51 protein-coding genes (1 of these 51 running past the window's edge) are annotated in these 57,671 nt (G+C 60.2%); 21 read left to right on the forward strand and 30 right to left on the reverse strand.

From position 1 onward, the window contains the following. From ACI3KQ_RS10710 to ACI3KQ_RS10720, 3 genes are all read right to left on the reverse strand, one after another. Positions 1-184, reverse strand: a 184-nt coding sequence (locus ACI3KQ_RS10710; protein WP_404957435.1) for a proton-translocating transhydrogenase family protein, incomplete at its 3' end; no start/stop codon positions are given. A 16-nt stretch (positions 185-200) separates the two neighbouring features. Then, on the reverse strand, positions 201-1,343 hold the full coding sequence (locus tag ACI3KQ_RS10715) for an NAD(P) transhydrogenase subunit alpha (RefSeq protein ID WP_404957680.1): 1,143 nt from the start codon (positions 1,341-1,343) through the stop codon (positions 201-203). Between the two features lie 262 nt (positions 1,344-1,605). Then, entirely contained in the window at positions 1,606-2,424 is an 819-nt protein-coding gene (locus ACI3KQ_RS10720) for an SDR family NAD(P)-dependent oxidoreductase (RefSeq protein ID WP_404957437.1), read from the reverse strand. Between the two features lie 523 nt (positions 2,425-2,947). Between ACI3KQ_RS10720 and ACI3KQ_RS10725 the strand changes: the two genes are divergently transcribed. Further along, the gene (locus ACI3KQ_RS10725) at positions 2,948-3,499 is read left to right on the forward strand and encodes a VOC family protein (protein ID WP_404957438.1); all 552 of its coding nucleotides are present in this window, start codon (positions 2,948-2,950) and stop codon (positions 3,497-3,499) included. Between the two features lie 241 nt (positions 3,500-3,740). On the opposite strand, the gene ACI3KQ_RS10730 is transcribed toward ACI3KQ_RS10725, so the two are convergent. Continuing rightward, positions 3,741-4,535 (reverse strand): SDR family oxidoreductase, encoded by a 795-nt coding sequence (locus ACI3KQ_RS10730; protein ID WP_404957439.1) that lies wholly within the window; start codon positions 4,533-4,535, stop codon positions 3,741-3,743. 119 nt (positions 4,536-4,654) lie between these two features. Then, complete coding sequence (locus tag ACI3KQ_RS10735) at positions 4,655-7,036, reverse strand: TonB-dependent receptor (RefSeq protein ID WP_404957441.1); 2,382 nt, start codon at positions 7,034-7,036, stop codon at positions 4,655-4,657. A gap of 399 nt (positions 7,037-7,435) precedes the next feature. Here ACI3KQ_RS10735 and ACI3KQ_RS10740 point away from each other — a divergent pair, with 399 nt between their 5' ends. Further along, entirely contained in the window at positions 7,436-7,750 is a 315-nt protein-coding gene (locus ACI3KQ_RS10740) for an NIPSNAP family protein (protein ID WP_404957443.1), read from the forward strand. Between the two features lie 125 nt (positions 7,751-7,875). On the opposite strand, the gene ACI3KQ_RS10745 is transcribed toward ACI3KQ_RS10740, so the two are convergent. From ACI3KQ_RS10745 to ACI3KQ_RS10780, 8 genes are all read right to left on the reverse strand, one after another. After that, on the reverse strand, positions 7,876-8,811 hold the full coding sequence (locus ACI3KQ_RS10745) for an aldo/keto reductase (protein ID WP_404957444.1): 936 nt from the start codon (positions 8,809-8,811) through the stop codon (positions 7,876-7,878). Between the two features lie 8 nt (positions 8,812-8,819). Beyond that, entirely contained in the window at positions 8,820-9,386 is a 567-nt protein-coding gene (locus tag ACI3KQ_RS10750) for a VOC family protein (RefSeq protein ID WP_404957445.1), read from the reverse strand. Between the two features lie 145 nt (positions 9,387-9,531). Then, a complete protein-coding gene (locus tag ACI3KQ_RS10755; RefSeq protein WP_404957447.1) occupies positions 9,532-10,860 on the reverse strand; it encodes an aromatic ring-hydroxylating dioxygenase subunit alpha in 1,329 nt (442 codons plus the stop codon). Between the two features lie 222 nt (positions 10,861-11,082). After that, a complete protein-coding gene (locus ACI3KQ_RS10760; RefSeq protein WP_404957448.1) occupies positions 11,083-11,694 on the reverse strand; it encodes a CoxG family protein in 612 nt (203 codons plus the stop codon). A 13-nt stretch (positions 11,695-11,707) separates the two neighbouring features. After that, positions 11,708-13,330, reverse strand: a complete 1,623-nt coding sequence (locus ACI3KQ_RS10765) for an FAD-dependent oxidoreductase (protein WP_404957449.1) — start codon at positions 13,328-13,330, stop codon at positions 11,708-11,710. Between the two features lie 61 nt (positions 13,331-13,391). Continuing rightward, positions 13,392-14,987: a GMC family oxidoreductase gene (locus ACI3KQ_RS10770; RefSeq protein WP_404957450.1), complete on the reverse strand. Its 1,596-nt coding sequence runs from the start codon at positions 14,985-14,987 to the stop codon at positions 13,392-13,394. 231 nt (positions 14,988-15,218) lie between these two features. Next, positions 15,219-15,545: a Rieske (2Fe-2S) protein gene (locus ACI3KQ_RS10775; protein ID WP_404957451.1), complete on the reverse strand. Its 327-nt coding sequence runs from the start codon at positions 15,543-15,545 to the stop codon at positions 15,219-15,221. Next, positions 15,542-15,775: a hypothetical protein gene (locus tag ACI3KQ_RS10780; protein ID WP_404957452.1), complete on the reverse strand. Its 234-nt coding sequence runs from the start codon at positions 15,773-15,775 to the stop codon at positions 15,542-15,544. The genes ACI3KQ_RS10775 and ACI3KQ_RS10780 overlap by 4 nt, the downstream gene beginning before the upstream one ends. A 209-nt stretch (positions 15,776-15,984) precedes the next feature. Between ACI3KQ_RS10780 and ACI3KQ_RS10785 the strand changes: the two genes are divergently transcribed. The 6 genes from ACI3KQ_RS10785 (at position 15,985) to ACI3KQ_RS10810 (ending at position 24,585) form a co-directional block, all read left to right on the forward strand. Next, the gene (locus ACI3KQ_RS10785) at positions 15,985-16,818 is read left to right on the forward strand and encodes a TetR/AcrR family transcriptional regulator (RefSeq protein WP_404957453.1); all 834 of its coding nucleotides are present in this window, start codon (positions 15,985-15,987) and stop codon (positions 16,816-16,818) included. A gap of 356 nt (positions 16,819-17,174) precedes the next feature. Beyond that, positions 17,175-19,523, forward strand: coding sequence for a TonB-dependent receptor (locus ACI3KQ_RS10790; RefSeq protein ID WP_404957454.1), 2,349 nt, complete (start codon positions 17,175-17,177; stop codon positions 19,521-19,523). Next, entirely contained in the window at positions 19,493-20,101 is a 609-nt protein-coding gene (locus ACI3KQ_RS10795) for a VOC family protein (RefSeq protein WP_404957455.1), read from the forward strand. The genes ACI3KQ_RS10790 and ACI3KQ_RS10795 overlap by 31 nt, the downstream gene beginning before the upstream one ends. Next, on the forward strand, positions 20,098-21,615 hold the full coding sequence (locus tag ACI3KQ_RS10800) for an FAD-dependent oxidoreductase (protein WP_404957457.1): 1,518 nt from the start codon (positions 20,098-20,100) through the stop codon (positions 21,613-21,615). The genes ACI3KQ_RS10795 and ACI3KQ_RS10800 overlap by 4 nt, the downstream gene beginning before the upstream one ends. Positions 21,616-21,673: 58 nt before the next feature. Then, complete coding sequence (locus tag ACI3KQ_RS10805) at positions 21,674-23,104, forward strand: hypothetical protein (protein ID WP_404957459.1); 1,431 nt, start codon at positions 21,674-21,676, stop codon at positions 23,102-23,104. Positions 23,105-23,130: 26 nt separating this feature from the next. After that, positions 23,131-24,585, forward strand: a complete 1,455-nt coding sequence (locus ACI3KQ_RS10810; RefSeq protein ID WP_404957461.1) for an acyl-CoA reductase — start codon at positions 23,131-23,133, stop codon at positions 24,583-24,585. Positions 24,586-24,836: 251 nt separating this feature from the next. Here ACI3KQ_RS10810 and ACI3KQ_RS10815 read toward each other — a convergent pair whose 3' ends face one another. The 5 genes from ACI3KQ_RS10815 to ACI3KQ_RS10835 form a co-directional block, all read right to left on the reverse strand. After that, entirely contained in the window at positions 24,837-25,499 is a 663-nt protein-coding gene (locus ACI3KQ_RS10815; protein WP_404957463.1) for a TetR/AcrR family transcriptional regulator, read from the reverse strand. A gap of 156 nt (positions 25,500-25,655) precedes the next feature. Further along, positions 25,656-26,039 carry a VOC family protein gene (locus ACI3KQ_RS10820; RefSeq protein WP_404957464.1) on the reverse strand — a complete coding sequence of 128 codons (384 nt, stop codon included), beginning with the start codon at positions 26,037-26,039 and terminating at the stop codon, positions 25,656-25,658. Positions 26,040-26,138: 99 nt separating this feature from the next. Beyond that, positions 26,139-27,830, reverse strand: coding sequence for an FAD-binding protein (locus tag ACI3KQ_RS10825; RefSeq protein WP_404957466.1), 1,692 nt, complete (start codon positions 27,828-27,830; stop codon positions 26,139-26,141). Between the two features lie 273 nt (positions 27,831-28,103). After that, positions 28,104-28,895 carry an SDR family NAD(P)-dependent oxidoreductase gene (locus ACI3KQ_RS10830; RefSeq protein ID WP_404957468.1) on the reverse strand — a complete coding sequence of 264 codons (792 nt, stop codon included), beginning with the start codon at positions 28,893-28,895 and terminating at the stop codon, positions 28,104-28,106. Between the two features lie 49 nt (positions 28,896-28,944). Beyond that, positions 28,945-29,691, reverse strand: coding sequence for an SDR family NAD(P)-dependent oxidoreductase (locus ACI3KQ_RS10835; RefSeq protein ID WP_404957469.1), 747 nt, complete (start codon positions 29,689-29,691; stop codon positions 28,945-28,947). Between the two features lie 208 nt (positions 29,692-29,899). Here ACI3KQ_RS10835 and ACI3KQ_RS10840 point away from each other — a divergent pair, with 208 nt between their 5' ends. From ACI3KQ_RS10840 to ACI3KQ_RS10865, 6 genes are all read left to right on the forward strand, one after another. Further along, positions 29,900-31,519, forward strand: coding sequence for a GMC family oxidoreductase (locus tag ACI3KQ_RS10840; RefSeq protein WP_404957471.1), 1,620 nt, complete (start codon positions 29,900-29,902; stop codon positions 31,517-31,519). A gap of 82 nt (positions 31,520-31,601) precedes the next feature. After that, positions 31,602-33,233: an FAD-dependent oxidoreductase gene (locus tag ACI3KQ_RS10845; protein ID WP_404957473.1), complete on the forward strand. Its 1,632-nt coding sequence runs from the start codon at positions 31,602-31,604 to the stop codon at positions 33,231-33,233. Positions 33,234-33,278: 45 nt separating this feature from the next. Beyond that, positions 33,279-34,142 (forward strand): sugar phosphate isomerase/epimerase family protein, encoded by an 864-nt coding sequence (locus ACI3KQ_RS10850; protein ID WP_404957474.1) that lies wholly within the window; start codon positions 33,279-33,281, stop codon positions 34,140-34,142. Positions 34,143-34,209: 67 nt separating this feature from the next. Further along, entirely contained in the window at positions 34,210-35,838 is a 1,629-nt protein-coding gene (locus ACI3KQ_RS10855; RefSeq protein WP_404957475.1) for an FAD-dependent oxidoreductase, read from the forward strand. A 242-nt stretch (positions 35,839-36,080) separates the two neighbouring features. Beyond that, the gene (locus tag ACI3KQ_RS10860; protein ID WP_404957477.1) at positions 36,081-38,330 is read left to right on the forward strand and encodes a TonB-dependent receptor; all 2,250 of its coding nucleotides are present in this window, start codon (positions 36,081-36,083) and stop codon (positions 38,328-38,330) included. A gap of 125 nt (positions 38,331-38,455) precedes the next feature. Continuing rightward, positions 38,456-39,415, forward strand: a complete 960-nt coding sequence (locus tag ACI3KQ_RS10865) for a hypothetical protein (RefSeq protein ID WP_404957479.1) — start codon at positions 38,456-38,458, stop codon at positions 39,413-39,415. A 10-nt stretch (positions 39,416-39,425) separates the two neighbouring features. Here the strand turns inward: ACI3KQ_RS10865 and ACI3KQ_RS10870 are convergent, their stop codons facing one another. The 5 genes from ACI3KQ_RS10870 to ACI3KQ_RS10890 form a co-directional block, all read right to left on the reverse strand. Continuing rightward, positions 39,426-40,430 carry a hypothetical protein gene (locus tag ACI3KQ_RS10870; RefSeq protein WP_404957480.1) on the reverse strand — a complete coding sequence of 335 codons (1,005 nt, stop codon included), beginning with the start codon at positions 40,428-40,430 and terminating at the stop codon, positions 39,426-39,428. Between the two features lie 31 nt (positions 40,431-40,461). After that, positions 40,462-41,304, reverse strand: a complete 843-nt coding sequence (locus tag ACI3KQ_RS10875; protein ID WP_404957482.1) for an enoyl-CoA hydratase/isomerase family protein — start codon at positions 41,302-41,304, stop codon at positions 40,462-40,464. Then, a complete protein-coding gene (locus ACI3KQ_RS10880) occupies positions 41,301-42,266 on the reverse strand; it encodes an alpha-ketoacid dehydrogenase subunit beta (RefSeq protein WP_404957682.1) in 966 nt (321 codons plus the stop codon). Before ACI3KQ_RS10880 ends, ACI3KQ_RS10875 begins: the two co-directional genes overlap by 4 nt. A gap of 79 nt (positions 42,267-42,345) precedes the next feature. Beyond that, on the reverse strand, positions 42,346-43,329 hold the full coding sequence (locus tag ACI3KQ_RS10885) for a thiamine pyrophosphate-dependent dehydrogenase E1 component subunit alpha (RefSeq protein WP_404957483.1): 984 nt from the start codon (positions 43,327-43,329) through the stop codon (positions 42,346-42,348). 22 nt (positions 43,330-43,351) lie between these two features. After that, the gene (locus tag ACI3KQ_RS10890) at positions 43,352-44,518 is read right to left on the reverse strand and encodes an acyl-CoA dehydrogenase family protein (protein WP_404957485.1); all 1,167 of its coding nucleotides are present in this window, start codon (positions 44,516-44,518) and stop codon (positions 43,352-43,354) included. Positions 44,519-44,772: 254 nt separating this feature from the next. Between ACI3KQ_RS10890 and ACI3KQ_RS10895 the strand changes: the two genes are divergently transcribed. The 3 genes from ACI3KQ_RS10895 to ACI3KQ_RS10905 are packed head-to-tail and all read left to right on the forward strand — an operon-like array spanning position 44,773 to position 48,033. Next, on the forward strand, positions 44,773-46,173 hold the full coding sequence (locus ACI3KQ_RS10895) for a phosphotransferase family protein (RefSeq protein WP_404957486.1): 1,401 nt from the start codon (positions 44,773-44,775) through the stop codon (positions 46,171-46,173). Further along, the gene (locus ACI3KQ_RS10900; RefSeq protein ID WP_404957488.1) at positions 46,170-47,312 is read left to right on the forward strand and encodes an epoxide hydrolase family protein; all 1,143 of its coding nucleotides are present in this window, start codon (positions 46,170-46,172) and stop codon (positions 47,310-47,312) included. Before ACI3KQ_RS10895 ends, ACI3KQ_RS10900 begins: the two co-directional genes overlap by 4 nt. 25 nt (positions 47,313-47,337) lie before the next feature. Beyond that, complete coding sequence (locus ACI3KQ_RS10905) at positions 47,338-48,033, forward strand: 2-oxo acid dehydrogenase subunit E2 (protein WP_404957490.1); 696 nt, start codon at positions 47,338-47,340, stop codon at positions 48,031-48,033. Positions 48,034-48,104: 71 nt separating this feature from the next. Here the strand turns inward: ACI3KQ_RS10905 and ACI3KQ_RS10910 are convergent, their stop codons facing one another. The 3 genes from ACI3KQ_RS10910 to ACI3KQ_RS10920 form a co-directional block, all read right to left on the reverse strand. Beyond that, on the reverse strand, positions 48,105-49,544 hold the full coding sequence (locus tag ACI3KQ_RS10910; RefSeq protein ID WP_404957492.1) for an SRPBCC family protein: 1,440 nt from the start codon (positions 49,542-49,544) through the stop codon (positions 48,105-48,107). A 26-nt stretch (positions 49,545-49,570) separates the two neighbouring features. Continuing rightward, on the reverse strand, positions 49,571-50,320 hold the full coding sequence (locus ACI3KQ_RS10915; protein WP_404957494.1) for an SDR family NAD(P)-dependent oxidoreductase: 750 nt from the start codon (positions 50,318-50,320) through the stop codon (positions 49,571-49,573). Between the two features lie 110 nt (positions 50,321-50,430). Then, positions 50,431-51,237: an enoyl-CoA hydratase/isomerase family protein gene (locus ACI3KQ_RS10920; RefSeq protein WP_404957496.1), complete on the reverse strand. Its 807-nt coding sequence runs from the start codon at positions 51,235-51,237 to the stop codon at positions 50,431-50,433. Between the two features lie 277 nt (positions 51,238-51,514). On the opposite strand from ACI3KQ_RS10920, the gene ACI3KQ_RS10925 reads away from it, so the two are divergent. The 4 genes from ACI3KQ_RS10925 to ACI3KQ_RS10940 all read left to right on the forward strand — a co-directional run bounded on the left by ACI3KQ_RS10925 (position 51,515) and on the right by ACI3KQ_RS10940 (position 55,358). Beyond that, on the forward strand, positions 51,515-51,973 hold the full coding sequence (locus ACI3KQ_RS10925) for a MarR family winged helix-turn-helix transcriptional regulator (protein ID WP_404957498.1): 459 nt from the start codon (positions 51,515-51,517) through the stop codon (positions 51,971-51,973). A gap of 116 nt (positions 51,974-52,089) precedes the next feature. After that, a complete protein-coding gene (locus ACI3KQ_RS10930) occupies positions 52,090-52,887 on the forward strand; it encodes an enoyl-CoA hydratase-related protein (protein ID WP_404957499.1) in 798 nt (265 codons plus the stop codon). Positions 52,888-52,990: 103 nt separating this feature from the next. Beyond that, the gene (locus ACI3KQ_RS10935) at positions 52,991-54,196 is read left to right on the forward strand and encodes an acyl-CoA dehydrogenase family protein (protein WP_404957501.1); all 1,206 of its coding nucleotides are present in this window, start codon (positions 52,991-52,993) and stop codon (positions 54,194-54,196) included. Positions 54,197-54,200: 4 nt separating this feature from the next. Next, entirely contained in the window at positions 54,201-55,358 is a 1,158-nt protein-coding gene (locus tag ACI3KQ_RS10940) for an acyl-CoA dehydrogenase family protein (RefSeq protein ID WP_404957503.1), read from the forward strand. Positions 55,359-55,422: 64 nt separating this feature from the next. Here ACI3KQ_RS10940 and ACI3KQ_RS10945 read toward each other — a convergent pair whose 3' ends face one another. The 4 genes in view from ACI3KQ_RS10945 to ACI3KQ_RS10960 are tightly spaced (at most 37 nt apart) and all read right to left on the reverse strand, a layout consistent with a single transcriptional unit that may run on beyond the window. Continuing rightward, a complete protein-coding gene (locus ACI3KQ_RS10945) occupies positions 55,423-55,878 on the reverse strand; it encodes a nuclear transport factor 2 family protein (protein WP_404957505.1) in 456 nt (151 codons plus the stop codon). Further along, the gene (locus tag ACI3KQ_RS10950; protein ID WP_404957507.1) at positions 55,875-56,666 is read right to left on the reverse strand and encodes a ThuA domain-containing protein; all 792 of its coding nucleotides are present in this window, start codon (positions 56,664-56,666) and stop codon (positions 55,875-55,877) included. Before ACI3KQ_RS10950 ends, ACI3KQ_RS10945 begins: the two co-directional genes overlap by 4 nt. 37 nt (positions 56,667-56,703) lie before the next feature. Then, on the reverse strand, positions 56,704-57,465 hold the full coding sequence (locus ACI3KQ_RS10955) for an SDR family NAD(P)-dependent oxidoreductase (RefSeq protein ID WP_404957509.1): 762 nt from the start codon (positions 57,463-57,465) through the stop codon (positions 56,704-56,706). Next, positions 57,462-57,671 carry the end of a nuclear transport factor 2 family protein gene (locus ACI3KQ_RS10960; protein WP_404957511.1) on the reverse strand. Its footprint extends 288 nt past the window's final position, so 210 of the gene's 498 nt are visible here — the last part of the coding sequence; the start codon falls outside the window, past its right edge; its stop codon occupies positions 57,462-57,464. Before ACI3KQ_RS10960 ends, ACI3KQ_RS10955 begins: the two co-directional genes overlap by 4 nt.

Consider the following 57,671-nt stretch of genomic DNA (forward strand, 5'->3'; position numbering starts at 1 on the left):
CAAGCGGCGTCGCCCCTTCCTCACCCGTGATCGTGATCGCCCCCACAATCACCACCGCCGCAATCGCATTGGTCAGCGACATCAACGGCGAATGAAGCAGCGGCGATACCTTCTTGATCAACTGAAAACCCAAAAAGGCCGCCAGTATGAAAACAAACAGATAGTCTGCGTTAAATGCGTTCACTGTCTCATCCCCTGCTTCAGGCCGCTGCCGCCTGAACAAACCGGGGATGCACGATCGCGCCGCCCCGCGTTAACGTCACCGCCTCGATCAGCACATCGTCGGCGACCATCGCCAACGTCTTTCCTGCTTTGTCCCAATAAGCTTCGATGAAATTATAGCAGTTGCGCGCGAACAGGTTTGACGCGTCAACCGCCAGCCGGGATGCGCCATCGACCAGCCCGATGATCTTCACCCCATGGCGTTCTACCATCTTCCCCGCCATTGTCCCTTCGACATTACCGCCCGATTCCGCCGCCAGGTCGACAATCACGCTGCCAGGCTTCATGCTCGCTATCTGCGCGTCACTGATCAGGCGTGGCGCAGGTCGGCCGGGGATCAGCGCCGTGGTGACGACAATATCCTGCACCGCGATGTGGCTACTGACCAAGGCTGCCTGGCGCTGGCGATAGGCTTCAGTCATTTCTCCCGCATAGCCGCCGGCGGCTGCCGTCAACTGGTCCCCTTCGCGGATATCCTCGAACACAGGCTTTGCGCCCAGCGACATGATCTGTTCTCGCGTTTCGGGCCTGACATCCGTCGCAGACACCACCGCGCCCAACCTCCGGGCGGTCGCGATAGCCTGCAGCCCAGCGACGCCCACGCCCATGACGAAAGCCTTGGCCGCGACGATCGACCCGGCGGCGGTGGTCATCATGGGGAGGCAGCGATTAAGTTCGGTCGTGGCGCGCGCGACTGCGTGATAACCGGCCAGATTGGCCTGGCTGGACAATATATCCATCGCCTGCGCCCGCGTCGTGCGAGGCAGCAGTTCAAGCGCCATCGCTTCCACCCCCAGGCTGGCATAGGCAGCCATCCGCGCAGGGTCTGCATAGGGCGCAAGTCCCCCGATCAGCTTGGTTCCGGGCCGCACGCCCGCAAGGTCGGCGGCAGCCGGGGGGCGGATCGTGACGATCGCATCAGCCCGTCTCAGTGCTTCCTGGCGGGAGACAATGGCCGCCCCTTGTGCCGCATAGGCTTCGTCCGAAAACCCCGCGGCAATCCCAGCGCCGCTTTCGACCAGTGTGGACAATCCCAGCTTCGCGTAACGGGCGACGGCCGACGGCGTCAACGCAACGCGATGATCACCTGCTTCCAGGTTAACCAGGACGGAAATCTGCACCATTGATCCTCTCCGTGTCCGCCGGATTCCATGTTGCCGGCTAATGTCGGAAGAAACCTCCCGGCATGACCATCCCGCATTTCAGGCGGGCATGGCGATGTCGTATACCTGCATACTATGTGACATATGTCAATTATGCGATTGAGAATGTCATTCTCGCTGCCCGGTGCTTATGGCCTCACGTCAACAGTCGCGACTTGTAGAACCCAATGCGCAAAGGATAGGTGGGCGCAACCTGAACAGCTGCGCCCGCTGGAAACTTTCAAAGTGAAATACCACCATCGACGCAGGTGATCTGGCCGGTGACATAGGACGCCTGTTCCGATGAAAGATAGAGTACCATGCTGGCCAATTCCTCTCCCCGGCCTGGCCGATTGCCCAGGCGGATGCGACTGGTCATCCACTCAAGCGCCTCCGCACCAGCGTCGCCGCCGGTCATCGCGCGGCCCGGATCATCCAGTTCAGCTTCGGCCTTGTCGATCGCACCCATGCCGAAATTAAACCAGCCCAGACGGACGACATTGGCACGCACGCCATAGACCGCCTCTTCCGCAGCAAGATAGAGCGCCATGCTTTCAAGGCCCGCCTTCGGTACTGCGGACTGGCCATCGCGATCGAAACGACGCGCGTTGCCGAAACTGGTGCAGACAGTGATGACGCCCTTATTAGCGCGCATCTGTTCCTTCGTCGCGCTGATCACATTGAAGAATCCGAACAACTCGGTCTTGACCAGGAACTCCATGAAGCTGGGCTTTACGTCGGCCAACTGGAGCGTATTGTCCCACATCGGGCCCGATGCGTAGATCACGGTGTGGATATGGCCGTAACGCTCCACGACCTCGGCTATGCATCCTTCAACGGCTTTCAGGTCCGTAATATCCAGTTTGTTTGCTGATGCCCTCACCCCGTCGGACGCCAGTTCTTCCACCAGGGCGTTGGCCTTACGTTCGTTGCTGTTATAGGTGAACGCAATATTGGCTCCGGTCTTCGCAAAGGCGCGGACGATGGCTGATCCCGCACCGCCCGTACCGCCGATAACGAACACGGCGCCTTCGGGCCGTACTGTCAGATTATAGGTCATTTCCAACTTCTCTCCATAAGCGCGAGCCGGAATCGCTCTGTTTTATGCTCTGTGACGAACCATCGTCCCTCGCCACCGGGCAGGGCAGTGACACCTGAGACGGCGGCAGCCTCGTCAATCACCCATATCACTGACATTTGTCGCTTAGTAAGTCAATGTACAATAGGCATGGCCAGCGCCCTCTTTCTAACCTGGAGTCAGACAGAGGACGCGGACCATTATCGGTTTGACGACGAACGTCACTTTATATAACAGACTAATGTCGTTTAATGAACAAGCGGCGACGGGGTAGTGGCGAAATGCCCACCGAGGACCGAGGATGAATGACCGTTAGACAGGCGCAGGAAGCCCCGCGTGGCAAAGGCCGTGACGATGGCAACGCGTGGTTTCACCCCACGCTCGCGCGCATACGCAAAACATTCACGCCTCACCCTCTCGGTCGGCGCCATCACGTCCAGCGGCGCAGGCATTCATTCACGTTCGCGTCATCCAACCGATAAATATCGATCGAGGAAGTAGTCACATGAGCGATTTCATTTTCACCCCTGCCCTTGCGATCACGCAGATCGCCTTCGTGGTTCCTGACGCCATTGAAGCAGCCCGCGCCCACTCACGTCGCTATGGCTCCGGCCCCTTCTGGGCGGTTGAACATTATCCGCTCCACGTCCATCGCTACCGCGGTAAAGATAGCGTCATCGACGTCACGTCCGTCTATGGACAGTGGGGCAATATCACGGCGGAATTCGTGCAACAGCATGATGACCAGCCGTCGGCCTATCGCGATCTGGTGAAGCAGGGAGAATCGCGCATCCACCATTTCGCCATGTTCGTCGATGACCTCGACAAACGCATCGCTCAATATGAAGCGGAAGGTTGCGAGGCGGCTCTCTACGGGGAAACCTTCCCTAGCGGATTGGGCCGCTACGCCATCATGGACACGTCAAAGCAGCTTGGCGTGATGACGGAGCTTTATGAAGAAGAAGGTACGCGCCCCTTCTACGCACATCTAAAGCAGTCGGCCGAAGGCTTTGACGGAACAGATCCGATCCGCCGGATGCAATTCACAGACATTTGACGCGCGTTGCGGTGCAGGCAGAAAGTCAGTCTGTGCCATGACTAACCCGCCACCCTGGTGCACAATGCACCGGGGTGGCGTTCATATGTCACGGACAAACTGATCGGGGATCTCGGACCGCATCTACAAATGTCATGGAAATCGGCCTGCCCGCGCAGCCCTATCATGATGCTTCAAAGTACCGCTAAACAGCAAAAGGGAGGCGGGCGAAGCCAGCCTCCCCATCCCCAATGTCGCCAGCTCAGCTGCTCAGATGAGCCGTGGCCCGTGCAGCCACTTCGCCCAGTTCCGATAAAATCGGGTTACGGCGCAAAGTCAGCCCGCCATTCACCTGCAGGTTCTGCCCGGTCATGAAGCATTCGTCTGACGCCAGCCACACCACGGCCGCCGCAATATCTTCCCGGGTCCCAAGTCTTCCAAGTGGATATTCCTTGGCAAAGGCGTCCACCAACTCCTTGAAACTGAAAGTATCTCCTGCCATAGGCGTTTCTGTCAGGCCTGGCGATATCGAATTCGCCCTGATGCCTCGCGATCCATATTCGTTGGCTACGGTGCGGATCACATGGTCTATGCCCGCCTTGGTGCCCATATAGGCCGCGTGATTTTCCAGCATGATGGTCGCCGTGGCGGAGGATATCTGGATAATCGACCCGCCCTGCCCCATCACGCGCAGCATCGCCTGGATGAAAAAGAATGGCCCCTTGAACTGGATCGCCAGTATCTTGTCGAGATCGGCCTCGCTGGTTTCATGGGTCGGCTTCATCAGGCCCCATCCAGTGGCGTTGACCGCGACGTCCAGCTTGCCGTAGGTCTTGACGGCAAAATCCACGGCGGCGTCGACCTGCGCCTTGTCCGTGATGTCCATCTGAATGTAACTGCCGCCGATCTGATCAGCGATGGCGCGCAGTGGCTGTTCATGTCGGCCGGTAACGACGACCCTGCACCCTTCCTTCGCCAGCCGCTCAGCAATCTTCTGGCCCATATTGTCAGCTCCCGCCGCCCCGGCGACCAGCGCAACCTTTCCTTCGAGCCTCATCTGAAAATCTCCTGCATTTCAATTTGGTGCCGACTTTTGGCAAAATTCCATGTTGGATTCGGGTGGCTGGGCCATTTTACGGGACCAATCCCGCCACCCGAAAACTGTTGGATCCCAGATCAGAAGCGCGCGGTCAGCGACGCCCCCCACTGCCGGCCTGGCGATGGATTGGCGAATTCGATGAATGTGCCAACCGCCTCGCCGGATGTATATCCGTCATATGTCGTGTTGTTGGTAACATTCTTCACAAATGCCGCCAGTTCTACAGTGGTGTTACCGGCAACGGGCAGTTCATATCGGGCGCCCAGATCGATCTTCGTAACCGCTGGGATGGCGCCGCGAGGATCGTTGAGCACATCCGTTTCATATCGACCGGTATGAAAGATCGCCGCGTTCACCCCAGCGGTGCCGGGACCAGCAGCAAAGCTGTAGTCCGAGATCGCACCCGCGGTCCATTTCGGGACGCGCCGCAACCGCAGGCTGCTCAGGTCAGCGATCCCCTGCCCCAGATTTCCGACAAAGTCCTTGTACTTGGCGTCCAGATATCCCGCCGATCCTGTGATCGTCCATCCGCGCATGGGCGCGACAGCCAACTCCACCTCAAAGCCCTTATACTGGGCCTTGGCAACGTTCAGCGTTGAAGTCACATTGGTGGTTCCCACAACCTGGAGCACATTTTCCTGCTTGTCATCCAGCGTATTATGGAAAGCCGACAGGTTCAAACGGACGCGATTGTTCAGGAACTCGGTCTTCAGACCGACTTCATAGGCCTCCATCGTCTCCGGCTGATAGGCTTGAACGGCGGTGACCAGATTGCCGGGACGCCCATTAAAGCCGCCGGTGTTATAGCCCTTGCTATACTGCGCATAGGCAAGGATGTCCGGGGTGAACTTATACTGCAGATTGACCTTGGGGGTAAACTTCTTGAACTTCGCCCGTCCCGTCACCTGACCAACCAGCGGGCCCACGACGTCATTGTCACGAACCGTTGAGAATACTGGTGCCCACAGGCTGTAATCGGTGGTCTTCTTGTCCCATGTCTGCCGCCCGCCAACGGTCAGCCGCAGCCGATCGGTAATGTCGTAATCAGCTTGGAAAAACAGAGCGAATGTCTTGTTCGTCTGGTGGGTGCGGTAGCGGTTCAACGAATTGAGAAACGCCACGCCCGGCGGTGTCGAAAATGTCGGCAAACCGTTGGTCAGGATGACATTTCCGTTTGCGTCGGTGTCGGGCAGGACTGCCATGTCCAGTGATGGATTTTGGCGTTCGATATAGGAATAGTTCATGTAGAACGCACCGGCAACAATATTGAACGGGCCGGAGAACGATGTCGCAAAGCGCGCTTCCTGAGAAAATTGCTTGGCATCGACGGACGCCTTGTCGCGGAACAGGGCGAAACGCGTGGCGTCAAAGTCGCTGGTCTGCCGTTCATGGAATTCACGATATCCGGTCAGGGACGTGAATTGTACTTCATCGGTCAGATCATAGGATATTTCGCCAGTCCCAGCGGTAAGACGCAGAGAGGCGGGCAACTGCGTAGTCTCAACTTCATTTCTTCCCTTGTCCAACTCGCTCAGAGGACGACAGATGCTCTGGGTCGCCGGATTAATGCAGGTGGAATTGAATCCGCCCAGATAGCCCGGTATCGGATAAGCGATAAAGTCAGGGACAGCCGTCGGCACATAAGGCGGGATGACGCTGTCATTTTCCAACCGATCGAAAGATACATAGATATTCAGCCTGTCGGTAGGCGTCGCGACTGCCGCTAGGGTATATTGACGGATATCACGGTCACCTTCTCGTCCGCCGGTCACGATGTTGCGGAACTGACCATTATCCTTGCGAACCGAAACCGCTGCCTTGACTGCCAGGACATCCTTCACGACCGGGGCCATAATATAGCCTTCATAGTCGTTCTGGCCGAAACTGCCGATCGTGAAGCGGACCTTGCCCGTCGTATCTGCGGATGGATCCGGGCGCTGGCGCACAACGTTGATTGAGCCACCGGTGGTGTTCTTCCCGTTGAGAACACCCTGTGGGCCGCGCAGCACTTCGACCCGCTGGACGTCAAATGCGTCGATCAAGGAACCACGCTGAAACGCGATCGGAATCCCGTCCAGCGTGATGCCGATGCCGGGTTCGACGCTAGGCAGGACGTCCTGGATGGAGATGCCGCGAAGACTGATCTGTGGCACATCGACGGCCGCGCCAGACCGTGTGACGGTCATGCCGGGGACGAGGCCGCGCAGGCCGGTAAGTCCATCGACACGCGCCTTTTGCAGGGTGTCATTGCTGAATGCCGAAACAGATACCGGCACGCTTTGCAGCGGCTCTGCACGCTTCTGGGCGGTCACGATGATCTCTGCAAGGCCCTGCCCTGCCTGCGCCTGGTTGGGCGCGGAGTCGACGTCCGCCTGCTGCGCTTCCTGCGCCCAGGACATCTGAGCGCCTACCAATGCAGTTGCGATCGCGATCGCAGACGAAAATGCCAACCTATTCATGATATCCTCCCCATCCAACGCAGAATTGGCCTTAAAATGGCAACTGTCGCTTTTTAACGCGACTTCTCACTATACAAGTGTGCTAGCTAACTTCATTGCCATCGTCGGTCAATAGCAATCCGCTGCGAGAGCGCCTTCAAACTTACATATAACTGACATTTGACTGATATCTTGAGGACGAAAAACGACACTGTGCGTGCGGAACTCCTCGGCATCCCGCGTAACAGCGGCAATTTCGACTCAGCATGACTGCCGCCGGTGCAATCTCCATCCGCTTCCATGCAAGCTCCACGCGCTGGAGCTACACGCTTGCATAACAGACGTGAGTCATTTATCTTCCCGCTCAGACAGCGATGAATCGTTGGTATATTCCGATAATCTTAGATGTGGGCGGATCAAATGAGCGTTTATCTTCAGGCAACCTTGGAACTCGACTATGAAACCCTTCCTGTCTTTCTGAACATTGTGCCTGATATGAAACGGATAGCCGAAGGCGCCGGATGGGAAATGATCGCCGGGCTGGTGACAAAGATCGGACGAGCCAACACTGTTATCCATCTGTGGAAATTGCCGGACATGAATGCTTTTGACATCGGCATCCAGGCGATGGGCGCTGCGCCCGAAGCCGGCAAAATCTATCAGGAACTCTGCAAGAGCGGCGCGAAGGAAACGCTGATTTTCGCTGATGCAGCTCCCTATAGCCCGTTATCCTGACGTAAGAGCCGGACAGAAGCGCTCACTGAAATGAATCAAAAATCGGCGGGAAGCGTGGTTCTTCCCGCCGATTTTCAAAGCCCATGCCCGCGCGAACGCGGTGGGCCTTCAGTTGAAGGTCGTTATTACAGCTGGTCTAGCTCCGACAACAGATTCCGCGGCAATATTGTCATGCACGCCTCGGCATTAGCGCGAACCTGTTCGGCCTTTGTCGCACCAGCGATCACCGATGACACGAACGGCTGTGCGACAAGCCATCCCAGCGCAAGCTTGACCATCGGAATGCCCGATTTGTCAGAGATATCCGCCAACCGACCCACTTTTTCAAACCGTTCCGGCGTCAGGAATTTTTCGAAAAATGGAATCTGCTTGAGTGTTTCCAGACGCCCAGCGCTATCGTCGCCACCAAGATATTTGCCCGTAAGCAGGCCATTCGCCAGCGGAAAATAGGGCAGGAATCCGACGTCATTCTTGACCATCAACGGCGCTAGCTCATTTTCGACTTCACGCGCGAGCAGGCTATATTCCGACTGGCAGGAGACAAAGGCCGCACGATGCCGGGTCCCAGCCCCTTCCAGTGCTTCCGCCAATTGCGCGGCGCTATGGTTGGCACAGCCGACATAGCGCACCTTGCCCTCCTGGATCAGTTCGTCGAAAGCGCCCAGCGTCTCCGCGATCGGCACCTTCGGATCGGGATAGTGGAGCTGATAGAGATCCACATAATCCGTGCCGAGGTTGGTGAGGCTCTCTTCCAAAGCCTGGCGCACATAGGCCGGAGCAGCGCCCTGGTTCTCGTCGCTGTCACCCACCTTGTCGCCAACCTTCGTGGCGATAATGACGCCGTCGCGCCGCCCGCGCACCCCTTCGCCAAGAATCCGTTCCGACTCCCCCGGCGGGAAGCCGTAATTGTTGGCCGTGTCGAAGAAGTTGATACCCGCGTCGAGCGCAGCGCCAATCACCTCCAGCGACTTTTCCTTATCCAGGAACCAGCCGAAATTGTTGCAGCCCAGACCTGCGACGGAGACCTTGAGGTCCGATTTCCCCAAATTACGCGTTTGCATGCTGAAAATTACCCCTCAGGCTGTCCATAGATGTAGCGGATGGGGTCCGACCTATCCCAACCTTCCGAAGCTTCACGCACCATCTTGTAGAAGTCTCTGACAACAGCTTCTTCGTAGAATTCGGTGAGCATCCCAAATTCCTTGCGCGTGTCCATCATCGCATAAGGGCTTGGCTTGGTATCGCCCAGAGGTGACACGACAGAATACAGGATATTGTCGAAACCTTTGCTTTCATAATCCTTGATCGACGCATGGATGTCATCGACGAACACCGTCATATGATGCAGGCCCGGACCGCCGGTGGGGTAGAGTTCTGTATAGGCCGACGGCGTGTCGCAATGCTGCTCCACCAATTCGACCATCACGTCACCCCACTGGCCGACGACACCTGTCGTATCCAGGTCGATTTCCTTGCCACGATAGGTTTGCAGGTCATGCGGAAGATGCGCCAGCACGAAGAATGGGCCGGACCCGAAACGGGCCATGTGCCGGTGCGCCCATTCGATCGCATCCGGCACGACGAAGGCGATCTGCCGGACCTTTTTGAGTTGGCCCGAAACTGGGTCCAGGAACATTGAGCCTCTCCTTGTCGCCAAATGGCCATCAGCATTTCCGCCCGTTGCCCATGGAAAGGGCGCGCGTCCTGCGTTTCAGCGGATGCCGACCGAAATTTTTTACGTCCTTAGATGCCAGCGGGCGCGGACGCCCGCTGGCCATTCATCATTCGGCGGCGATCGATATTTCGTCCTCGGCGATCAGCTGGTCGATGCGGTCATGATAATGAGCGATCCGCTTTTCCTGTCCGGCCAGTTCCGCGCCGTTCCAACCGCGCGAATGCATGCCGCGCTGCTGCGCCTCCATGATGCCCGCGTCGCCGTCCAGCGTAATGCCCAGGCTTCCTTCGCCAAAGTTGCGCCATTCGCGCTCGACCGGAGCGCGCACCGTGTCGCTGACCCCGCCAGCCGATGTCAGCATCTTCGTGAAGAAGTCTTCCGATCCGGTCGCATAGAACCAGGTGTCGAACGTGCATTTTTCAGGATCGGTCGGATGCGGAAGTGCCCGCAGGAACAGCATCCCGTCTGAAAAACAGGTCAGCGTCAGGTTGGGGAAGATCGAATAGAGGAAGGTGTCGGTCAGCTGCGCGTCTTCCATCCGGTCATAATGACCATGGCCGCGATCCACGCCCAGCTTACGCTTCTGCGTGATGATCGCCTCGCGTATCGCCAGCGGCTTGTCGCTGAAAGCTGCCGGATCCAGTTCCCAGGTCTTGAGATCCTGGATCAGGTAATCGTCAATCGCGAGCTTCCCGTCGGGCAAGTAGCGCGACGGCTGGCTGCCCGGCGTCACAAGACGCGCATGCCCGTTTTTCAACGTTTCGATGATGGCAGTCACATAATAGGGCTCATTGACATACAGGCCCTCCGGGTGTGCCGTCGGGATGTGGTAGGTTTCCCGGAAATTGTCCTGAATAATCTTCCAGTTACAGGGCATCCGCACCGAAATAGCCTGAGTGCTGTGCATCAGTTCGAACGGATAGCGGGCGAGCGGTTCATAAAGCTCGCCCAGATATTCGTTGAGCGGCATGGGATTGGCGTCCATGTTCACCCAGACGAAGCTTGCGAAGATTTCGCTGTTGATCTCCGCCAGCTTTTTGCGTCCGCAAGGAGAGCCAGCCGCGAAATCCTCTGGATCCTGCGCGCTGATGCACTCACCTTCCAGCGACCATTTCCAGCTGTGATAAGCGCAGGTGAAGGACGGCATCGAACCTTCCGCCACTGACACCAGTTTGTTCCCGCGGTGCTGGCACACATTGTAAAATGCCTTGATCCCGCCATCCTCCTGGCGAACCACCAGGATCGACTCCGCACCGACTTCCTCCACCAGGAAATCACCGGGTTCGGGAATCTGATCTTCCCGGCAGATTACCAGCCAACTCTTCGTCCAGACCGATTCCCACTCACGTGAGGCAAAATCACGGTCAAAATATCGCCAGCCCTGAAGTTTCGAAGAACGTCCGGCACCTGCCTTTTCGGCCAGATTCTCTTTCATGTCCCGTCTCCTGTCGGTTCAATCCGGCCTGCGGCACCGCCCAGCCGGTCTATCCAAAAACCATCCCGCCAATCCCCGAAATGTGTGCGCCAAGGATGGCGCACTAAGGGCGGCAATATTTTCAACGATCATGCATAACAGACAATTGTCCGTCAATAGCAGAGCTTCGTCATTTGGTCACGCCCTGCCGCTCCGCAACACGGGCAAACGGCAGAATAAGCCTTATCTCGATCCCGGATCGTCCACCGACTGGGCGATCTTCATCGCCAGATCTTCGGCCACCGGCTTCAACATCGGCCCAAGCAGCAAGTTGAGCACCGGACCGGTCGCTCCGCCCGCCTGGACGTTCAGGCGGAAGGTGATCTGCGTATTTCGACTTTCCGCGCTGACCACAGGTCTCGCCGCCGTTTGCACATCAACGCTATTGGTGACACGCCGCAACAGCCAGCGGGACAGCCGGTCCCACAATCTACTCATCCAGCTTCCAGCCGGTTTGGGTGCCGGGGCGGGTTCCGGCGACACCGCATCCGCCGCCCCGCCGCCCAGATCGGTCGCCAGAAACTCACCCGATCCAGTGACCGGCTCCTGAATACCCCGCATCACGAAGGTCACACGGCTTGGTTCTTTCCATTCGGTGACCTGCACCTTGAACTCCGCCGTTCGCGTCAGGCCGCCCAGCTCGCCCTTCACGACCCAGATGGATTCGTCACGGTTGATCTTCTCATGCCGTTGGTAACCCGTGAGGAAGGGCGCCCAATTGTCCATGTCCTCGACAAAGTTCCAGACCTGCGGCAGCGAGGCGGCGACCGTGGTAGTATGTTCGACTTCGGGCAATATCGCCTCCTTTTCAGAACCTGTTGACGCTCGATGCCGCCTCGCGTCCGGCGATATGGCCAAAGACGAGGCCGGGTCCTATCGTCGCCCCAGCGCCCGGATAGGCCATGCCGGTGAAGCCGCCAGACACGTTGCCCGCGGCATAGAGGCCAGGAATGCGGCCGCCCCGCACATTCACCACTTCGGCCTTGGCGTTAATCTTCGGCCCACCTTTCGTGCCCAGAACGCCCGAATAAACGCGGCAGGCATAATAGGGCGCTTGACCGATCGGCCCCAACGACCGGAGCGCGCCATCGCGCGACGGATCGCCATAATGACGGTCATAGACGCTCCTGCCACGATGGAAGTCAGGATCCTCGCCCCGTGCCACATTGTCATTGAAGCGCGCGATCGTGGTTTCCAGCCCGTCGGGATCGACCCCGATCTTTTGCGCCAGTTCACGAATCGTCGGCGCGGATTCAAGCCAGGCCGGGACCGGATCACCCGGATATCGGGTTCCGAACGGATATTTCTCCAGGAACGACGCGTCGATGATGATCCATGCCGGCAGGTTCGGATAGTCGAAAGCGACAGGATCGAAGTTACGGAAGGAGCGGCCAACGTCATTATAATTGTGCGCTTCGTTGACGAAACGCTTTCCGGCGCGGTTGACCATGATCGAACCGGGAGCCGCCCTCTCGCCCACGACCATGCGGTTGAGCTGCTGCCCTTCATATTCGTCGCCAGGGATGCGGATCATCGGCATCCACCAGGCTTCGTGGGCATTGGCCATGCTGGCTTGCGCCTCGGCCGCCATGATGAGGCCATCGCCCTCATTATAGGGCGGGCTGAGCGGGCCTTCGATGGGGCCGCCCATCAGGTCGGTCGCCATGTCCTTGTTCCATTCAAAGCCGCCGCTCGCCAGGATGACAGCGCGCCGCGCGCCGATCCTGACCATGCGACCGTCCTGTTCCACCTCGATGCCGACGATCGCCCCGTCCTCGATCACCAGGCGGCGGCCCCGCGCGTTGCGGCGGAACTCCACGCCCTTGTCGACCGCGCCCTTGATCAGGCCCGCCATCAGCGCCATGCCGGTGCCGACCATGCCCTTGGCCAGCCGGTCGCCGATGACCACCGGGTCCAGCATATTAGTGCCGTCGTCGATGTCGGTCATCGCCACGGGCAGCGGGAAGCAGGGAGCGGACCGCAGATAGGGGCGCAATTCGCCCAACTCCCCGCCGGGGAACAGGCCGGGGCTGACCGAGCGGCCAAAGGTGCCACCGGGATGTTCGGGATGATAGTCTGGCGTCTTGAGCGCGCGGAACTTCAGCTGTGTCTCATCCTCGATGAAGCGGAGCACCTGGGGGCTTTCATCGACATAGGTTTCCGCCAGTTCGATGTCCATTTTCCCCAGCGACAGGCTGCGCAGATAGGTGAGCGCCTGTTCGCGCGAGTCGGTCGTTCCCACCTCATGCATGTGGTGATTGTTCGGTATCCACGGCACGCCGCCCGAAACGGCGCTGGTGCCGCCCAGCTTGTCGCTGCGCTCCAGCACCAGCGTCTTTACGCCACGATGCTGCGCCGCAATGGCCGCCGACACGCCCGCCGCGCCCGACCCCATGACAACTACGTCGAAAACCTCGTCCCAAACCGACATCACGTCTCTCCAATCATTCGCGGTTCCGCGCCGCATCTATTCCTGGTTGCCCATGCGCCCGTCACGTATGACTGCGCCCCCTGATCAGGTCCGCCGCCTTTTCGCCGATCATGATCGCGGGCATGTTCGTGTTGCCGCCGACCAGGGTCGGCATCACCGACGTATCGGCGACACGCAGCCCTGCAATGCCCCGCACGCGCAGCCGGGTGTCAACGACGCTGTCGTCGTCCGATCCCATCGCGCAGGTGCCGGCGGTGTGATAGTCTGCATTCGCATTAGCGCGGATGAAGGCGTCGATCTGGCCATCGGACTGGCAGGAAGAACCCGGCATCAGTTCGTCGCCACGATAGGGATCAAACGCCGCCTGGCCGAAAATATCCCGGCACACGCGAATGCCGTTGCGGAAATCAACCATGTCGCGCGGATCGCTCAAATAGCGATGATCCACGACTGGAGCGGCCAGCGGGTCGGGAGACGCGAGCGTTATCTGACCACGGCTGTGCGGCCGGACGACGCAGACATGCGCCATGAAGCCGTGGCGCGGCATCAGGCCCGTCATCTGATCGTTCATGAGCGCCAGCACAAGCGACAGCTTCACGTCCGCTTCCGGTACGTCGGGCCGTGATCGTACATAGGCGACCGCCTCCATGCCCGTGCTGGCCAAAGGCCCCTTACGGAACGCCAGATATTGCGCCAGGGCCGTCGCCCCTTTTAGCGGGCTGACATATTGATAATGCGACACCGGCTGCGTTACCGCCTGTTTCACATAGACAGAAAGATGGTCCTGAAGGTTTCTGCCGACTCCGGGCAGGTCCAGCACGGGATCTATGCCGATCTGCGATAGCGCCGAAGCGCCGCCAATGCCTGACAGCATCAGAAGTTGGGGCGAATTGATGCCGCCCCCGCACAGGATCACTTCGCCTTGCACGCGAAGATCCACGTCCTGCCCCTTCTCCCGTATGCGCACGCCGGTCGCGCGGCCATTTTCAACCAGAATTTTGAGCACCTGCGCGCCCAGGCGCACGTCCAGATTGGGGCGGGACCGGACCGGCTTGATATAGGCCGTTGCCGCGCTCCACCGTCGCCCCCCGCTGACGAACATATCGACAGGCCCGGCACCCTCACGGGTGGCGCCGTTGGTGTCGTCATTATAGGGGTAGCCAGCCTGTTCGCAGGCCTTCAGAAACGCCTTCGCGAGCGGATTATGGACGCCGGGGCGGCTGATCCTGACCGGTCCCGAATGGCCATGCCACTGCTCATCGCCGCCGGGCTCATAGCTTTCGGCCCGCTTGAAATAGGGGAGCAGGTCAGCATAGGACCAGCCCGCATTGCCCAGTGCCGCCCACCGGTCATAGTCGCTGGGGGTGCCCCGATCATAGATCATGCCGTTGATGGAACTGCCACCACCCAGAACCTTGCCGCGGGGCAGGAAAAGGACGCGGTCGTTCAACTCTTCCTGCGGCGCGCTCGTATAGTTCCAGCTATGTTTGCCCGACATGAGCAGCGGCATCAGCCCGCCGGGCGCGTGAATAAACGGATCCCGGTCGCGGCCCCCCGCTTCCAGCAGAATAACCTTGTTGCGCGGGTCCTCTGACATTCGGTTGGCGAGCGCGCAGCCAGCCGCACCCGCGCCGACAATAATAAAGTCGGCGTTCATAGCGCTGATTCCGGCGACAGGCCGGACTTGGTCAAAATCGGGGTCGTCCCGCCGTGCCGGGCCAGCGCGCAGCTGCGGAAATGAGAATGATCCTCCAACGATCCTGCTCCTTCAAGGCCGTATCCCGGCCTTCTATTATACTCATCGGCGCACATCAGCGCCCCGCATTGCTTTTTAAGCAACCATTGTCATATTAGGCAATGGCGTCCACCCGTATGGCGCGTCCTTCACTCAACTTGCCTCCACCGGCACCGCAACCTCAACCTGACCGTCCACAACCCGCGTTTCAAACGTACGAAGCGGCTTGTCAGTCAGCTGTCCTTTGGGATTGCCGGTCCGCAAATCGAACGGCATGCCATGTTCGGGGCATAACACCATGCATCTTCTGATCCGGCCACCCTCCAGCGAAAAGGCCCGGTGCGTGCATTCGTTCTGGACGCAGAAAAATTCTCCGTCCGCATGACATAATAAAAGTTTCAGCCCATTCACCATGATCGCTTTACTGCTGTTGTTTGGCAGGTCCGCGATCGTCGCGACAGGAAAGAAGTCAGCGATCATGCGATGTCCAAGCCCCCGGCAACGAAAAATTCCGCGCCGGTCATATTAGATCCTTCGCCCGGCGTCACGCTCTTGCCCAGCACCCGAACCGCGCTCTCACGCGCTAACCGGCGAGCCATCTCAGCGCCCCTGATGATCGCCATTCCGTCGGCCAATCCACTGCCCAACCGCTCTCTCCTTCTCGCCCCGACCTGCGGTCCCGTTACCGTCGCCACGACAACCTCACGCATCGGACAAATGTCATTTAGTGTGGGTTATAACGCCCGCGCGAAACTGTAAAGACATATCGTCCGCTAGGATACTATTTTATGACAGCGGTCGTATAACTCTCGCCACTTGAAACATGTCCTCGGTGTGATATGACACGACCATGAAACAGGGATTGACGCGGCAAACTGGGAAATCAGAAAAGAAACCGACGACTATCAAACCTCATAGCATGAGAACAGATTTCCAGCCCAACACTCTTCAGGTCCTTCAGAACGAGCTGCTTTCCGAAAGGGAAAAGCTCGGCCAGCGCGCGCCAGGCCGCGCCCGCGTCGATCGGATTATCGAGGCGACCATAGAGTTGCTCAAGGAACATAAGCCCGCTGACATCTCCATCGCGATGATCGCCGACCATGGCAGCATCACGCGAACATCAATCTATTCTCACTTTGCCAGTGTCGACGAAATATTGGGACAGATCGCGATCCGGTTCGTCCAGCAAACTGGCGTTGAAGTGGAAAGCTATGTGCGGCGGCGCAAGCCCGCCAGCCTGGAACAGTTGGTCACGTTGATGATCAAGGGCATCCAGAACTATTTCAACCAGCCCAACCCGGCTAAGCCGGGCGCGCTCGCCAGGCACATTCCTTTCGAATCTCATCATCTGGTGAAGGACTTCGACAAGGTCGCGGCGCTTCCCTATCACACCTTGTGGCATACAGGCTGGGCGGTCGAACCGCTGTCCGAAGAAGATCCTTTTCGAACCCTGGTCATCATCCAGTCCGCCATTTTTGAAGCCAGCACTCAGCGGCATGGCAAGATCACCGATCTCGCGGTCAAGCAGGCAACAGAGGTTGCGCTGGACTTTATCGCACGTGCAGAGGCCCGTTACGGGTCCGCGTCCGAAGCCGCTACGCCGGAAAACAGAATATTGGCGGCGGCCCGAACCCTGGCCGCGCACGAGGATCCCACCCTGATAGAGATGGCGACGGCCCAGATTGAATTGCTGGCGTCCACCGTCACGAAACTATCGGCCAAGCCTGCCGCGAAGCGTCGCAAGAAAGTCTGAAATTACCTCGGCTTAAACCGGTCCAGCACCCGCGTCCTCCCTCGCGGGACCGTTCTGCTAAAACCCAGACATTTGTCTGATTACCGCGTCAGTTCCCTGCCCTCCTGCGCAGATGGATGGACAGCAGGTGCGTCTCCACGTCCGCTTCAGGCTGGTCATCTCCGTTTCTGACATTCGTCGGCAAAGCACCGACCACCGGCTTGGTCCCCCGGCCTATTATCCAACTTTCCAGTGCCATCCGATTGGGGTTTTATAGGGTCAGTGGCCGCTTCCAGGCGAGTCACCTGTGCCCGGACAAACATGCGCGAGAAATTACGCGGCGCCCTGGCAACAGCAAACATATTGGAGGGGATGGCATGAGGAACTCGATAGGAACGTCGCTTATTGCGCTCAGCGTGGGCGTCATGGGAGCTGGCAGCGCTTTCGCGCAAAGTGGGGAGGACTCAACCAAGTCCCCCACGGTTGGGCTGGCGGACATTATCGTCACCGCCCAGAAACGAGCCATGCCCCTGCAGGATGTGCCGGTCGCTGTAACTGCCTTTAGCGGAGAGGCTATGCGCGCATCCAATCTCGATGCGCTCACAGGCCTGCGGGGCCTGGTGCCCGGCATGACGATTTCGCGCTCAGGCGCCGCACTGAATACGCCGCAAATCAGCCTGCGGGGCATCTCGCTTCAGGATCCTAACCGCGCGGTGGAATCAGGCATTGGCTTCACTATCGACGGCATTCCCCTGGCGTTCCAGCGCGGAACGTTGCTCGACGCGTTCGACATCGAACGGCTGGAAGTTCTGCGCGGTCCCCAGGGCTTGCTGTTTGGCCGCAACACCACGGGCGGAACGTTGAACGTCATCCGCTCTCGCCCCGATCCAGATGCGCCCGCCACCGGAAAGCTGCGCGCGACGGTGGGCAGCTTCGGGCGAACGGATTTCGAAGGCGTGATCATGGCGCCCATCATTCCCGGACTTCTGGCGATCAAGGGCGCGATCGCGATCAAGAAGCATGATGGTGAATTTCGCAACAGCATCACCGGTGGTCGCGAAGGCAAGCGCGACATGCGCGATTATATGCTCTCGCTGGTGGCGACACCAACCGACCGGACGAGCATCTATCTGTCGTTGGAACGGATGGAGGATGACAGCGAGGTTCCGCCCTATGTCCCGCTGATGACCCCGGACCTCATTGCATTGACGGGTCCCAAGCTGCTCACGCCCAATGGCCTCGGCACGCTGGGTTATCCAACCTATGTTTCGGGGCAGAATATGCAGTGCCTCAATCCTGCAACCGCCATCGTCTGCAGGCCGCTCAGCAAAAAGCGCAATGACGTCGAAACGACCCAGTTTCCTGCCTATTACAACCTGAACGCCGTCACGTTGGAGGTCGCGCACGAACTGGACGGCGTGAAGCTGGTCAGCCTGTCGGGCTATCGTGAGGACAAGGAAGACCAGATCGGTGATTTCGACGCGACCAGGTTCGCCATACAGCGCAATGACAAGCGGGAAAGTTCCTGGCAGTTCTCCCAGGAACTGCGCGCGGAAACGCAGTTTGACGGCCCTGTCAATTTCGTGGCCGGCGCTTTCTTCATTGAATATGCCTTCACGGCCAGGCAATTCCCTTCAGTCGATCTGGCTGGCTTGTCACCGACTACCCCGCCCGGCACCGCTTATTTCAACTCGCTCAACGCCTACCTCATCCGGCAGAAGAGCCGCTCATTCGCGCTGTTCTTCCAGGGCGACTGGGACATCACTGACAAGCTGCGGGTAACCGCAGGCGCACGGCAGACGTGGGACCGCAAGCAAACCAACTTCACGCTGTGGGGCCGCCTCCAACAACCGTTCCGCGACCAGTTCGTGCTGGGACCCCAGCAGGGCCCGGTAAGCGCCTCTGTCAAGTTCGACGAACTCACGCCGCGCATCGGGGTGCAATATGATGTGAAGCCCGATCTGCTTGTCTACGCCAACTGGAGCCGCGGCTATAATGCGGGCGGGTTCAACGGTCGCGCGGGCAGCATCGTCAACGCCGTCATTCCCTATCGCCCTGAGATCATGGACGCCTATGAAATCGGCTTCAAGAGCGAATGGTTCAACCGTCGCGTCCGCCTCAACGTCGCGGCGTTCCACAATACGCTCAAGGACAAGCAGGAAGACATCCTGACCGTAGCCCCGGGAGGCGCGCTGGTCACGGCCACCGTCAACGCCGCCAAGGCGCGATACAAGGGGGTAGAGGCCGAACTGGCCGTCGTCCCTGTTGCCGGATGGACGATCACTGGATCGGCGGGCTATCTCGACGCGAAATATCTGAGCTTTGTCGGCAATCTTGCCGGGCAGGGCCTGGCGGATCTGAAGGATCTGAAACTTCGCCGCACCCCCAAATGGACCGCAGGCGCGATTTCCGATTATACTTTCGACCTGGGGGCAGGCCGGGCGGGACTGAACGCCGCCGTCTACCACACCTCCCGGTATGAAACGAGCGTCCTCAATGACCCGCGCGGGTCCATTCCGCCGGTCACCAAGATCGACCTCGCCATGCGCTATGAATTTCCCGTGCATGACAGCCTTCGGATGACACTGACGGGCTTCGTCAAGAATGTGACGAACAACACCGTCTATGATGGGTTCACGTCCAGCAACACTGCCGGATCCTTCATCGACTTCGCGATCCCCAGCGTCGGGCGGACATGGGGCGTTTCGCTGGCGGCGGACTTCTGATGCCTGCGGACAATCTTTTCGTGAACGCCGATCGGTTGGAGCTGATGCAGAATTGCTGGGTCGTGCCGGACTTGGAAAAGGCGATGCAGCAATGGCTGTCCATGGGCGTCGGGCCATTCTTCCGGCGCGACGCCGACTATCCTGACGCGCTTTATCGCGGAAGGCCCGAACCGCTCGCCTTCAAGGGCGCGCTGGCTCAGGCTGGGCCGGTTCAGATCGAACTGATCCAGCAGACCAGCAAAGGCCCATCCGCCTATCGCGACATAGTCCCCGAAGGAGGGAGCGGATTTCACCACATGTGCCGGATCGTCCATGATGTAGCCGGGGAGATCGCCCGTTTAAGAGCGCGGGGCATCGAGATGGCAAGCGAGTTCCGGTCGGTCGGCGGGGCACAGGTAGCCTATGCCGACACTCGCCGCGAAATGGGATGCATGCTGGAACTGGTGCCTGCGGAACCCGTGCTGATCCACCTGTTCCGCGACGTGGCGCAAGCCGCGCGATATTGGGACGGAAGCGATCCCATCCGCATGCTGGAACTGAAAAGCGACGCGCAGCCGCAGAAGAGAGGATCATCGTGAAGATAGAAGCAGCCAAGACGCTGAACGAGGTAGAATTCGCAGCCACGGCTGACGTCATCATCGTCGGACTGGGGGGTGCGGGCGCTTCCGCAGCCATAGCCGCCGCCGAAGCGGGCGCCGACGTTCTGGTTATCGAACGGACATCGGGCGGCGGAGGCTCCACCGCAATGTCGGGTGGGTTTATCTATCTGGGCGGCGGCACGCCCCCGCAAAAAGCCAACGGCTTTGCCGACACGCCGGAAAATATGGCGCGGTTCCTGAAAGCGACCCAGCCCAAGGCCGCTATGGACAAGATCGACGCCTATTGCGTGGGCAGCGTCGGCCATTATGACTGGCTGATGTCGCTGGGGGTCACGTTCAACGAACGCTATTTCGACGGCAAGCATTTCCACCCCCATAGCGATGAAACGCTGGTCTGGACCGGCAGCGAAGCCTGCTGGCCGCTGTCCGAAGCGGCTGAACCCATCCCACGCGGCCATAAGCCGGGCGGGGGATTTGTGGGGCATCTGCTGTTCAGCCGACTGCTCTACCGCATCGAGGGACTCGGCATCCGCATCATCTATGACGCAGCCGTCAATGCCCTCGTCAGCGACGCATCGGGTGCGGTCGCTGGAGTCCAGTACCGCCAGGAAGGCCGCAATCTGGCCGTGGCCGCGCGCAAGGGGGTCGTGCTGGCGACCGGCGGCTGCGAATGGAACCGGGAACTCGGCCTTGCCCATGGATCGAAGGGCGTGCGCGATGGCGTCGCCCCGCTGGGCGTGCCCACGGCGGATGGTGCAGGAATAGAGCTTGGGCAAAGCCTGGGCGCAGCCATCACCGGCCTGGAACACAGCATGGTGACGTCGCCCTTCTACCCGCCCGCCAGCCTGGTGAAAGGCATATTGGTCAATAGCGAGGGACGCCGCTTCGTGGCGGAGGATGTCTATCACGCCTGGTCCACGGACGCGATCCTGAACCAGCCGGACGGCAAGGCCTATCTGATCTGCGACAATGTCAATTTCGGACGGCCGGAACTTGGCGACATAAGATCGGAGCGCAAGCATGAAGTGGTCGATGCCTGGGACAATATCCCGGAAATGGAGGCCGACCTTGGCATGCCAGAGGGTTCGCTGGTCGAAACGATCGGCAATTACAACCGCTATGCCGCCACCGGTCATGACGAAGAGTTTCGCAAGAACCCCAAATGGCTCGCTCCGATTTCGGAGATACCCTTTGCCGCCATCGATTGTTCGGTCGGATCGGCCTATTTCTGCTGCATCAGCCTGGGCGGCATCCACACCGATGTCGATGGCCGGGCGCTGAAGCCCGACGGCACGCCGGTCCCCGGCCTTTACGCGGTCGGCCAGGTGGCGCCGAACCTGTCGGTCGAAGGCTGGGGCTATGCGAGCGGCCTGCTGATCGGCGGAGCAACATTTTTCGGGCGCAGGGCTGGCAATGCAGCTGCGGCAGACACGGTGCGGGACGGTCTCGGCGCCGGACCGGGCTGTCCCGAAATACCGGCAGACGCCGCTTGATGACAGCGCCGATGACCGGCCGTCCTCCATTACACGATTATCTTCTCAGGAGCTTTCGATGACGATCACCGCGACCGGCAATCTTTACGATCAACTGGAGGAAGATCCCTGGCGCTTCCTGCAACTCAGCCAGGAAGAACTGTTCGACCTGGATTATGACAAGGTCGAACAGATCCAGATCGCGCTGTTCAAGCGGCGGTTCGAGGACCTGAAACCAAAGTTGCGTGCACTCCAGCGCCTGGCTGAAGAGGTCGGGGTCGAGGAAGTCAGCGGGTTCGAAGATCTGACTCGTCTGGCCATGCCACACACCATGTTCAAATCCTATTCCGCACTGGATGTGCAGAAGGCGCGCTTCGATAAGCTCACTCGCTGGCTCCAGGCACTCACGACCCACGACCTGTCGGCGGTCCATGCCGAACATTGCGATTCGATCGAACAATGGTTGCTCGAAGTCGAGCGGACGACGCCATTACGGCCCGTCACGTCATCCGGGACCAGCGGAAAGATTTCCCTTTTCCCGTTGAGCACTGTCGAGGAAACCCTGTTCGTCGACAAGAACACTTATATCGTGGAACCTTATCGCGACGAACCGGGGATTGACGCCAAGAGCGGCGAATATGTCTTCGTCTGTCCGTGGCCATCCCGCTACGGCCGCCACAACATCCCGCTGATCATGCGTGTCCTGAAGGAAAATTGCTATGGCGGGCTGGAAGACAAGTTCGTCACGCTGGACGAAGGGACGCTGACGGCTGATGAAATGTGGCTGAACGGGCGGCTGCAACGCGCACAGGCATTGGGCGAAGAACTGGAGCTCAGCCCCGCCGAACAGGCGATCGCCAGTGCGCTCGCAACGCGCGCGTCGAATGCAGACGACCGGTGGACCCGCTTCATCGAAAACGCCGTGGTCCGCCTGAAGGGCCAGAAGGTCATGTTCTATGGCGCGCTCATGAACCTCTACCTGATGGCAGAGGCGTGCCGGAAGATGGACATCCATGTCGAATGGCATCCCGATTCCATGATCATGACCGGCGGCGGCACCAAGGGATTCAGCTTTCCCGAAGGATGGCGAGACGTGGTGGCGGAACGTTTCCCGCACCATGTGCCGGGGCGGGTCAAGGAAGTCTATGGCATGACCGAATCCAGCTCGACGGCGGTCTGCTGCCCCCATGACAAGCTGCACCCCCTACCCTGGGGCATCACCCACCTCATGGACCCGGCCACCGGCCAGTCATTGCCGCGCAAGGGCACACAGACCGGACGCATGGTCGTTTTCGATCCCATGCCAACGACCTTCTGGGCAGGCGTCATCACCGGCGATCAGGTGACGGTGCATTTCGACGGTGGGTGCGGCTGTGGGCGCAAAGGCCCCTTCATGGACAATGACATCACCCGCATTTCGGAACTGAACGGCGGCGACGACAAGATCGTCTGCGCCCGCACGCCACAGGCCTTCCAGAGTCTTGAGGACTTCCTGGCCAAAGCGTCCTGACCTTTCCTGTTTCGGAGCATATGAAGATGAAAGAATATACTATCCCGCTCATCATCCGGGGCCGCGTCATAGAGGATAACCTTGTCCGCTATGAAGGACGCCGGGGCGAAATCGCCTTCCTGACGCCCGACGTGAACAAATATCTCGACCAGATCGTCCAGCGCAACGGATCCGACCTGCAGGACTATTATTCGGTCAGCATGGACAATATCCTGGACTTTCTGGAAGAACTGGGCCGCCGACTTCACCCGGACACCAACCCCGACATCCGGCTAGCGCTGGAAATGAACATGCAGTCGTCGGGCCAGTCACCTGACATATTGCGCACCGCCTATGTTTCCTTTGCGGCAAACCTGCGGCGTACCATCGTCGAGGAAGCGATCGACCAGAATATCGGACGCGACTATCTGGAAGGATGGAAGCCAAGGAAGCTGCACGACCGCGACGCGCTGGTGCGCGCCTTTGGATCGCGGATCGTGCACCTGAACGCAGGCAACGCGCCAAATGTCGCGCTGCACGCCGTCATCAACGGAGCGGTCCTGCGCTGCGACAATATCGTAAAGAGCCCGTCGAACGATCCATTCACAGCCGTCGCCATCGCCAAGACGATGATCGACATGGACCCCGATCATCCGATCACCCGGCACATGACCGTGGCCTATTGGAAGGGCGGCGACCTGGGCTTTGAAAAGAAGCTGTATGATACGCGCAACATCGACAAGATCGTTGCCTGGGGCGGTCCCGCATCGATGAACCACATCCGCCAGCATCTGACGTCGGGCCTCGACCTGATCGCCCTTGATCCCAAGGTCAGCGCATCGATCATCGGCGCGGAAGGACTGGAATCAGAAGAACGGATGGGCTGGGTCGCTCGACAGCTGGCCAAGGATTTCGGCTATTTCAATCAGGAAGGGTGCGGCAACAGCCGGCTCGCCTATGTCGTGTGCGGTGACGATGACAGTTCGCTCGACCGGCTGAACCGCTTCGGGCGGCTTGTGCATGAAGCGCTGCAGGCCCTGCCCGCCGCCTACAGCTCCCCCCACCCGGCGTTCGATCCCGTGCTGCGCGACGAGATTGAGGGCATCCGCTATTCCGACGACTTTCGGGTGTTCGGCGTCAAGGCCAATGAGGGCGGTGTCATCGTGTCGCAACAGGCAGAGGCAGTGGAATTCAGCGATCGGCTCGGTGGACGCGTCATCAATATCATCCCCGTGCCAGACCTCGACGCGGCGGTCGCCGCTGTCACCATTCACACCCAGACGATCGGCATCTATCCCAATGCGGCGCAGGATGAAATTGCAGACCGTTGCATGTTGCGGGGTGCGCAGCGGCTCTCTCCGCTCGGCTGCATCGCCTATGAAGGGCTGGGATATCCGCACGACGCGATGGAGATCATGCGCCGTCTGGCCCGCTGGGGCGTTCGCGAACAGTTTGACGAGGCCGTCGCCGAAGCAGGCGCAGGAATGATGTGCGCGGCCTGACAGGGCTGCGCCACCATATGAAGGGGGGCGGGATCGCTAGAGCATCGGGCGCAAAGGTAGGAACCGATTTTACGCTTAAAAGGATGCGATAACAAAAACTGGAGCGCGCCACCTGCGTCCGATTAACCGCAGCGCGCTCTGATCCTTCGGGCGGCGGCCCATTTACCGATCTTCCCCGATCGGGCACGCCTGCCCAGGCCCCCCTTCTTTTTTTGCTTTCAAGCCCCGGCGCTCAACACAGCTCCCCTCCGTCAGAGGAGGCGGTAGCGCCCATCTATAAGCTTGACAGCTTCGTCTTCCCAATTGTCCAATATGGGACTCACCTGATGGCCGATCTCCGACATGATCTGGCCCACGAACATCGGTGAGAGGACAATGGAGATGATGGAGAAGGCGGCAACTTTCGCATCGATATCCGGCCGGAAATATCCCTGGCTGACCAATGTGCGGATCAATTGCTGCATTCGGGTGTAACTGCCCTGCGACTTCTTTTGCCGGTAGGAATGCCACACCGTCGAATAAGGGCGGAAACTTTCGATCAGCACGACACTGGCCGTGCCCTTGTGCTTTTCCAGCAGATACATCCAGGCGCTGACGATCTTGCGCGTGGCGTCTTGGCAATCGGTCATGAACAGCGTGTTGAGATCGTTGAGCGTCTGCGCGATATCGCTGCTCAAATTATCCAGCGCGGCGTCGATCAGGCCGTTCTTGCCATGATAATAATAATGGATCATGCCGGCATTGGTCCCGGCGGCCAACGCGATTTCCCGTGTCGTCAAATCCAGATGGCTCTTGTTCCGCAATCCATGCTCCATCGCATGGAGCAGTTCATTCGACACTTCGCGATTGTCGGAGACCGCCGGTCGACCACGCGCCGAACATGCGCCGGGTTCGGCCCCGCCTGGGTTCGTCATGGTTACCTCTCCATCAATTTATCGATGCAACCGCTCCCGCTTATTGTCCCACGAAAGGCCGGGAGGTGCAACCGCTGGTCGCAGTCCTCCCGCTTCTTCGACCGGGTGAGGCCCGACCGGATCACCACAGGCACACTCACCTGTGGTTTATCCTTTTTATTGGGGAATCTGGTGCAAAGCGCACAGCTTGTTGCCATCCGGGTCACGCAGATAGGCCAGATAAAGCGACCCCATCGGCCCTTCACGCACGCCGGGCGCATCTTCGATGGAAACGCCGCCATTGGCGACACCGGCGGCATGCCATGCGTCTGCCTGCGCCGCATCCTGCACCGCAAAACCGATTGTGCCGCCATTGGCGTGCGTGGCGGCCTGCCCGTCGATCGGCTTGGTGATCAACAGCGATGAACCATTGTGCATGTAGATCAGCCGACCCTTATCATCGCTGAAAGCCGGGCCGCTTCCCAGCGCTCCAAGTGTTGCGTCATAAAAACGCTTCGATTTTTCAATGTCATTGCTGCCGAGCACGATATGCGAAAACATGAAATCCACTCCATTGGTAAGATACTGCCATGGCAGGCAGGGATGCACGGATAGAAGTCAGCTTTATTCCGATCTATCTGACATATGTCAACGTAAGGCTCATCGGCTCTTGCCAATGGCGACCGGAATCGGCGCTTCCTGCCCGGCCTCCCGCAGGCAGGATTGGGCAGCCCGGCGGCCTGTGAACACGCAATCCGCCAGCGAAAGCCCACTGATGTAGGTCCGCGACGGTATGCTGCCCGTCGCCCGGCCGGCAGCATAGAGGCCGGCTATGGTGCTGCCATCGGCACGCCGCACCGCGCCCGTCGTCTCCTCAAGCGCCAGCCCGCCCAGCGTATGGAAGGTGATGAAGCTGTATCGGTTGGCCAGCGACACGTTCATCGCAACATAAGGTCCGGCGCCCAGCGATTTCAGATGATCCTTGAGTTTGGAAAAATCATCATCATGCCGGTTGCGGACCATCTCTTCATAACGCCGCATGGTCTGGCGCAGGCGATTGGGGTTGATGCCGCATTTCTGTGCCAGCACGTCCAGATCCCTCGCCCGCTTGGTGCCGCCCAGCAAGAGGTTGAGCATGGCGGGAGCGCCAAAGCGCATGAAAGCATCGAAACCGTCGGTCGCCACCTGGCGCATCGCCTTGCGCACATCCTTGGCGGACATGATCAGCCACGCCTTGCCTTCCGGTTGATCGGCGATGGCGCGCCCCAAAGTGCCCACATAGACGGCTTCGTTGGCAAAGCGGTCGCCCGCCTGGTTGACCAGGATGCCATCCAGCAAAGCCGCCGGAGGCGACTGCACCCGCCCAACGAACATCGCCTCCATACCCGCCGTGTCCGCGCCCAGCGCAGTGCCCAGCCGGACAGCTGTGCCGTCGTCGCCCAATGTGCCAAGACGCATCATGGTCTTGTAATGCTGGCTTAATATAGGCGCATACTGGCTCAGCATGTCGAGGTTGAACACGAAACCACCTGTCGACAGGATGACCCCGGTCTTTGCCCTGATATAGCGGAGCTGGCCATGTTCCTGCTCCATGGCGCGCGCCGCCTTGCTCGCAACCTCGGCCTTGCCCTCCTTGAAAGGCGCGGTCGGCGGGAACTTGTCGTAATATTTCTGATGCTCATCCCGCTTGTCGCCCGGAATCTGGAGCGCGGCAACGCCAACCACGCGGCCGCTGGCATCCACCACCAGGCTCTGGACAATCGTGTGCAGCATCTTGCGAATAGCTGACCGGTCCGCCGTCTCGCGCAAGGCGCGATACAATTTATTGCCGGTGAAGCCGCGCCCCAAGGTCCTGTGCCCTCGCGGAGCAGGCTTCGCCTCACGGCAATAGGCCTCGACCTTTTCATTGCCTGAATATTGCAGGAAATAGCCTTCGGGCGGATAGGTGGTCTTGCCGGTATAGAGCTTGGTTCCGAACACCACGCCATGCGCCTGCAACCATTGGAGATTGGCCGCGCTATCGTCGCAAAAACGCTTCAGCGTTTCGGGCTTCACGATATCGCCGACCTCCAGACGGAGGTATTTCAACATATTGTCGGGATCATCCTCGACCCCATTCTGCCGTTGTATGTCCGTGCCCGCCGCATAGACCACGCCGCCGCTGAACGCCGTCGCCCCGCCGCCGTTGAAACGGTCGATAGCGATCACGCTGGCGCCGTTTTCGACCAGTTCCAGCGCGGCGCAGATCCCCGACCCGCCATAGCCGACGATGACGACATCCGCCTCGTCGTCCCACTGGAACGCGTCGGCGCTGTCGATGGAAATCACCGGCTCACCACCCAGGGAATTCATATCCGCAACCCTCACGCAATTTCTTCCTTGATCATCATATCCGTCATTTCTGCGTCACCGGCATCCGATAGAAAAGGGACAGGAGCCGCGTAGGACCGGTCGGCATCGAACAGCAGGCCCGCGAAAGGAAAGCGTCAGCCCCATGGACAGGGTCGGCAAGCTGGAACCAGCGAAGGCCAGCGCACGGCTGGTTCCAGACTCCGTCTTTATCGCCGCACGTTCCATCATGACCATGATTTCAGCTCTTCCGTAACGAAAAGGCGCGGCTTTTCGTCACAGGGAAATGCCGCCATCCACAAGCAGGGTCTGGCCCGTGATGTAGGATGCCTGTTCAGACGCGAAGAACAGCACCGCGTCCGCCAGTTCCTCGCCCCGGCCAGGACGATTGCCCAGCGGGATCATGCTGCTCATCAACTTCACCATATCTTTGCCGATATCGCTTTGCGTGGTCGATTGAGCGATAGGCGCAACCGCCCCCTGGCCGATATCGAACCAGCCCAGGCCGATGGAATTGGCGCGCACGCCAAAACGTCCTTCCTCGACCGCGATCTGGCGGACCAGGCTTTCGATCCCTGCCTTGGCCGACGCTGACAGCCCGTCATTGATCAGCACCTTGTAATTGGCAAAGGATGTGCACGCGATCAGGCTTCCACGGCTTTCCCGCAAATGACCGATCGCGCCGCGAACGATGTGGAAAAAACCCAGAAGTTCGGAATCCACTTGAAGCTTGAAGCGTTCAGCGTCGTTTTCCACGATGGGGCATACTTCGATGACCGGCCCGGCGGCATATATGACGGTATGGACCGATCCGAACTTGGCCGCGACATCGTCAATGATTTCCTGCGGTCGTTCAGGCGACTTGATGTCCGCCTGATAGGCGACCACGGAATATCCCTCGTCACGCAATTCCGCTTGCAGGTCGTCTGCCCGCCCCTTGCCACCGAAATAGGTGAAGGCCACGTCACATCCAGCTTTGGCAAAGGCACGCGTGATATGACCGCCAGCGCCGCCGCTACCGCCGAATATGACGACCGCGCCTTTCTTGAAATTGTAGGTGACGGCCATTCCACGCTCTCCTGTAATCGATTCATGCCATGCCCGGCGGATTTTTGGCTTATAACCTCATGCCACCGCTCGCCTGGATGATCTGGCCGGTCAGCCACCCCGACGCAGGCGATGCCAGGAAATGGACGATCTGGGCGATGTCGTCGGGCGTGCCCAGGCGACCGAGCGCGGCCATGCTGCTCAATGCGTGCATCGCATCTTCGCTGGCCCGGTATCCGTTGATAAGGTCGGTATCGACCGGTCCCGGCGCCACAGCGTTCACGCGGATCCCACGCGCCGCCAGCTCAACGGCCATGGACAGGGTAAAGGAATGTATCGCCGCCTTGCTCATCGCATAGGCAAAGCCTGGAGGCTGCGCCATCAGCCCGCTCATGGACGATATGTTCACAATGGCCGCGCCGTCGGGCATTCGGCTAAGCGCCTGCTGGGTGACCAGCACAGGGGATTTGAAATTGACGCGATACATGCGGTCAATCTCTTCCTCCGCTATAGTGTCGATCGATGAAGTCTCGCCCGCCCCAGCATTGTTGATGAGGATGTCGATCCGTCCGCCTTGCGCATCGACTTCGGCGAACAACTGCCTGACGCCATCACCGTGGCTAAGATCCGCCTGAACGACGGCCACCTTGCCGCCCGCCGTCTGCACAGCGGCCGCCGTCTGTTCGGCGCTTTCACGGCGGGACGAATAATGGACAATGACATGAGCCCCGCTTTCCGCCAACCGGACAGCGATCTGCCTGCCGATACCCCCGGAAGCGCCCGTGACCAATGCAACCTTGTCGTCCAACGGACCCATCTCACACCTCTCCTGACCGCCGCGCCGCTTTTCATGTGCGAACTGCGCCGATTCTTTCCTGCCATATGCTGGCTTACCATTAAGTGACGTGTGTCTGACAATCTGTCAATCCGGTCGCTTCGCCGTTGAACAAACGCCATTGTATCCGCAGGTTCGTCGTGGCATAGGAAGTATATAAGACGAATGTCATTTAACATTTGGAGAGGACATGGCCGAGTTCGACTACATCATCGTCGGAGCGGGCAGCGCGGGTTGTGTGCTTGCAAACAGACTGTCGGAAAACCCTTCGAATCGGGTGCTGCTTCTGGAAGCGGGCGGCGACAACAATCATATGTTCGTTCGCATGCCCAAGGGCGTGGCCAAACTTGTTGGCGATCCCACGTTCGCGCAATATTTTCCGGTTCAACAACCCCGCGAAGAAGGATTGGACGCCAGCGAGATCTGGCTGAGGGGCCGGGGATTGGGTGGATCGTCCGCGATCAACGGCATGATTTACATCCGCGGCCAGCCTGAGGATTTCGACCAGTGGGAATCGCGCGGGGCGACAGGATGGGGCTGGAACACGATGCTGTCCGCCTTCAACGCTATCGAAGATCATGAACTTGGCGCGTCCAGCGAACATGGCGTTGGCGGCCCGGTCCATGTTTCGACCGAAAAATTCCGCTATCCCCTGGCTGATCGGATGATCGAGGCGGGCAAGCAGATGGGGCTCCCGCGCAACGATGACTTCAACGCGGGAAGTCGCGAAGGCGTCGGCTATTATCACTATAATATCAAGGACGGACGTCGGCAGAGCGCGGCTGTAGCTTTCCTGAAGCCGGTGCGGCACCGACATAATCTCGTGGTCCAGACAGGCGTTCAGGTTGATCGCGTCATAATCGAACAGCGTCGGGCAGTGGGCGTCGCCTGCCGGGTCAAGGGGCAAAGGGCTGAGTTCCGGTGCCGTGGTGAGGTCATCCTGTCGGCAGGGGCGATCGCATCGCCCAAGCTGCTCCAGCTTTCAGGTATCGGCCCGGCTGACACATTGAAAACGGCAGGTGTCGATGTCATTCTGGACAGCCCGGACGTCGGTCAGCGGATGCAGGAGCATCCGATCTACGGGATCAATTATGACCTGCAGGGGGAAAAGGGCCTTAATCACCGCTATCGCGGGCTGGGGCTAGCCCGCAGTCTCGCCGAATATTTCCTTTTCAAAGGCGGTCCTATGGCGACGGTGCCGCAAGAGGTCGGCATCTTCGCCAAAAGCCGACCCGGCGTGGCGCGTCCCGACATCCAATGCTTCGTCGGCGGCGTTACGCTGGCCCAGGGGGACGCGGACGTTGCCGTGCCCACGAACGGCGTCAACAAACAGCCAGGCATGATGATCGCGACCGCGATGCTGCGCGCTACCAGCGAGGGCAGCCTGACCATCACCTCGCCAGACGCCGATGATCCACTGCGCATCCGCCCCAACTGGCTGAGCACGCAAGAGGATGGCGACACGGCGATCGCCATGGTCCGCTTTGTGCGCAAGCTGATGACCCAGCCCGCCATCGCCCCCTATGTGGCGCGCGAAATTGCGCCGGGATTGAACGGTAACGACAGCGACGATCAGATATTGACCGCCGTACGCAGGCACCTGAGCTGCGGCACCCATGCGGTCGCGACATGTCGCATGGGCAGCGACGAACGGGCTGTGACGGACCCACGGACGCGGGTGCGCGGCGTGGACGGGCTGCGAGTGGTGGATTGCTCCATCATGCCCAGCCTGACGTCGGGCAACACGAATGCGCCCGTGATGGCGACGGCCTGGCATGCGTCGTCGCTGATCCTCGAAGACGCTCGCTAAAGGGCACGAACTGGCCACGCGTCATCCAGACCCCAAAGGGGCGACGCGCCAACAGGCCTGATGAAGATCGAATTTAGGAGGGATGACCGTGGCAATCCAATGGGATGACGAAACTGACGTGCTGATCGTCGGCTCTGGGGCGGCGGGCTGTTCCGCTGCGCTGGCCGCCCGGACGGCTGGCGCGGAAGTGCTGCTGCTTGAACGCACGGACAAGCTGGGTGGAACAAGCGCTGTTTCAGGCGGCGTGCCCTGGATTCCCAACAACCATCATATGCATGAAATCGGGCGGACGGACTCCCGCGAACAGGCGCTCACCTATCTTCGCCGCATTTCGCTGGGCAAGATGGACGACGGCATGATCGAAACCTTCGTGGACACCGCGCCGCAGGTTTTGCTGTTCCTGGAAAAGGAAACGGACCTTCGTTTCCGCGCGCTCCAGATGCCGGACTATCACCCCGAATTTCCCGGCGGCAATGTCGGCCGTTCGGTGACGGCTGGCATCTTCCCGGCTGGGACGCTGGGGGAATTGCGCCCGGCGCTCCGGTCCAGCGCGCATTTCCCCATTCCCATATCCATTGCCGACGTCGAAGACGGCATCAACGTGCTGGACGCGGATGTCATCGGCGGACGCCTGAGCGAGGATATGGTCGGCATGGGGGGCGCGTTGATGGCGGGCCTGCTCAAGGGACTAGTGGATCACGGCGTTCGAATTGAACGCAACGTCCGCGTGCTGCGGCTGGTTCAGGACAATGACGTGGTCATCGGCATCGAAGCGGAGCGCAACGGCGAACCGTGGCGTATCGGTGTGCGCAAGGGCGTGATCCTGGCCTGCGGCGGATATGAATGGAACAAGGAAATGACCCGCGAATTCCTGCGCGGCCCGATGGACAGCCCCCACAGCCCACCCTGGAATGAAGGCGATGGCCTCAAGATGGCGATTCAGGCAGGTGCATCCCTTGGCAACATGTCAGAGGCCTGGTGGCAGCCGTCCGTCACTATACCCGGCGAGGAATATGACGGTCGCCCGCTGGTTCGGTTGACCGGCATCGAACGCTGCGGTCCGGGATCGATCATCGTCAACCGTACAGGTCGCCGTTTCGTCAACGAAGCCTGCAATTACAATGATATCGGTCGCGTCTTTCAGGCCTTTGATCCGGTCAACTTCGACTATCCCAACCTGCCCGCCTGGCACATCGTCAGCCAGGATTATATGGATCGCTTCCCGTTCCTGACGCGCTATCCGGGTGATCCGGTGCCGTCCTGGATGGAAAGCGCGGACACGCTGTCCGAACTGGCAACCAGGATCGGCGTCGATCCCGCCGGACTGGAGGCGCAGGTCGCGCGGTTCAACGACAATGCCCGCAAGGGCGTCGACCCTGACTTCCATCGCGGCGAAAGCATCTACGAACTATATTGGGGCGATCCGGGCGCGGAAGGCGCGGCAAAGACGCTGGGGCCACTTCAACGCGGCCCCTATTATGCCGTTGAAACGAAGCTCGGCACGATCGGCACGAAGGGCGGCCCGCGCACCAACGAACGGGCCGAAGTGCTGAGCCTGTCAGGCGGCACTGTCCCTGGCCTCTACGCGGCGGGCAACGCGATGGCGAGCATCATGGGCATGGCCTATCCGGGCGGCGGCGCGACGCTGGGTCCCGCGCTGACCTTTGGCCACATCGCCGGCCGCGAAGCCGCGCGCGGATCGAACCGCTTCTGAACGATGATCACGGCGCATCGCCTGCGCCGACAAAGGAGTTTCCTCATGACCGATCCAAAAATTGTCGCAACCTACTACACCATCGCCGGTGATGCCTATCCGGGCGCGCCCGTCGCCAGCCCTTTCCCGCTGGAGCGGCGGGCCGCTGCTGCCGTCGCGGCGGGTTTTTACGGGATGGGTTTGTCCGGCGATGACCTGGCCGCCAACGTCGCCTCGCACGGGACCGCCGGGATCCGTCGCATCCTGGACGATGCCGGTGTCCAGTTCCTGGAAATCGAGTGCCTGACGGACTGGTTCGCTCAGGGTGAGGCGCGCGCGGCTTCCGACCAGAAGCGCCGCCTGTGGCTGGAAACGGCGGTCGAGATCGGGACAAAGCACATCAAGGTGGTCGGCGATCTGAGCGACAGTGGCGTGTCCATGGAATCCATGGCCGCCGATTTTCGCCTGTTGTCCGACGAAGCGGCGCAGGTCGGCGCCTATGTGTCGATAGAGGTGTTTCCGCTGGCCAATATTCGCGACCTTACGTCCGGGCGGCAACTGATCGAGCAGGCAGGCACGGCCAATGGCGGGTTGCTGATCGACATCTGGCACATGACCCGCCCGGGCATCCCCTATGAAGAGGTTGCCGCCTTGCCCGCTGCATATATCAAGCATGTGGAACTGGACGATGCCGCCGCGCAAGTGGTGGGCCATCTGTTCGACGATTCAACCGACAACCGCCTGTTGCCTGGCGAAGGCAGCTTCGACGTGCCGGCATTTCTGCGCGCGATCGCTGCGACGGGATATGACGGTTGCTACGGCATAGAGATGTTGTCGCATGAATTCCGCGCGCTGGAGCCGGAAGAGGCGGCGAGGCGGTCTTTCGACGCCGTCGCGCGCCAGTTCGCGCTGGCGCGGGAAAATGCCTGATCGCGCACGGGCGGAACCGATGACGAACCGTCCATCCATGATCGCATGACAGGTTTGGGAGTATGGGATGCTGCAGCAGAATCAAATCAGCGAGACCGATGTCGTCGTCATCGGCACCGGAGCCGCGGGACTGGCTGCCGCGCTAAGCGCCCGGCATTCCGGTGCGGACGTCGTCGTCCTGGAACGCGCGGAAAAGCTGGGCGGCACCACCGCGATTTCCGGTGGCGTGCCGTGGATTCCTTGCAATCACCATATGCATGAGGTCGGGAGCAGCGACACGCGCGAGGCGGCGCTCACCTATTTGCGCCGCCAGTCACTGGGCCGCATGGACGACATGATGATCGAAACCTATGTCGATCAGGGCGTTGAGGTCATCAAATTCATCGAAGCACACACCGACATCCGCTTTCGCGCGCTCAAATGGCCCGATTATCATCCCGAACTTCCCGGTGGCACGTTCGGCCGGTCGCTTTCGGCGGGATTGTTCCCCGGCAATGAACTGGGCGATTTGCGGCCAAGATTGCGTGGCAGCCTGACCTTTCCCATCCCGGTTTCCAGCAACGACCTTGAAGACGGCGTCGATATATTCGATCCCGCGATCATCGGCGATCGGCTGGAAAAGGGGCTGGTCGGCGTCGGCAACGCTCTGGTGGCGGGCCTGACCAAGGCCGTGGTTCAAAAAGGCGCGACGTTCCGGTTCGGCATGCGCGCCCAAAGCCTTGTCATGGATGAAGGCGCTGTCGTCGGCGTCAGGGGCGACCATGATGGCGCGCCATTCGAAATTCGTGCCCGGCGCGGCGTCATCATCGCCAGCGGCGGGTTCGAATGGAATGCTGATCTGGTAAAAGACCTGCTGCGCGGCCCGCATGAAGGCGCGGCCAGCCCGCCGGGCAATGAAGGCGACGGACTATTGATGGCGGCGGAGGCCGGGGCTGCGCTCGCCAACACCGACGAGGCATGGTGGATGCCGATCATGAAAATTCCCGGAGAGGAATATGACGGCGAAACCGCCATCCGCTTCGCCGTGACGGAACTCACCAAACCCGGTTCGATCATGGTCAACCGCGCGGGACGGCGCTTCGTCAACGAAGCCTGCAATTATAACGATCTGGGCCGGTCCTTCTTTCAATTCGACGCCCAGGCGTTCGATTACCCTAATCAGGAAGCGTGGATCATCTTCCACCAGGGCTATCTGGACAAATATCCTGTCATGACGCGTTATCCGGGCGATCCGGTGCCAGGCTGGATCGAACAAGCACCTAGCTTGGCGGCGCTGGCCGACAAGATCGGCGTCGATCCCCGCGGCCTCGAACACACCGTCGAACAATTCAACATCTTCGCCCGCGATGGCAAGGATCCGGCATTCCAACGCGGGGAAAGTCTATATGATCGCTATCATGGCGATTGGGCATTGGACGGATCACGCCAGACCGTCGGACCGTTGGACCAGCCGCCATTCTACGCTTGTCGCGTTTACCCCGGCCTACTGGGGACGAAGGGCGGACCAAAGATTAGCGTCAGGGCCGAAGTGCAAAGCCTGCGCGGCGGCAAGATCGCAGGCCTTTATGCTGCGGGCAATGCTGCGGCCAGCATCATGGGCATGGCCTATCCGGGCGCTGGCGGCACGATCGGTCCCGCACTCGTATTCGGCCATATTGCTGGGCAGGAGGCCGCAACCAGGACGAACCGGCGCTAACGACGTCGACCTGATGCCATATAGATACACATATCTATCGTTCGCACGTATACCATATTGACAGAAGTCGCATATGGTGATGAAATGGCCGCGACCTGATGTGATGCAGGGTGCGGCCATCTGGTGCGACCCAGACCTTGCCCTTGCAGCCCATGATTGCATGAATAGCGGGATGCCTCGCAAGCATGGGAAGGCGTCCCCGCAAACCGATAATAATAAGTGCATTAGCGAGGGGAAGATCGATGAAAAATAAGGCTTTAGCTTTTCTAGGCATGTTGCTCACCAGCGTGGCGCCAATGCCGCTGCTGGCGCAGACTGCCGCCGCGCCACAGGATGGGGAAGCACAGCCGCGCCCCACTATGGGCCTTGAAGAAATCGTCGTGACGGCCCAGCGCCGCAGCCAGAATCTTCAGGACGTTCCCGTCGCCGTGACCGCATTCACTGGCGAAACATTGGAAAACAAGGGCATTGTCCGCGTCGCCGATATACAGCAGGCCGACTCGTCGCTGTTCGTGTCGCAAATGTCCGGCGTTGTTATTCCGTTCCTGCGCGGTGTGGGCAATCCTGGCGCCTCGACCCCAGGCAACGAAGCAAGTGTTCCTGTATACATAGACGACGTCTATTATTCCCGGCTGGCCAGCGCCTATCTTGAACTTGCCAACATCGAACGGGTCGAAGTTCTCAAAGGTCCGCAGGGCACCTTGTTCGGTCGCAACTCGACTGGTGGCTTGATGCAGGTATTCACGCGCGATCCCGGCGACACTACCGACCTGTCGGCGACGATTGGCTATGCCAATTATGACACGATCAGCGGCAAGTTATACGCCGCAACACCCATCAGCGACCGCGTATCAGCGGGCATATCCGTCTCTGGCCTGAACCAGCGCAATGGGTGGGGCGAAAACCTGTTCACCGGCAAAGACACCTATCGCCGCAAATTCTATAATATCCGGTCCAAGATCGTGATGGAGCCGACCGATACCACCACGATCCGACTGAGTGGCTTCTACGCTTACCAGCGGCAGAACCAGGGAAATTCGGTCAGCATCTACCCCGGCACGACCCGCGGCTATCCGCTGGGGTCACCGTTGGAAGGAACGCAATTCTTCCAACCGTCCGGCTTCTATGACATCTATGCAAATACCGAGATTTTTCATCGCCTGCGCGGTGGCGGGGCCGCGTTGAAGATCGACCAGGAACTGGGATTTGCCAACTTCGTCAGCATAACATCCTACCGCAAGGCCAAGGAACTGCTCAACTATGAAGGCGATCATACCGAACTGAACTGGCTGACTTTCCCGATCAGGATCAAGGATCGCCAGATCACCCAGGAATTACAGCTCAAGTCCAAACCCACGTCGGATATCAGCTGGTTGCTGGGCTTCTTTTACATCAATTCGCGGACGAACGTCGACACCCGCATCTTTGGCGACGCGCTGACCTTGAACGGACTTGCTAGCCAGAACATCCTCAGCCAGCAGACAATCGAATCCTGGTCTCCATTCGCACAGGCAACTTTCCCGGTCGTCGATGAAAAAACGAATGTGACGCTGGGCCTGCGCTACACGAAGGACCGCGTGGAAGGAAAAGGTCGACAAACGCTGACGCCGCTTGTGGGGGCGAATTTCCCCGTCGCACCCGACTACAACCAGACCGTTAATTTCGACAAGTGGACCTACAAGGTTTCGCTGGACCACAATTTTACCGACGACATCATGGCATATGCGACATGGAGCCGCGGCTACAAGTCCGGCACGTTCAACACGATCCCCTTGAGCGCGCCGCCGACCAACCCTGAAACCGTGACATCCTATGAAGCCGGCCTGAAGCTGACCCTGTTCGACCGCCGGGTACGCGCGAACTTCGCCGTGTTCCGCAACGACATCAAGGACCCACAGGTCCAGCTGGTAGAACTGGTCAATACGCCTGCGGGACCGACGCCCTTCGTCGCATTCGCCAACGCGGAAAAAGCACGCACCAAGGGCGTCGAGTTTGACGGCTCCATATTGGTGACGCGCCAATTACGCCTGGACCTGTCGGGCCAGTATCTGTCGGCCAAATTCATCAAGTTCGCCAATGCACCGATCAATGTGCCAATCTTTGCGCCGCCATGGGGCGTTACCCTGCAGTCGGGAGACGCCAGTGGCAACCGCCTGTCACAGACGCCAAAGTGGAAAATCAATGCCGGTTTCAACTATGAACTGCCGACGTCGGTTGGCGAATTCAGCCTGGCCGGTCAGATGTCCTATCGTTCCAACCTGAAATGGGACCCGGACAACATCCTGACCGAACCCAAGCTGACACTGTTCAGTGCCAGCGTCACATTCAAGCCGGAATTCAACGACAAACTGACGTTCCGGCTGTGGGGCACCAATCTGAGCAATGAAAAATATTTCAACAACCAGATCCCCCAGACGAACACCCCCGCCGGCGACCTGGGCGGCGTTGGCGATCCGCGCGCCTACGGGGTTGAACTTCGCTTCGACCTTTGATCAGCGACCGCTTCGGGTCGGTCCAGAAATAGCCGGCCTGCAATAGCTATGGTCCGCGTCGCCCAGGGTGACGCGGACCCCAGCGCATCAGCCGCCGCGCCCATTTCTGTCTTTGGAGACAATGAATGCTGCTGCACGAAGATTATCCACACACCGTTCCTGCTCGTGCCTGGCTGCGTTGGAAGGAAAATTACTTCTGGGTATTCATGGACCCCGAACGGGACCTGTGCTGCCTGGCCCATAGTACGGCAGAACCAACTTTCGACCGCGCCTTCGCGTCCTTCACCGTTCTGCATAAGGGCGTGAAGGTCAGCCATAGCGGCGAAGTTCCCCTGCCCCAGCCGTTCGAACATCAAAAACTGCTGCGCTATGGCAACCAGACTGTTCATTTCCTAAAGCCTCAGGAAGAATTTCTGGTCGAATATGAGGATGAAAATATTGCTGCCTCGCTGCGCTTCACGCGGCGCATGCACCTGTTCGACTTCCTCGCCTGCGCTGACGTCAATCCCGACCAGTTCTCCATCTCGGAAAACACCGCACTCGACCGGACGGGCTTTCGCCATCAGGGCCAGTGCATGAATGCGACCGGCAGGATGACGTTCAAGACCGGCGAACTTGCGGGTGTGTCGCTCGATGTCGATGGATCGGGCTATCGCGACCATAGCTGGGGGATGCGCAACGACCAGATCGTGCTGGACCACAACTGGTCCTTCTTCAACTTTCCGACCATGGGCTTTCACCTGTTCACCGTCCGCAACATCGTTCGCCCGGCCAACATGACAGCCGAAGGCTATATCGCGCGGCCGGAAGGCAATGAGGTCATCAAAACGCTCAGGATCGAAAATGTCGGCGAGGGGCCGGAAGGCATGCCCGACAAGGTCATATTCCACACCGTCACCCTTGGCGGCGAAAAATTCACCCTGACCGCCGACGTCGGCAATGCCTTTGCCCGCTTGCCGCTGCATTCGCAGAAGCCGGGGGCAAAGGTCTATTATAATGTCGAAAATATGTGCCGCGTGCGCTGTGAAGAGACGGGCGAGGAAGGTCTTGCCAATGTTGAGATCGGCACCTTGAAGGACGCTTGACGCCCTCCCTTTATGCTTCGCGGATGTGATCGCCCGGAATGGTCCGCTCGTAGCAGCCATAACCTTTGACCGATCCGTTGAGCAGAAGGCTGACGGATTGTTCGTCCACCGTGCGCGTCGGCCCCGGCTCAGTGACATAGACCCCGGCATAGGTGTCGTTGGGCGATGCAAGCGACAGGTAGGAACTGCCGTGGAACGCCGCCGTTTCGATCACCAGCGTTCCATTGGCATAGCTTAGCACTGTCCTGATAAGCTTTTCGTCTTCGTCCACATGGCCGCATCGTTCGATCTGTTCGATCTTTGCCTCAAAACTCCTGTCGCCTTCATAGACGACCGCCTCTGAAAACACGACCTGTTCGCCGGGGCCGATCTCTGCATCGAACAGCAGAAAGGCGATTCCATTTTCGAAATAGCCCTGAAACCACTGATGACTGTGCAGGGTGCGGTTGTCCCGACCGCCCAGGCTATGGTCACGATTGGCCATCGCGTTGAAGCTGAACTCTTCGCTGCCGATGCGGAAGGAGCCGGTGAGCAAGCCGGGCTGCTCGATATGGCCCGCGGGCAGGAAGTCCTGAAGCCCGCCCACCTTATGCAGGTCCCAGATGTCAGCCGTCGATGTGAAGGTCAGGTCGAATGACATCGGGGTACGCCGCCCATCTCCCACCACGCCATCCAGCATCTGCCGAGCTGGAACACGCATCACGCCGCCTTTGAAGCGGTAGGTCAGCTTGCGCCCCGGCTCGACGATCCGCACGGCGAGATTAGGCCCGCCCGGCCCATCTGCCGCCGCGAAAGCGTCACCAATGGCGCGGTGGGCAATCACCGTGCCATCGGGCAGGCGGACGATGACGACTTCGCGGAACTGGGTCAGGTCATGATGCCAGCGCCCGATATGGAACCAGAGGCCAACGCCCGATTGCGGATCGAACCCGGCGAGGCAGAAATTCTCGCTCCAATTTTCGACATCGGGAAAGCTGCCCTCCCACGGCGTTTCCTTGACCGGAATCTGCATCATCGTCTCCAAATTTAGGGATCGCTGCCGCGCGTTAGCGGGCGGAGGGGAAAACCGGCGCGCGCTTTTCCAGGAAAGCCGTCACTCCTTCATGGAAATCAGCGTCGCCCACGCAGGCGACGATGCCATCGGTTTCGGCATCCAATGTCTGCGCCAGGCTCCGTCCACCCGCGCTGTTCACCAGCTTCTTGGCAGCGATGACCGCACGCTGCGGCGCCTGCGCCAGACGGCGCGCCGCCTTCATCGCCTGGTCTTCCAGTGCGTCGGCGTCGACAATCCGATGCAGTATGCCGATCCTGTGCGCCTCGGCGGCATCTACCTTCGCCGCCGTCATCAACAGCATACGCGCCATCCTGACGCCCACGACCTGCGGCAGAACGGCGGTCACGCCCCCATCCGGGCTAAGGCCGACGCGCTGATGCGCGAATATGAAGGCGGCGCTGTCGTCACCAACCGCATAGTCGGCGATCAGCGGATAGAACAACCCTGCCCCAGCCGCCGCCCCGCGCACGGAAGCGACGATTGGCCGGTCGAACGCGACGATCGCCTCCACCAGTTTCCGCGCCAGCGGCAGGCGGTGAGCAAAGTCCGCTTGCCGCGTCGCCACATCCTGCTTGATCGAATCCGCAAAGCTCGCGACATCGCCTCCAGCGGAAAACACCTTCCCCTCGCCCCGCACCAGGATGCAGCGCACCGCCGGATCAGCCTGCGCGGCAAGGAACAGTTCGGTCAGCAGCGGCACTGTCGTCTTGGGAATGGCGTTGCCATATTGCGGTCGGTTGAACGACAGGCGCAGGACGCCGTCGATCAATTCCACCAGATAGCTTTCGTCCGGCGCGGACTGAAGCATGCGCGTCGCCCCCTCCGCCGCGATCAAGCCAGCGCCTTGCGAACGGCGGCCTGGATCGTGTCCGCGCTGGGCGCAAATGCCTGCTCCAGCGGCTTGGAAAAGGGCACGGCGCAATAGGCCGCGCCCACCCGCTGGACGGGGCCTTTCAACTCGCCCCACAGCTCTTCGGTGATAACCGACGCAATTTCCGCGCCGATGCCGAACTGTTTCACCGCCTCATGCGCGACGACGGCCCGACCCGTCTTGCGTACCGACGCCAGCACGGCTTCGCGATCCCATGGGGAAATGGTGCGCAGATCGACCACCTCGACGGAAATCCCCTCAACGGCCAGCATGTCCGCCACCGCCAGGCTCAATGTCACCATCAGCGAATGGGCGATGATCGTGACGTCGCTGCCTTCGCGGGCAATCCGCGCCTTGCCGATCGGGACGACCTGCTTGGAAACCGGGGCTGGCGTCCAATAGCTCGGCATATTTTCGATGAACAGAACCGGATCGGGATCGTCGATCGCCGCCCGCATCAGGCCATAGGCATCGTCGGGCGTGCACGGAGCGACCACCTTGATGCCCGCCGTATGAGCGAACCACGCCTCCAGATAATCGCTATGCTGGCCGCCGGTCGAAAAGCCCGACCCAGTCATGGTGCGGATGACCATCGGCACGCCCGTCTGTCCGCCAGACATGAAGCGCAGCTTGGCCGCATGGTTGAAGATCATGTCCATCGGCACCGCGATGAAGTTCATCAGCATGATCTCGGCCACCGGCTTATATCCGCCGACAGCCGCGCCGATCGCCGCGCCGATGATCGCCTGTTCGGAAATGGGCGTGGATTTGACGCGATCCACACCGAAACGGGTGGATAGTCCCTTGGTCACACCCATGACGCCGCCATCCTGCGGATCGGCCACGTCCTCACCCAGGACCAGCACCTTGGGATCAGCCTCCATGGCATCGTGGAGCGCCAGGTTGATGGCCTCCACCATCGTCATCTTCTTGGGTTCAGCGGCCTGCGATGCGGCAGAGGCCTGCGCGTCGGATGCAGTGATTGTGTCGGTCATTGCCATATCCTCAAGCGATTTCTTCAGCGAACACGTCCCGCTTCAATTCGGCGACGTCGGGGAAGTCCGCGGCCATGGCGGCCTCGATTGCCGCAACGATCCGGCTGTCCACCTCCTTCTCGATGGCGACCAGATCGGCTTCCGTGGCGATCCCTTCGGACAGCAGCCGGGCGCGCAGAACCGGCATCGGGTCCTTCGTCTGCGCCTGGGCATAAATGGTCTTGTCCATATAATGCCCGGCCTCGCCGAAAATATGGCCGTTGAAACGGAAAGTCATCGCCTCGATCAACGTCGGCCCTTCGCCCGCGCGCGCGCGCTCTATCGCCACCTTGGCCGCGCCATACATCTCGTCGGGGTCATTGCCGTCCACGGTCACGCCCGGCATGCCATAGGCAGCCGCACGATCCGAAATCCGGTCGATGGCCCGCGAATATTCGGGCGCGGTATGTTCGGCATAATGATTATTCTGGCACAGGAAGATCACGGGCAGCTTCCACACCGCCGCCATGTTCATCGATTCATGAAAAGCGCCGATATTGGTCGCGCCATCACCGAAATTGGCCACCGAAACGCGATTACGACCGTCCAGCTGCGCCGCCCATCCCAGGCCCGTGGCAATCGGCATGGACGATCCGACAATGCCGGTGGTCACCATCATGCCCTTTTCGGGGCAGGTCAGGTGCATTGGCCCGCCCTTGCCCTTGCAGGTGCCCGTCACCTTGCCCGCCAGTTCCGCCCACATCTCGTCCAGGGGAAAGCCCTTCGCCAACATGTCGTGGATGCCGCGGTAGATGGTGCAGATATAATCATCGTCATCCAGGCTGACGGAGATCGCCGAGGGAATGATTTCCTGCCCGCGCGGGCTGTAATAGGGCATCACCAGCTTGCCGGCCATCATCTGCTTGATGACATGTTCGTCATTCTGCTTGATCAGTGTCGCCTTGCGATAGATTTCCAGCAGCGTCGCCGCGTCTGGCTTGGGCCAATTGGACATGTCATCCACTCCAGCTGAGTTCTTAATAGGACTTGGGTAGGTCGAGCACTTTTTCGGCGATAAAGCTCAGGATCAGTTGCTCGGTAATCGGGGCGATCCGCATCAGGATCGACTCGCGGAACAGTCTTTCCACCTGATATTCGGTCGAATATCCCATGCCGCCGTGCGTCATGACAGCGCGGGTGCACGCTTCGAACGCTGCCCTGCCGCCCAGGAACTTGCCCGCATTCGCCTCCGCGCCGCAGGGCTTGCCCGTGTCGTACAGATGCGCGGCGCGCATGATCATCCAATAGGCGGATTCCAGGTAGGTCCAGTTTTCCGCCAGCGGATGCTGGATACCCTGGTTTTGACCGATATAACGGCCGAAAACCTTGCGTTCCGACGCGTATTTCGCAGCCCGCGCCAATGCGCCCCGGCCCAGCCCCACCGCCTCGATCCCGACCAGAATGCGTTCGGGGTTCAGGCTGTGCAGGATATAGTGAAAGCCTTTACCTTCTTCGCCGATCCGGTCCTCGTCCGGCACGAAATAATCGTCGATGAAAGTCGCGTTGGAATCCACCGCATTGCGGCCCATCTTGGGAATGCGCCGCACTTCCACCTGACTCTTGTCGAGGTCGGTGTAGAACAGCGTCATGCCGTCGGTGGGCTTCTTGCACTGTTCCTTGGGGGTCGTGCGGGTCAGCAGCAATATCTTGTTCGCCACCTGGCCCGACGATGTCCAGATTTTCCGCCCGGTGACCCGGTATCCGCCCGGCACCTTGGTCGCAAAGGTCTTGATGCTGGTCGTGTCCAGTCCGGCATCCGGCTCGGTCACGCCGAAACAGGCGCGATCGGTGCCTGCGATCAACGGCTTCAGCATCCGCTCCTTCTGCTCGGCCGTTCCGTGCACAACCACCGCATGGGGACCAAAGATATTCAGGTGGATGGTGCTGGCCGCTGAATAACCGCCCGCGCTCGCTGACACTTCATGCATCATGATGGCCGCTTCGGTAACGCCCAGGTTCGCGCCGCCAAATTCCTCCGGCATGGTGATGCCCAACCATCCGGCGTCGGCCATGGCCTTGTGAAATTCGAACGGAAATTTCTTTTCATCTTCACAGACGGACCAATATTCGTCGCCGAAACGGTCGCAGACCTTCCGCACGCTGTCGCGGATGGCTTCCTGATCGTCTGATAAGCTTATATCCACTGCATCACTCTCTTTGCGTCAGGCCTGCTGCTTCTCGCGTGCAGCCAGCTTTGGTACGCGATATTACTATATACCAACTGCCTTATGTCAAGGGCGTCCGCCCTTCGCCAGGACAAGCGGCGATATTTTTTGACAGATGTCACATATTTCCAGGCCTTGGCCCGCTGTCGCCGCTTTTCATCGCCGGACCGACGGCCCGCATTGCTTAATATGCTACGTTACGATACGCATGTGGTCGAAGGAGAGAGAATATCATGACAAACGCGCGTCACCTCTGGGCCGTCGCCCGCGCCTTGCAGCGCGACGTGCGTCCCTGCGTTAACGATGGTGATGCGCGCGCGACTCTGGACAACAGCATCCGGGTTCTCACCGCCACCGCCAATGGACTGGAACAGGGACCGTCCACCTTCCTGGACCCCGCCGTCTCCCTCCCATTGGCCGCTGACACTGATCGGCTGGGCGGTCCGGCGGAAAATGCCGCCGCTTATCGGTCGACTGGCGCCATCATTGCGCAGATGGCTGACCGGCTGGACAAGGGCGAAGGCCTGACCGCTTTTCGCGACGCCATCGCCTGCGAATGCGCACTGCTGCAATCAGCGATCGATCGCATGGATGAAATTGAACAGGCACCGCCGCGCCGGACGATCGGCGGCACGGATTCGATCGACCCCGAACGGCTCGCCACCTATCTGCGCCAGCGCACCGGCTGCGACGCGCTACGCATCGAATCGTTCAAGCTGGTCGTCGGCGGTCGTTCCCGCCAAACGGCACTTCTGGGCCTGTCCGGCATGGGCGACCTGCCTGCCCGGCTCGTCATCCAGCGCGGCATTCCCAACCTCGCGGCGGGTGACGCATTCCTGGACGAAGTTACACAGTTCAACCTTCTCGACCGCCTGCATCGCGCGGGCATGCGCGTACCGCGCCCGCTGCTGGTCGAAACCGATCCTGCCTGGCTGGACGCCCCCTTCATGCTGGTGGAACTGGCTCCCGGCGCAACCGCCCAACCCGAATATTGGCTTCCCGTCGATGACCGGAATGTCGTTCTGGACCTCGCGCGGCAAATGGCGATCCTGCATGCGCAGCCGGTCGCCGAAGCGGGCCAGGGGCTGCGCCCGTCGCGCAGCAGCTTCGACCTCGAAAGCTGGCAGGCTGAACTGGACGACATGGCGCGCGAATGGAACGCCCTTGCCCGCTGGCCTTCCATCACCATGTCAGCGGTCATTTCCTGGCTGCGCGCCAATGTCGATTGTCTGGATGATCGTCAGGCTATCGTGCACAATGACATGATTTTCCACAATATCCTGGCGCAGGACGGGACCATCACCGCGGTGCTCGATTGGGAACAGGCGGCCATTGGCCATCCCGGCGAGGATCTGGGATATTGCTATCCCGTGGTGATTGCCGCGACCGATTGGGCCAGCTTCATGGACGCCTATCGCGCGGCGGGCGGTACGGACATTCCGCAGCGGCAGATTGATTATTTCGCGCTGCGCGGCGGGCTGCGGCTCATGAATCTGGTGCTCAAGGGCGGTCGCGACACCTTTGAAAAGGGGCATAGCGACGATGTGCTGGTCGCAAGCGCGGGCGCTAATTTCACGCAACGTCTGATGCACCGCATAGCGCTCGTCCTGCAATCCATCCTGGAACGTTCATGACCCCGCCGCCTGTCGAACCCTTTGTCATCCACGTCCCACAGCAACAGCTTGACGACCTGCAACGGCGGCTGGACGGCGTCCGATGGCCAGATGAACAGCCGGTGCCCGGCTGGGAACAGGGCGTGCCGACCGCCCGGCTGAAGGCATTGGTGGACCATTGGCGGACATCCTATGACTGGCGGGCGTGCGAGGCGCTGCTGAACGGGCTTGGTCAGTATCGAACGCAGATCGATGGGCTGGACATTCATTTCCTGCACATCCGTTCGGCGGAGCCAGACGCGATGCCGCTGCTGCTCACTCATGGCTGGCCCGGATCGATATTGGAATTCCGCAATATCATCGGTCCGCTCACCAATCCGCGGGCACATGGGGGACAATCGTCCGACGCTTTTCACCTGATCATACCGTCCCTTCCCGGTTATGGCTTTTCCGGCAAGCCGACGGAAACGGGCTGGGGGGTGGAACGGATCGCGAAGGCGTGGGCCGAACTGATGCGGCGGCTGGGCTATGACCGCTATGTCGCGCAAGGCGGCGATTGGGGATCGTCAGTGACGATGAACCTGGCCGTCGATGAACCGGCGGAACTGGTCGGCGTCCATTTCAACATGCTATCCATCATCCCACCCGATCATGGGGACGATCTCGCCCCCGACGAGCAGACGGCGCTGGAATCCATGCGCCAGTTCAGCGACGTCGAATCCGCTTATGCCCGGCTGCAGGCGACCAAGCCGCAGACGATCGGATATGCGCTGGCTGACTCCCCCGTGGGCCAGGCGGCGTGGATCTACGAGAAACTTCAGCGCTGGTCGGACTGCGACGGCGTGCCGGAAAATATCTTTTCCCTGGACGATATGCTGGACAATATCACGCTCTACTGGCTGACCAACAGCGGGGCGTCGTCCGCCCGGCTCTATTGGGAAAGCATGAACAGCTTTCGGCCCCGGAATATACGCATCCCGCTGGGCTACAGTCACTTCCCGCGCGAAATCATCTGGCCCGCCCGCAGCTGGGCGGATCGCTATTTCGACAGGATCATCCACTGGAACAGCGTGGACAAGGGCGGCCACTTCGCCGCCTGGGAACAGCCCGGCATCTTCGTGCGCGAAATACGCGACTGCTTTCGCATGCTGCGTAGCTGACAATCAATCATCAAGAGGACCTATAATGGCAGCTGACAATATACTCCGGCTGACGGGCATCAGGGGCATCATCGCCCAGAAAATGAGCGAAAGCCTGCAAAAGACCGCGCAGCTCAGCTTCTTCTGCGACATCGACGCTTCCGCCCTGGTCGCCGCGCGCAATGCCTGGAAAGCGGCGGGCACGAAACTGGGCTATGAAGATCTGATCATCGCGGCCCTGACGTCGGTCCTGCGCGACTTTCCCCTCTTCAACGCCGTCGAAACCGACCATGGCGTCGAACCGCAGGACCAGGTCCATGTCGGTTGCGCGATCGCTCTTCCCGGTGCGCTGGTCGCGCCCGCCATTTTCGACGCGGGCAACCTGTCCCTGCCCGACATCGCACAAAAGCGCGCCGAACTGGTCGAGCGGGCCAGGGCGAACAAGCTCAGCATCGCCGAACTGACTGGCGCGACCGTGACCGTCACCAATCTGGGCCTCACCCGCGTAGAACATTTCACCCCGATCCTGAGCTACCCGCAACAGGCGATCATCGGCCTGGGGCGCATGTCGCCCAAACCCTGGGTAGCGCAGGACGGCGAAACCATCGTGGTGCGGCCAGTCATGGGCCTGTCGCTGACCGTCGATCATCGCATCATCGACGGCGCGCCCGCCGGGGATTTTCTCACCCGGCTCGCCCAGGAATTGGAAGACGGACCCACCCTTTCTCCCGGTGGGATCTGATCCGTCGCCGCCTGGGGGAAGGGGCCGTACATCATCCGATGCACGGCCCCTTCCCATTTTTCGCACGGGGATCAGTTCCCCTTCTTTCCCTCCAGATAAAGGTCCAGTTCAGCGTAGAAATGCTGGATGCGCCGTTCCTGTTCGGAAAAGACGATCGTGCCGTTCAGTCCCTTTGACCGCATGCCGCGCTGCATCGTCACCATGTTGGCGATGTCCTGCTCGACCACTTCGCCGGCCTGCGGATTATCGTGAGTGGAACGGCGGATCGGCGGACGGACCTTGCCCGTCACATCGACATCATCCTCCACCCCCATATAGGCTGGCGGACGCCGTCCTTCGGCCAGCTTCGCGGACAGGACGAATACATCCTGATAGCCGCGCTCCGGGTCGGTGGGATGAGGCCGGAACCGCTGGAGCAATATGCCCTCCGGGTGCATGTTCATCGTCACGTTCGGGAACAGCGACGGGTTCCAGTCATCCGTCAACTGATTGTCGGTATAGCCGGAATAATCCACGCCATAGGGGTTGTTCTCACTGCGTTTAGCCTGCTGCAACGCCCGGCGAACATGCCGCGCGTCCCCCTTCAGCGCAGACATCTTCACGCCCGCTTCCTGAAGGAAATAGGCGAGGCCGACATTGACAAAGCGATTGTCCGGCCAGCGCGGGCTGACCGATCCTACCGAAAACAGGTTCCGGTTATGGCCGTTCCGATAGAAATCATACTGAACATAATGATCGTCGACATAGGGCTTTATCTGCGGATGCGTGGCGTGCGCATGATAGGTTTCATTGAACGCCGAATACATCGTCTTCCAGTTGGCCGGAATATCGACCGTCAGATGCTTGACGACGAACATATTCTCGATCTTGTAGGATGCGAGCATAGGCAACAGATCGGCATAATATTCCTCGAACGGCATCGGATCGGGATTCATGCTCACGAAAACCATGCCGCCCCATTCCCGGACGTGCAAAGGCGTCAGGTCCAGATTCCCGCACAGCGCCTCCTCCCGGAACGTATCCCGGTCGGTCACGCGCACATTCTTGCCGTTCAGGTTGAACCGCCAGCTGTGCACGATGCACGTAAAGGACGTCGCGCCATGACCGAAATCGTCCTGCACCAGCTCGTTTCCGCGATGCTTGCACACATTGTAAAAGGCGGCGACGCCGTCCTTGTTGCGCACGATGATCATGGACTGCTTGCCCAGGTCGAACCGGAACCAGTCGCCGACATTGGGTATGTCGCTGGAAATGCCTGCGAGCAGCCAGACCTTGCTCCACAACCGCTCTTCCTCGACCGCCATGACGGCCGGGTCGATGGACCTGCTGGTTTTTGCCGTCCGATAGTTGGCGATATCGGGGTGCAGTTCCTCCAGCCGCCAGGGCGACTTCTTTTCATAATCGGCGGTGACCTCTCCCGGTTCCAGGACAAAGCTTTCAGGATCGGAAAGCTGTTCCTTGATCGGTCGGTCGTTGAACCGTATTTCGGCGTAGCGAGCATTTGCCGCCATTTACGTTACTCCTGCGTACCCCCGGATCAGAACTGGACGCGCTTTGTAAAGCCCCCGTCGATGACAAGATTGGCGCCCGTCACATAACCGGCAGCCGGGCTGGCGAGGAATGCGATAGATTTGGCGACTTCCTCCGGCGATCCCAGCCGCCCCATCGGAATCTGGGCCACGATGCCGTTATACAGGTCGGGCATCAACGCTTTCGCGCCTTCCCAATTGCCGCCTGGATAGCTGATCGGGCCGGGGGTCACCATGTTGACGCGCACGCCCTTGGGCGCCCACACCTGCGAAAGCTGCTTGCCGTAGGTGATAAGAGCCGCCTTGATGGCGTTGAACGCCTGGGGCATCAGGAATGTCTCGATCGCGGCGGTGCTCGACATGAAGATGACCGAACCGGCGCTCGACTTTTCCAGATAGGGTTCCAGCGCCTCGCACGCGTCGACCGCGCCCAGCATGTCGATGCGATAGCTTTCGTCCCAATCCATCGCACCCTGAGCGCCGGACGAGCTGATCGAATGGATGAATATGTCGCACCCGCCCAACTCATCGGCCAGGCCCGTCAGCATCGACTTATAGCCTTCGCGATCCTCCAGCGTGAACTCGCGCGTGACGGCCTTGCCGCCCAGCTCAGCGTTGAATTCCTCCAGCGCATCGCCATTGCGCGAAAACAGGCCCAGCTGCGCGCCCTCCGCCGCGAACAGATTGGCCGCCGCGCGGCTGATGCCGCGGGTCGCGCCGCCCATGATGACTTTCAATCCTGACAAGCCCAGATCCATGAACCCTCTCCCATTTTTTGTGAAATTACATCTGACAGTGGTGGCCTAACGATCCGCCACGCCCGCCACATCTTATTACTATGCTAGCATACCATTATCAATAGACGACATTAGTCATTTTTCCAGTAAAGCTGATCCATGCTTTCTCCGGCATCGAACCGCGCCTGGATCGCCTTCATGCTGACCAGGCTGTCAGGGTGCGCGAACAGGCCCTGGCTGATCAGCTGGTCATTCTCGATGCCCTGCGTCTGGTTCAGGTCCTCCGCCTCGCCCAGCATCTTCTTCATGCCAGCGACCGACTGCGGCGGCAGAGAAGCGATGTGCCGGGCGAGCATGAGCGCTTCCTCGACCGCCTTGCCCTTGGGCACCAGGCGGTTAAGCCCCCCCAGTTCATACAGCCGCCGCGCTGTCAGCGGCTGGGCCGTCAACACGACTTCGGCGGTGACCGTCCGGCCGATCAGGCGCATCAATCGTGACGTGCCGCCAATGCCCGTGCCCGCCCCGATCGCGACTTCGGGCTGGCTGAATCGCGCCTGTTCTTCCGCAACGCGCAGGTCGCAACCCCAGCCCAGTTCGCATCCGCCGCCCGATGTATCGCCATTTATCGCGGCAATCGTCACCGCAGGCCCACGGTTGAGCAGTTGGAGCGAACGGAACCACCCCGCCGGGTCACCACTCGCCGCCTTTCCTTCGACCAGGTTCACGATATCGCTCAGATAGGCATGTTCCAGCCAATGGCCTTCGACTGACGACGCCAGCACGATCACCCGCGCCTTTTGCTCGATCGCGGCTTCCAGGGCGTCCGCCAATGCCGTCACTGTCGCACAGCTGACCAGGTGTCCGGCCATGCCGCCGTCCCCGACCGTGATCAGTGCGACGCCGTCATAGGGCCATTGCGTGTCGATATTTCCGGTCACCTGATTCTCTCCTGGCATCAGTGGGCAGCTTGATGGCTGCGCACCATTTCTTGACATTCGTCACTACAGTATGGAGGCACATCATACAAATGTCATTTATTGATGTGGTTGCGCGCATGATGCAAGGTCGCAATCAGCGGGACATTACCGACGCCCGGGATGATTCGTCGGTGACAGCCTGAACATGGCGCAAAGGGAAATGAGAATGGCCAGCGTGAACGCGAAGTTGAAGCAAAAGCAAAAATCAGACATCGCACCATCGCAATGCTCGTTCCCGATGTTCAAGATGACTTTGGCCTATCAGGCCCAGCTGCTCGCTCGTATCACGCAGGCCGACTATCTTGATCGCATCAGAAGCACGGGAGTCGCTCCCGCACAGGCCTATGTATTAGGGGAATTGTGGCTGGAGGAACCCCTGTCGCAGGTAGAACTGGCTCGACGACTGGAAATCGGCAAGGCAACGATCGGCCAGACCTTGCAACGACTCGAAAAGGCGGGGATCGTCGAGCGTCGTCGCGTCGCGGCCGATCGGCGGCTGGCAATGGTCCACCTCACGGAAAAGGGGCAGACACTGCGCGAACCGCTTAGAATCGGAGCATTGGAGCAGGACGAACTGCTGTTGCGTCAACTGGGTCCCGAACGGATCGCCATGTTGACCGATCTTCTCGAACAGTCGAACCGACTCTTGTCGGGCAGCCTGTCCGATGCATCGGATGCCGCCGACACGCCGGAATAGGCTGGACGCCGCCGAACCATATTCGCGACCTGCAGGATATGGTATGCTAGCGACCTAGCTTCTGTTATGAGGGGGCATGCAGGGTTGCAACGGCCCAACGACCGACGGGAGAGTGCATGAATTTCGAACATTATGAAGCGCTGGCCTTCGAACGTGACGGGCGCATACTGACCATCAGGATGAACCGCCCCGACGATCTGAACGCCGTTGGCCCCGCCCTGCATGAAGAAATGGCCCGCGTCTTCTTCGACGCCGCCGACGATCCCGACAGCGACGTCATCATCCTGACTGGATCCGGCGGCGCCTTTTGCGCTGGCGGGGATTTCGACTGGCTGGAGGACCAGGCCGCCGGTCGCCGCGAGCCATTCGTCAACGAAGCAAAAAGCATGCGGCGGATCGTCATGGGCTTGCTCGATTGCGCCAAGCCGGTGATCGCAAAGGTCAATGGCGACGCCATCGGCTTTGGCGCGTCCATCGCGCTGCTGTGCGACATCGTCATCGCCGCGGATCATGTGCGTTTCGCGGACCCCCATGTCAAACTGGGGCTGGTGGCGGGCGATGGCGGCGCGCTGATCTGGCCGCAGCTGATAGGCTTTGGCAAAGCGAAACATTATCTGCTGACAGGCGACGCGATCGGCGCGGTGGACGCGGAACGGTGCAACCTGATCAGCTTCGTCGTTCCCGCCGCCGAACTCGACGATTATGTCGCCAAATATGCGGCGCGACTGGCGCGGGGTGCTCAATCGGCGATCCGCTACACCAAGTCAGTGACCAACATCGCTCTACGCCAGTTGTTCAGCTCGGTTTTCGAAGCCGGAGTCGCCTATGAAGGGCTCGCGACCTACACCGCCGATTTCGGTGAAGCCGTTAGCGCCGTCCGTCAAAAGCGACATCCGTCCTTTACCGGTCGATAATCGGCCGGACCGTCGCCGAAATGCATTGCGCCTTGCGCATTCGCGCAGATGATGTTTAAGAACATCGTATGCATACGCACTATAGTCGGAACGGGTGAGGCTGATGAATCCTTCCTACAGCAAAGAGGATGAAGCGTTCCGGGCAGAAGTTCGGGCCTTCATCGAAGCGAAACTGCCACCCGAACTCGCGCAGCGGGGGCGCTACGACTTTCACCCCCATCGCGATGACCAGGCCGCCTGGACCCGCATCCTCGCGGAAAAGGGCTGGTCCGTGCCGCACTGGCCCGTTGCCCATGGGGGGCCGGGCTGGAACGGCGTGCAACGCTTCATTTTCGAAGATGAAATGCGCCGCGCCTACGCCCCCACGGCGGATCGCATCGGGTCGGAACTGGTCGCGCCGGTCGTCTACACCTTTGGTTCCGAAGCTCAGCGGCAGGCCTATCTGCCCGGCATTCGGGCGGGCGACACATTCTGGGCACAGGGTTTTTCAGAACCGGGGGCTGGCTCCGACCTGTCATCCCTTCGCACCCGCGCCGTGCGAGATGGCGACCATTTTGTCGTCAGCGGGCAAAAGACCTGGACGACCGAGGGACATCATGCCGACATGATCTTCCTGCTCGTGCGCACCGATCCCGACGTCAAGCCGCAGGCGGGCATATCCTCGCTGGTCGTGGACCTGAAGACCCCCGGCATCACGCGCCGCCCGATCTGGACGCTGGATGAAGGATTGACCGTCAACGAATTCTTCTTCGACGAAGTGCGGGTTCCGGTGGAAAACCTGATCGGGGAACCGGGACAGGGCTGGACGCACGCCAAATTCCTGCTCGGCAACGAACGGACCAACAGCGCCGAAGTGCCGCACACCCGCCGCGACATCGCCCAATTGCGGCAGATCGCACGGACCGAACGGAAAAATGGGCGCCCCCTGATCGAAGACCCGATCTTCCGCGCAAAGCTCGCCCGCATCGAAATAGACACGAAATCGCTGGAGATTGCGGTGCTGCGGGCGCTGACATCCGACGGTCACGGCAGCGCGTCCGTCGCCTCGCTGGTCAAGGTCCGGGGTTCCGAACTACGCCAACGCGTCGCCGATCTGGCCGTCGACGCGCTGGGCGACCGGGGCATCGCCGTCAACGTCGATCCGCACGCTGAATATCGCATGGTCGATCGCGAACATGGCGCTGCTCCGACCCCCGGCCACGGCATTGGCGTCGCGGCCAAGGCGATGTTCCGCCGGGCCACCACCATCTATGGCGGCGCGAACGAAATTCAGCGCACCCTCATCGCCAAGACCGTTCTGGAGCTGTGACATCATGGATTTCAACTACACAGCCGAACAGGATGCCCTGCGCGACAGCGTCAGGCGCTTTGTCGAACGCGAATATGACTGGGAAAAACGGTTCGCCATCATCCGCTCGGATCAGGGGGTAGCGCCGGGTCATTGGGCGGCCTTCGCCGAACTTGGCTGGCTGGGCGCTGGACTGGCGGAAGAAGCGGGCGGCTTTGGCGGCAGCGCGGTGGAAAATGCGCTGATCGCCGAAGAACTGGGCCGCGGGCTGGTGACCGAACCCTTCTGCGCTCATGTTCTTGCGACGCAATTGCTGTCATCCATCGGCACCGCCGAAGCCTCTGAGCTGTTGGCAGCACTCGTCATGGGAGAAAGACGCGCAGCCCCCGCCCTGCAGGAACCGGATGGTAGGGGCGACTGGCGGATCGTAGAAACGCAAGCCGACCACACCGGACCAGCCCTCCGCCTCACCGGAACCAAGTCGCTGGTAGAAAGCGGAACATACGCTGATTCATTCATTGTTTCGGCCTCGAACAATGGCCAGACGAATCTCTACCTGGTCAACGCCCAAAATACGGGGACCAGCCTTCACCCCTATCGCACGATCGATAATCGCCGCGTTTGCGACATTCATCTGGATAACGCCCCCGCCCATCTGCTAGCGACAGGAGAGAACGCAGCACGCGCCATCGTCCTGGCCGTCGACCACGCCATCGTCGCTCTGTGCGGCGAGGCATTGGGCATCATGGACACCGCGCTCTGGACGACGCGCGATTACCTCAAGGTCCGCAAGCAGTTCGGCACCGCGATCGGCAATTTCCAGGTGCTCCAACACCGCATGGCCGACATGATGATAGAGGTGGAGGTGACCCGATCCGCCCTGTTCAACGCGCTTGGCGCGATGAACAGAAGCGAGGCAACCAGGACAGCCGCTGTGTCGGCAGCAAAGGTTCAGGCATCGACCGGAGGACTATTCGTCGGCCAGCAGGCGATCCAACTGCACGGCGGCATCGGCGTGACTGAAGAACTGAACATCAGCCATCACTATCGCCGTCTGTTCGTGATTGCGCGGCAATTGGGCGACGCCGACCTGCATCTCGTTCGTTTCGCGCAGGCCACGGATGGGACGGAGGAGGCTCTCACGAAGTCGGCCCGGAGAGCGGATGGCCCGCATGGCATTTAATGGTTACGCTCATAGGAAAACCAGCGCTCATTGCTGCGGTCTGAGCGACCATCATTGCAGGTCGCTATATCTGGCCGTCAACGCGTAGCCGGGCGACTTCCTGATTGCCTGCCTCGCGCAGGGTCACAAGTCCCATGTCGTCGATAAACCATTCACCGTCAACGCAGGTGAAGCGATAGGAAACCAGACCCCACAATTCATGGAGCGGCGGCGTCAACTTGTCGCATCTTGCCCAGCCATGGCGCTTTGCGCGCAGCATCGCGCGGTCGTCCGTGACAGTGACGATGGGATTCAACAGCATATGGCAAGACATTTTTGCGGGCGGATTGAGCGCAGCGATCCCCGTTACCAGTTCGTCCGCCGACAGTGTCACCGCGTTATCCCCGACCAGAACCCCGATCCTCACCCCAACCAGAGGCATGAAGCTGCGCCGTACACGCGACCAATCCTTGCCGTCCACCGCTTCATCAAGCGCAAAAGCGGCGTTCAGCACCTCCTGGACGGAGGCAGGCAACGTCACGGCACGCCCACGGTTAGATGCGCACCCCAACGGATCGCGCGCCGCAGCAGTTCCAGATAGGCCGGACTGTCCCACGGCCCCACCTGCGGTTCGATCTCCGCGATGAACGGCTGCATGTCGTAACGGCCACAACTGTGGCCCGGCGCCAGGAACAGCGCCTCTCCTGCGCCGTGACGGTGGAGCACCGCCTGCGGACGCGGCACATCTTCCAGCCATGGGCCCTTCACATAGCCGGGCGCTTCGCCGGTATAGCGCGATTCCAGCAAGATCTCGCTCTCCCCACGCAACTCCAGAATATAGGGTTCATCCACCACCTCGAACGGCGGCAATCCCGCGACCAGCGGATGGTCCGACACGGGATGGACGGTGAACGGCTGCCGCGCCAGGTGCGAAAGGAAACGACAGCCCAACAGATCCATATAGCCGGGGTGCCGGTCAGGGGTGTCGGTTAGCCCCGGCAGTCGAATGCCGCCAATCTCCACTTCCGGTCCTGAAAATTCGATATAGGCCGCGCTGCCATGGATCGCGAGCCACCGTCCGCCGCCGGCCAGGAACTGCTCCAATATCCGCAGCCCTTGGGCATCCGGGAAGATGTTCGTCGTGTAGGTAATCAGGAAATTTGCCGCCGCCAACGCATCCTGGTCGCGAAAATCATGAGTGCAAATCGTCCTGATCCGTTCCTGCTCTCCCAACAGGTCCAGCAGGCGGCGGCGCACCAGATCGAAATCATGATAGCCGCCGCCGATGACGAGCATCGCCCGCACGGTGGCCACTGCTTCACCGGTCATCACGTCGTTTCCTTCCACGGCCTTACGCCCTTGCACATCAGTTCCAGTTCGCCTGCCCGCCATCGACCGGGATCGTCGCTCCGGTGATGTAGGCGGCATCGTCGCTTGCCAGAAACAGGACGACGCGGCCGATATCACGCTGCGGATCGCCGATCCTGCGCATGGGGATGGTGGACAGATAAGCGTCCGGCCCCTCCGGCTTTGCGTCCAGCCAGGCGAGCATTGCGGGCGATCCGGCCAGCGGCGCGATATTGTTCACGCGGATACCGTCCGGTCCCCATTCGGAAGCTGCCACTCGTGTCATCGCGCCAATCGCCTGCTTTGCGGCGGAATAAGCCGCGGTCCCGCTGCTGTCCCAGTTGATGGCGGTCGATGAAACAAGGTTGATTATCGCCCCGCCGCCGCGCCGCTTCATATGGGGATGCACCGCCTTCATCATGCGGAAGGTGGCGAACGGCCCGCTTTCGAAGGTCAACAGCAATTCCTCGTCATCGATCCCCAGCAGCGGCGCAAGCACGGCCTGCTGTGCATTGTTGACCAGAATGTCGATGCCGCCATGGCGATCGGCGACACTCGCCACCAGCGCGTCGATGTCCGGCGCCTTTCTGACATCGGCTGAAACCACATCGGCCTGGCCGCCAGCCGCCACGATCTCGGCGTGCACGGCTTCCAGCTTGGTCTCCGTTCGTCCCGCCAGGATCACGCGCGCGCCGCCGGCCGCCAGAGCGAGCGCGATGCCCCGTCCGACCCCCTGCCCCGCGCCGGTGACGAGTGCGATCTTGTCCGTGACGTCCGTCATCCTTCTTCCTCCTGAAACCAGCGCTGATGCAGGAAGGACAGCGACTGGCCGGCGATGCGCCAAACCCCCTTCTCCCTGCGGTAAACGTCGGCATAATGGCCATAGGCGTGCCGGATGCGGCCATGGGGCGGCGCGATGCCGAAGAAGACGTCCTCCATCGGCCAGATCGCAGTGGCGCTGTCCCCCGTCACCTCGATTTCCGGGGT

The sequence above is a fragment of the Sphingobium sp. ZW T5_29 genome (assembly GCF_044987515.1).
Lineage (GTDB): Bacteria > Pseudomonadota > Alphaproteobacteria > Sphingomonadales > Sphingomonadaceae > Sphingobium.

Excerpts from the sequence above, each read along its gene's own strand:
- ACI3KQ_RS10720 (WP_404957437.1), bottom strand. The coding sequence starts at position 2,424 with ATGACCTATAATCTGACAGTACGGCCCGAAGGCGCCGTGTTCGTTATC.
- ACI3KQ_RS10725 (WP_404957438.1), top strand. The coding sequence starts at position 2,948 with ATGAGCGATTTCATTTTCACCCCTGCCCTTGCGATCACGCAGATCGCC.
- ACI3KQ_RS10730 (WP_404957439.1), bottom strand. The coding sequence starts at position 4,535 with ATGAGGCTCGAAGGAAAGGTTGCGCTGGTCGCCGGGGCGGCGGGAGCT.
- ACI3KQ_RS10735 (WP_404957441.1), bottom strand. The coding sequence starts at position 7,036 with ATGAATAGGTTGGCATTTTCGTCTGCGATCGCGATCGCAACTGCATTG.
- ACI3KQ_RS10740 (WP_404957443.1), top strand. The coding sequence starts at position 7,436 with ATGAGCGTTTATCTTCAGGCAACCTTGGAACTCGACTATGAAACCCTT.
- ACI3KQ_RS10745 (WP_404957444.1), bottom strand. The coding sequence starts at position 8,811 with ATGCAAACGCGTAATTTGGGGAAATCGGACCTCAAGGTCTCCGTCGCA.
- ACI3KQ_RS10750 (WP_404957445.1), bottom strand. The coding sequence starts at position 9,386 with ATGTTCCTGGACCCAGTTTCGGGCCAACTCAAAAAGGTCCGGCAGATC.
- ACI3KQ_RS10755 (WP_404957447.1), bottom strand. The coding sequence starts at position 10,860 with ATGAAAGAGAATCTGGCCGAAAAGGCAGGTGCCGGACGTTCTTCGAAA.
- ACI3KQ_RS10765 (WP_404957449.1), bottom strand. The coding sequence starts at position 13,330 with ATGTCGGTTTGGGACGAGGTTTTCGACGTAGTTGTCATGGGGTCGGGC.
- ACI3KQ_RS10770 (WP_404957450.1), bottom strand. The coding sequence starts at position 14,987 with ATGAACGCCGACTTTATTATTGTCGGCGCGGGTGCGGCTGGCTGCGCG.
- ACI3KQ_RS10775 (WP_404957451.1), bottom strand. The coding sequence starts at position 15,545 with ATGATCGCTGACTTCTTTCCTGTCGCGACGATCGCGGACCTGCCAAAC.
- ACI3KQ_RS10780 (WP_404957452.1), bottom strand. The coding sequence starts at position 15,775 with ATGCGTGAGGTTGTCGTGGCGACGGTAACGGGACCGCAGGTCGGGGCG.
- ACI3KQ_RS10785 (WP_404957453.1), top strand. The coding sequence starts at position 15,985 with ATGAGAACAGATTTCCAGCCCAACACTCTTCAGGTCCTTCAGAACGAG.
- ACI3KQ_RS10790 (WP_404957454.1), top strand. The coding sequence starts at position 17,175 with ATGAGGAACTCGATAGGAACGTCGCTTATTGCGCTCAGCGTGGGCGTC.
- ACI3KQ_RS10795 (WP_404957455.1), top strand. The coding sequence starts at position 19,493 with ATGGGGCGTTTCGCTGGCGGCGGACTTCTGATGCCTGCGGACAATCTT.
- ACI3KQ_RS10805 (WP_404957459.1), top strand. The coding sequence starts at position 21,674 with ATGACGATCACCGCGACCGGCAATCTTTACGATCAACTGGAGGAAGAT.
- ACI3KQ_RS10810 (WP_404957461.1), top strand. The coding sequence starts at position 23,131 with ATGAAAGAATATACTATCCCGCTCATCATCCGGGGCCGCGTCATAGAG.
- ACI3KQ_RS10815 (WP_404957463.1), bottom strand. The coding sequence starts at position 25,499 with ATGACGAACCCAGGCGGGGCCGAACCCGGCGCATGTTCGGCGCGTGGT.
- ACI3KQ_RS10820 (WP_404957464.1), bottom strand. The coding sequence starts at position 26,039 with ATGTTTTCGCATATCGTGCTCGGCAGCAATGACATTGAAAAATCGAAG.
- ACI3KQ_RS10825 (WP_404957466.1), bottom strand. The coding sequence starts at position 27,830 with ATGAATTCCCTGGGTGGTGAGCCGGTGATTTCCATCGACAGCGCCGAC.
- ACI3KQ_RS10830 (WP_404957468.1), bottom strand. The coding sequence starts at position 28,895 with ATGGCCGTCACCTACAATTTCAAGAAAGGCGCGGTCGTCATATTCGGC.
- ACI3KQ_RS10835 (WP_404957469.1), bottom strand. The coding sequence starts at position 29,691 with ATGGGTCCGTTGGACGACAAGGTTGCATTGGTCACGGGCGCTTCCGGG.
- ACI3KQ_RS10840 (WP_404957471.1), top strand. The coding sequence starts at position 29,900 with ATGGCCGAGTTCGACTACATCATCGTCGGAGCGGGCAGCGCGGGTTGT.
- ACI3KQ_RS10845 (WP_404957473.1), top strand. The coding sequence starts at position 31,602 with ATGACCGTGGCAATCCAATGGGATGACGAAACTGACGTGCTGATCGTC.
- ACI3KQ_RS10850 (WP_404957474.1), top strand. The coding sequence starts at position 33,279 with ATGACCGATCCAAAAATTGTCGCAACCTACTACACCATCGCCGGTGAT.
- ACI3KQ_RS10855 (WP_404957475.1), top strand. The coding sequence starts at position 34,210 with ATGCTGCAGCAGAATCAAATCAGCGAGACCGATGTCGTCGTCATCGGC.
- ACI3KQ_RS10860 (WP_404957477.1), top strand. The coding sequence starts at position 36,081 with ATGAAAAATAAGGCTTTAGCTTTTCTAGGCATGTTGCTCACCAGCGTG.
- ACI3KQ_RS10865 (WP_404957479.1), top strand. The coding sequence starts at position 38,456 with ATGCTGCTGCACGAAGATTATCCACACACCGTTCCTGCTCGTGCCTGG.
- ACI3KQ_RS10870 (WP_404957480.1), bottom strand. The coding sequence starts at position 40,430 with ATGATGCAGATTCCGGTCAAGGAAACGCCGTGGGAGGGCAGCTTTCCC.
- ACI3KQ_RS10880 (WP_404957682.1), bottom strand. The coding sequence starts at position 42,266 with ATGACGATGGTGGAGGCCATCAACCTGGCGCTCCACGATGCCATGGAG.
- ACI3KQ_RS10885 (WP_404957483.1), bottom strand. The coding sequence starts at position 43,329 with ATGTCCAATTGGCCCAAGCCAGACGCGGCGACGCTGCTGGAAATCTAT.
- ACI3KQ_RS10895 (WP_404957486.1), top strand. The coding sequence starts at position 44,773 with ATGACAAACGCGCGTCACCTCTGGGCCGTCGCCCGCGCCTTGCAGCGC.
- ACI3KQ_RS10900 (WP_404957488.1), top strand. The coding sequence starts at position 46,170 with ATGACCCCGCCGCCTGTCGAACCCTTTGTCATCCACGTCCCACAGCAA.
- ACI3KQ_RS10905 (WP_404957490.1), top strand. The coding sequence starts at position 47,338 with ATGGCAGCTGACAATATACTCCGGCTGACGGGCATCAGGGGCATCATC.
- ACI3KQ_RS10910 (WP_404957492.1), bottom strand. The coding sequence starts at position 49,544 with ATGGCGGCAAATGCTCGCTACGCCGAAATACGGTTCAACGACCGACCG.
- ACI3KQ_RS10915 (WP_404957494.1), bottom strand. The coding sequence starts at position 50,320 with ATGGATCTGGGCTTGTCAGGATTGAAAGTCATCATGGGCGGCGCGACC.
- ACI3KQ_RS10925 (WP_404957498.1), top strand. The coding sequence starts at position 51,515 with ATGTTCAAGATGACTTTGGCCTATCAGGCCCAGCTGCTCGCTCGTATC.
- ACI3KQ_RS10930 (WP_404957499.1), top strand. The coding sequence starts at position 52,090 with ATGAATTTCGAACATTATGAAGCGCTGGCCTTCGAACGTGACGGGCGC.
- ACI3KQ_RS10935 (WP_404957501.1), top strand. The coding sequence starts at position 52,991 with ATGAATCCTTCCTACAGCAAAGAGGATGAAGCGTTCCGGGCAGAAGTT.
- ACI3KQ_RS10940 (WP_404957503.1), top strand. The coding sequence starts at position 54,201 with ATGGATTTCAACTACACAGCCGAACAGGATGCCCTGCGCGACAGCGTC.
- ACI3KQ_RS10950 (WP_404957507.1), bottom strand. The coding sequence starts at position 56,666 with ATGACCGGTGAAGCAGTGGCCACCGTGCGGGCGATGCTCGTCATCGGC.
- ACI3KQ_RS10955 (WP_404957509.1), bottom strand. The coding sequence starts at position 57,465 with ATGACGGACGTCACGGACAAGATCGCACTCGTCACCGGCGCGGGGCAG.